The 57,671-nt window shown below is 53.0% G+C and carries 52 protein-coding genes and 7 tRNA genes (2 of these 59 running past the window's edge); 10 read left to right on the forward strand and 49 right to left on the reverse strand.

Annotation, left to right across the window (positions count from 1 at the left end):
* From mrdA to OGV94_RS16640, 4 genes are all read right to left on the reverse strand, one after another.
* Positions 1 to 871: the start of a peptidoglycan DD-transpeptidase MrdA gene (gene mrdA, locus OGV94_RS16625; protein WP_043015570.1), read on the reverse strand. The gene continues 1,031 nt to the left of window position 1, outside the view; the window shows 871 of its 1,902 coding nt (coding positions 1-871); its start codon is at positions 869 to 871; its stop codon lies beyond the left edge, outside the window.
* A 30-nt stretch (positions 872 to 901) separates the two neighbouring features.
* Entirely contained in the window at positions 902 to 1,369 is a 468-nt protein-coding gene (rlmH, locus tag OGV94_RS16630) for a 23S rRNA (pseudouridine(1915)-N(3))-methyltransferase RlmH (protein ID WP_003022725.1), read from the reverse strand.
* A 3-nt stretch (positions 1,370 to 1,372) separates the two neighbouring features.
* On the reverse strand, positions 1,373 to 1,690 hold the full coding sequence (gene rsfS, locus OGV94_RS16635; RefSeq protein WP_003022728.1) for a ribosome silencing factor: 318 nt from the start codon (positions 1,688 to 1,690) through the stop codon (positions 1,373 to 1,375).
* Positions 1,691 to 1,944: 254 nt separating this feature from the next.
* On the reverse strand, positions 1,945 to 2,556 hold the full coding sequence (locus OGV94_RS16640) for an adenosylcobalamin/alpha-ribazole phosphatase (protein ID WP_043015571.1): 612 nt from the start codon (positions 2,554 to 2,556) through the stop codon (positions 1,945 to 1,947).
* Between the two features lie 96 nt (positions 2,557 to 2,652).
* Here OGV94_RS16640 and cobD point away from each other — a divergent pair, with 96 nt between their 5' ends.
* Complete coding sequence (cobD, locus tag OGV94_RS16645; protein WP_199994170.1) at positions 2,653 to 3,747, forward strand: threonine-phosphate decarboxylase CobD; 1,095 nt, start codon at positions 2,653 to 2,655, stop codon at positions 3,745 to 3,747.
* Here the strand turns inward: cobD and nadD are convergent.
* From nadD to leuS, 4 genes are read right to left on the reverse strand one after another with little or no spacing between them, the layout of a single operon-like run.
* On the reverse strand, positions 3,722 to 4,363 hold the full coding sequence (gene nadD, locus OGV94_RS16650) for a nicotinate-nucleotide adenylyltransferase (RefSeq protein WP_087051702.1): 642 nt from the start codon (positions 4,361 to 4,363) through the stop codon (positions 3,722 to 3,724). The genes cobD and nadD overlap by 26 nt on opposite strands.
* A gap of 1 nt (position 4,364) precedes the next feature.
* Complete coding sequence (gene holA, locus OGV94_RS16655; RefSeq protein ID WP_043015573.1) at positions 4,365 to 5,396, reverse strand: DNA polymerase III subunit delta; 1,032 nt, start codon at positions 5,394 to 5,396, stop codon at positions 4,365 to 4,367.
* Positions 5,396 to 5,989, reverse strand: a complete 594-nt coding sequence (gene lptE, locus OGV94_RS16660) for an LPS assembly lipoprotein LptE (RefSeq protein WP_047412692.1) — start codon at positions 5,987 to 5,989, stop codon at positions 5,396 to 5,398. Before lptE ends, holA begins: the two co-directional genes overlap by 1 nt.
* Before the next feature lie 14 nt (positions 5,990 to 6,003).
* Positions 6,004 to 8,586, reverse strand: a complete 2,583-nt coding sequence (gene leuS / locus OGV94_RS16665; RefSeq protein WP_100194092.1) for a leucine--tRNA ligase — start codon at positions 8,584 to 8,586, stop codon at positions 6,004 to 6,006.
* Positions 8,587 to 8,821: 235 nt separating this feature from the next.
* Between leuS and OGV94_RS16670 the strand changes: the two genes are divergently transcribed.
* Positions 8,822 to 9,304 carry a zinc ribbon-containing protein gene (locus tag OGV94_RS16670; protein ID WP_006685521.1) on the forward strand — a complete coding sequence of 161 codons (483 nt, stop codon included), beginning with the start codon at positions 8,822 to 8,824 and terminating at the stop codon, positions 9,302 to 9,304.
* Positions 9,305 to 9,400: 96 nt separating this feature from the next.
* Here OGV94_RS16670 and rihA read toward each other — a convergent pair whose 3' ends face one another.
* From rihA to miaB, 10 genes are all read right to left on the reverse strand, one after another.
* Complete coding sequence (rihA, locus tag OGV94_RS16675; RefSeq protein WP_213733190.1) at positions 9,401 to 10,336, reverse strand: pyrimidine-specific ribonucleoside hydrolase RihA; 936 nt, start codon at positions 10,334 to 10,336, stop codon at positions 9,401 to 9,403.
* Positions 10,337 to 10,452: 116 nt separating this feature from the next.
* On the reverse strand, positions 10,453 to 11,178 hold the full coding sequence (gene gltL / locus OGV94_RS16680; RefSeq protein WP_043015577.1) for a glutamate/aspartate ABC transporter ATP-binding protein GltL: 726 nt from the start codon (positions 11,176 to 11,178) through the stop codon (positions 10,453 to 10,455).
* Positions 11,178 to 11,852: a glutamate/aspartate ABC transporter permease GltK gene (gltK, locus tag OGV94_RS16685; RefSeq protein ID WP_003022757.1), complete on the reverse strand. Its 675-nt coding sequence runs from the start codon at positions 11,850 to 11,852 to the stop codon at positions 11,178 to 11,180. The genes gltL and gltK overlap by 1 nt, the downstream gene beginning before the upstream one ends.
* On the reverse strand, positions 11,852 to 12,592 hold the full coding sequence (gene gltJ, locus OGV94_RS16690) for a glutamate/aspartate ABC transporter permease GltJ (RefSeq protein ID WP_003831316.1): 741 nt from the start codon (positions 12,590 to 12,592) through the stop codon (positions 11,852 to 11,854). The genes gltK and gltJ overlap by 1 nt, the downstream gene beginning before the upstream one ends.
* Before the next feature lie 162 nt (positions 12,593 to 12,754).
* A complete protein-coding gene (gene gltI, locus OGV94_RS16695; protein WP_043015578.1) occupies positions 12,755 to 13,663 on the reverse strand; it encodes a glutamate/aspartate ABC transporter substrate-binding protein GltI in 909 nt (302 codons plus the stop codon).
* A 355-nt stretch (positions 13,664 to 14,018) separates the two neighbouring features.
* Entirely contained in the window at positions 14,019 to 15,557 is a 1,539-nt protein-coding gene (gene lnt, locus OGV94_RS16700; protein ID WP_043015579.1) for an apolipoprotein N-acyltransferase, read from the reverse strand.
* Between the two features lie 24 nt (positions 15,558 to 15,581).
* Positions 15,582 to 16,460, reverse strand: a complete 879-nt coding sequence (corC, locus tag OGV94_RS16705; protein ID WP_038638785.1) for a CNNM family magnesium/cobalt transport protein CorC — start codon at positions 16,458 to 16,460, stop codon at positions 15,582 to 15,584.
* A gap of 162 nt (positions 16,461 to 16,622) precedes the next feature.
* Positions 16,623 to 17,090 carry an rRNA maturation RNase YbeY gene (ybeY, locus tag OGV94_RS16710; protein WP_003835559.1) on the reverse strand — a complete coding sequence of 156 codons (468 nt, stop codon included), beginning with the start codon at positions 17,088 to 17,090 and terminating at the stop codon, positions 16,623 to 16,625.
* Positions 17,087 to 18,133: a PhoH family protein gene (locus OGV94_RS16715; protein WP_003022776.1), complete on the reverse strand. Its 1,047-nt coding sequence runs from the start codon at positions 18,131 to 18,133 to the stop codon at positions 17,087 to 17,089. Before OGV94_RS16715 ends, ybeY begins: the two co-directional genes overlap by 4 nt.
* 206 nt (positions 18,134 to 18,339) lie before the next feature.
* Positions 18,340 to 19,770 carry a tRNA (N6-isopentenyl adenosine(37)-C2)-methylthiotransferase MiaB gene (gene miaB / locus OGV94_RS16720; RefSeq protein WP_043017864.1) on the reverse strand — a complete coding sequence of 477 codons (1,431 nt, stop codon included), beginning with the start codon at positions 19,768 to 19,770 and terminating at the stop codon, positions 18,340 to 18,342.
* A 145-nt stretch (positions 19,771 to 19,915) separates the two neighbouring features.
* Here miaB and ubiF point away from each other — a divergent pair, with 145 nt between their 5' ends.
* On the forward strand, positions 19,916 to 21,091 hold the full coding sequence (gene ubiF / locus OGV94_RS16725) for a 3-demethoxyubiquinol 3-hydroxylase (RefSeq protein WP_213733191.1): 1,176 nt from the start codon (positions 19,916 to 19,918) through the stop codon (positions 21,089 to 21,091).
* A 104-nt stretch (positions 21,092 to 21,195) separates the two neighbouring features.
* Here the strand turns inward: ubiF and OGV94_RS16730 are convergent.
* From OGV94_RS16730 to nagB, 12 genes are all read right to left on the reverse strand, one after another.
* Positions 21,196 to 21,270, reverse strand: a tRNA-Gln gene (locus tag OGV94_RS16730).
* A gap of 36 nt (positions 21,271 to 21,306) precedes the next feature.
* A tRNA-Gln gene (locus OGV94_RS16735) sits at positions 21,307 to 21,381 on the reverse strand.
* A gap of 43 nt (positions 21,382 to 21,424) precedes the next feature.
* A tRNA-Met gene (locus OGV94_RS16740) sits at positions 21,425 to 21,501 on the reverse strand.
* Positions 21,502 to 21,522: 21 nt separating this feature from the next.
* A tRNA-Gln gene (locus OGV94_RS16745) sits at positions 21,523 to 21,597 on the reverse strand.
* A gap of 37 nt (positions 21,598 to 21,634) precedes the next feature.
* Positions 21,635 to 21,709: transfer RNA gene (locus OGV94_RS16750), tRNA-Gln, on the reverse strand.
* 23 nt (positions 21,710 to 21,732) lie between these two features.
* Positions 21,733 to 21,817: transfer RNA gene (locus OGV94_RS16755), tRNA-Leu, on the reverse strand.
* 8 nt (positions 21,818 to 21,825) lie between these two features.
* Positions 21,826 to 21,902 (reverse strand) — tRNA-Met (locus OGV94_RS16760).
* A 223-nt stretch (positions 21,903 to 22,125) separates the two neighbouring features.
* Positions 22,126 to 23,790 carry an asparagine synthase B gene (gene asnB, locus OGV94_RS16765; RefSeq protein ID WP_003835552.1) on the reverse strand — a complete coding sequence of 555 codons (1,665 nt, stop codon included), beginning with the start codon at positions 23,788 to 23,790 and terminating at the stop codon, positions 22,126 to 22,128.
* 300 nt (positions 23,791 to 24,090) lie between these two features.
* Positions 24,091 to 24,843, reverse strand: a complete 753-nt coding sequence (gene nagD, locus OGV94_RS16770; RefSeq protein ID WP_005121413.1) for a ribonucleotide monophosphatase NagD — start codon at positions 24,841 to 24,843, stop codon at positions 24,091 to 24,093.
* A 167-nt stretch (positions 24,844 to 25,010) separates the two neighbouring features.
* Positions 25,011 to 26,231 (reverse strand): DNA-binding transcriptional regulator NagC, encoded by a 1,221-nt coding sequence (gene nagC, locus OGV94_RS16775; protein WP_075144993.1) that lies wholly within the window; start codon positions 26,229 to 26,231, stop codon positions 25,011 to 25,013.
* A gap of 8 nt (positions 26,232 to 26,239) precedes the next feature.
* On the reverse strand, positions 26,240 to 27,388 hold the full coding sequence (gene nagA, locus OGV94_RS16780) for an N-acetylglucosamine-6-phosphate deacetylase (RefSeq protein ID WP_043015582.1): 1,149 nt from the start codon (positions 27,386 to 27,388) through the stop codon (positions 26,240 to 26,242).
* A 60-nt stretch (positions 27,389 to 27,448) separates the two neighbouring features.
* Positions 27,449 to 28,249 (reverse strand): glucosamine-6-phosphate deaminase, encoded by an 801-nt coding sequence (gene nagB, locus OGV94_RS16785; RefSeq protein ID WP_003022803.1) that lies wholly within the window; start codon positions 28,247 to 28,249, stop codon positions 27,449 to 27,451.
* 342 nt (positions 28,250 to 28,591) lie between these two features.
* Between nagB and nagE the strand changes: the two genes are divergently transcribed.
* From nagE to OGV94_RS16805, 4 genes are all read left to right on the forward strand, one after another.
* Positions 28,592 to 30,541: a PTS N-acetyl glucosamine transporter subunit IIABC gene (nagE, locus tag OGV94_RS16790; RefSeq protein ID WP_047412672.1), complete on the forward strand. Its 1,950-nt coding sequence runs from the start codon at positions 28,592 to 28,594 to the stop codon at positions 30,539 to 30,541.
* 187 nt (positions 30,542 to 30,728) lie between these two features.
* Positions 30,729 to 32,396, forward strand: coding sequence for a glutamine--tRNA ligase (gene glnS, locus OGV94_RS16795; RefSeq protein WP_172862827.1), 1,668 nt, complete (start codon positions 30,729 to 30,731; stop codon positions 32,394 to 32,396).
* A 560-nt stretch (positions 32,397 to 32,956) separates the two neighbouring features.
* On the forward strand, positions 32,957 to 34,363 hold the full coding sequence (gene chiP / locus OGV94_RS16800) for a chitoporin ChiP (protein ID WP_047412667.1): 1,407 nt from the start codon (positions 32,957 to 32,959) through the stop codon (positions 34,361 to 34,363).
* A 49-nt stretch (positions 34,364 to 34,412) separates the two neighbouring features.
* Positions 34,413 to 34,745 (forward strand): ChiQ/YbfN family lipoprotein, encoded by a 333-nt coding sequence (locus OGV94_RS16805; protein ID WP_047412664.1) that lies wholly within the window; start codon positions 34,413 to 34,415, stop codon positions 34,743 to 34,745.
* A 51-nt stretch (positions 34,746 to 34,796) separates the two neighbouring features.
* Here OGV94_RS16805 and OGV94_RS16810 read toward each other — a convergent pair whose 3' ends face one another.
* From OGV94_RS16810 to ybfF, 9 genes are all read right to left on the reverse strand, one after another.
* A complete protein-coding gene (locus OGV94_RS16810) occupies positions 34,797 to 36,092 on the reverse strand; it encodes an MFS transporter (RefSeq protein ID WP_043015587.1) in 1,296 nt (431 codons plus the stop codon).
* Positions 36,093 to 36,145: 53 nt separating this feature from the next.
* A complete protein-coding gene (gene tcuB / locus OGV94_RS16815; protein WP_286523815.1) occupies positions 36,146 to 37,285 on the reverse strand; it encodes a tricarballylate utilization 4Fe-4S protein TcuB in 1,140 nt (379 codons plus the stop codon).
* Positions 37,272 to 38,675 (reverse strand): FAD-dependent tricarballylate dehydrogenase TcuA, encoded by a 1,404-nt coding sequence (gene tcuA, locus OGV94_RS16820; protein ID WP_075144990.1) that lies wholly within the window; start codon positions 38,673 to 38,675, stop codon positions 37,272 to 37,274. Before tcuA ends, tcuB begins: the two co-directional genes overlap by 14 nt.
* A 97-nt stretch (positions 38,676 to 38,772) precedes the next feature.
* Positions 38,773 to 39,699 (reverse strand): tricarballylate utilization LysR family transcriptional regulator TcuR, encoded by a 927-nt coding sequence (gene tcuR / locus OGV94_RS16825; protein WP_043015590.1) that lies wholly within the window; start codon positions 39,697 to 39,699, stop codon positions 38,773 to 38,775.
* A 128-nt stretch (positions 39,700 to 39,827) separates the two neighbouring features.
* The gene (gene fur, locus OGV94_RS16830) at positions 39,828 to 40,274 is read right to left on the reverse strand and encodes a ferric iron uptake transcriptional regulator (protein ID WP_003022836.1); all 447 of its coding nucleotides are present in this window, start codon (positions 40,272 to 40,274) and stop codon (positions 39,828 to 39,830) included.
* Complete coding sequence (locus OGV94_RS16835; protein ID WP_049259739.1) at positions 40,267 to 40,353, reverse strand: ryhB-regulated fur leader peptide; 87 nt, start codon at positions 40,351 to 40,353, stop codon at positions 40,267 to 40,269. Before OGV94_RS16835 ends, fur begins: the two co-directional genes overlap by 8 nt.
* 210 nt (positions 40,354 to 40,563) lie before the next feature.
* Entirely contained in the window at positions 40,564 to 41,094 is a 531-nt protein-coding gene (fldA, locus tag OGV94_RS16840) for a flavodoxin FldA (protein WP_003022839.1), read from the reverse strand.
* Positions 41,095 to 41,249: 155 nt separating this feature from the next.
* Complete coding sequence (gene ybfE / locus OGV94_RS16845; protein WP_043015591.1) at positions 41,250 to 41,537, reverse strand: LexA regulated protein; 288 nt, start codon at positions 41,535 to 41,537, stop codon at positions 41,250 to 41,252.
* 128 nt (positions 41,538 to 41,665) lie between these two features.
* Positions 41,666 to 42,439, reverse strand: a complete 774-nt coding sequence (gene ybfF / locus OGV94_RS16850; protein WP_181230635.1) for an esterase — start codon at positions 42,437 to 42,439, stop codon at positions 41,666 to 41,668.
* A gap of 193 nt (positions 42,440 to 42,632) precedes the next feature.
* Between ybfF and seqA the strand changes: the two genes are divergently transcribed.
* Positions 42,633 to 43,175 (forward strand): replication initiation negative regulator SeqA, encoded by a 543-nt coding sequence (gene seqA, locus OGV94_RS16855; RefSeq protein ID WP_016152261.1) that lies wholly within the window; start codon positions 42,633 to 42,635, stop codon positions 43,173 to 43,175.
* Positions 43,176 to 43,199: 24 nt separating this feature from the next.
* Positions 43,200 to 44,840: a phosphoglucomutase (alpha-D-glucose-1,6-bisphosphate-dependent) gene (gene pgm / locus OGV94_RS16860; RefSeq protein WP_016152262.1), complete on the forward strand. Its 1,641-nt coding sequence runs from the start codon at positions 43,200 to 43,202 to the stop codon at positions 44,838 to 44,840.
* 97 nt (positions 44,841 to 44,937) lie between these two features.
* Here the strand turns inward: pgm and potE are convergent, their stop codons facing one another.
* The 9 genes from potE to kdpF all read right to left on the reverse strand — a co-directional run bounded on the left by potE (position 44,938) and on the right by kdpF (position 56,996).
* Entirely contained in the window at positions 44,938 to 46,257 is a 1,320-nt protein-coding gene (potE, locus tag OGV94_RS16865; RefSeq protein WP_043015592.1) for a putrescine-ornithine antiporter, read from the reverse strand.
* Positions 46,254 to 48,452 (reverse strand): ornithine decarboxylase SpeF, encoded by a 2,199-nt coding sequence (gene speF, locus OGV94_RS16870; RefSeq protein ID WP_286523820.1) that lies wholly within the window; start codon positions 48,450 to 48,452, stop codon positions 46,254 to 46,256. Before speF ends, potE begins: the two co-directional genes overlap by 4 nt.
* Positions 48,453 to 48,833: 381 nt before the next feature.
* Positions 48,834 to 48,938, reverse strand: coding sequence for a leader peptide SpeFL (gene speFL / locus OGV94_RS16875; RefSeq protein ID WP_114149115.1), 105 nt, complete (start codon positions 48,936 to 48,938; stop codon positions 48,834 to 48,836).
* A gap of 276 nt (positions 48,939 to 49,214) precedes the next feature.
* Positions 49,215 to 49,892 (reverse strand): two-component system response regulator KdpE, encoded by a 678-nt coding sequence (gene kdpE, locus OGV94_RS16880; protein ID WP_043015594.1) that lies wholly within the window; start codon positions 49,890 to 49,892, stop codon positions 49,215 to 49,217.
* The gene (gene kdpD, locus OGV94_RS16885; RefSeq protein ID WP_286523822.1) at positions 49,889 to 52,573 is read right to left on the reverse strand and encodes a two-component system sensor histidine kinase KdpD; all 2,685 of its coding nucleotides are present in this window, start codon (positions 52,571 to 52,573) and stop codon (positions 49,889 to 49,891) included. The genes kdpE and kdpD overlap by 4 nt, the downstream gene beginning before the upstream one ends.
* A 10-nt stretch (positions 52,574 to 52,583) precedes the next feature.
* A complete protein-coding gene (kdpC, locus tag OGV94_RS16890) occupies positions 52,584 to 53,150 on the reverse strand; it encodes a potassium-transporting ATPase subunit KdpC (RefSeq protein ID WP_043015596.1) in 567 nt (188 codons plus the stop codon).
* Positions 53,151 to 53,158: 8 nt separating this feature from the next.
* Positions 53,159 to 55,207, reverse strand: a complete 2,049-nt coding sequence (gene kdpB, locus OGV94_RS16895) for a potassium-transporting ATPase subunit KdpB (protein WP_087053022.1) — start codon at positions 55,205 to 55,207, stop codon at positions 53,159 to 53,161.
* Positions 55,208 to 55,227: 20 nt separating this feature from the next.
* Positions 55,228 to 56,907 carry a potassium-transporting ATPase subunit KdpA gene (gene kdpA / locus OGV94_RS16900; protein ID WP_286523825.1) on the reverse strand — a complete coding sequence of 560 codons (1,680 nt, stop codon included), beginning with the start codon at positions 56,905 to 56,907 and terminating at the stop codon, positions 55,228 to 55,230.
* Complete coding sequence (gene kdpF / locus OGV94_RS16905; RefSeq protein WP_072033319.1) at positions 56,907 to 56,996, reverse strand: K(+)-transporting ATPase subunit F; 90 nt, start codon at positions 56,994 to 56,996, stop codon at positions 56,907 to 56,909. Before kdpF ends, kdpA begins: the two co-directional genes overlap by 1 nt.
* 308 nt (positions 56,997 to 57,304) lie before the next feature.
* Between kdpF and OGV94_RS16910 the strand changes: the two genes are divergently transcribed.
* Positions 57,305 to 57,511, forward strand: a complete 207-nt coding sequence (locus OGV94_RS16910; RefSeq protein ID WP_043015600.1) for a YbfA family protein — start codon at positions 57,305 to 57,307, stop codon at positions 57,509 to 57,511.
* A gap of 55 nt (positions 57,512 to 57,566) precedes the next feature.
* On the opposite strand, the gene OGV94_RS16915 is transcribed toward OGV94_RS16910, so the two are convergent.
* A protein-coding gene (locus OGV94_RS16915; RefSeq protein ID WP_047412647.1) for a LuxR C-terminal-related transcriptional regulator crosses the window boundary here: on the reverse strand, positions 57,567 to 57,671 show its 3' end. It continues 558 nt past the right edge of the window; only the last 105 of its 663 coding nucleotides appear in the window; its start codon lies off the right edge, out of view; its stop codon occupies positions 57,567 to 57,569.

The raw sequence follows: 57,671 nt of genomic DNA on the forward strand, positions 1-57,671 counted from the left end.
TCGGCATGGATACCAGCGCCAGAACGCCACCGGTACGCGGATCGGTAACCACCACGGCGGCACGACTGCCCGCCAGTAGCGTTTCAATGTACTGCTGGAGTTTCAAATCCAGAGTGAGATAGATATCGTGCCCGGCCTGCGGGGCCACTTCTTTCAGCTGGCGAATGACGCGGCCGCGGTTGTTCACTTCAACTTCTTCATAACCGGTCTGGCCGTGAAGGACGTCTTCGTAATAACGTTCAATACCCAGCTTGCCGATGTCGTGCGTCGCCGCGTAGTTAGCCAGCTTGCCGTCTTTGTCCAGGCGGTCCACGTCTTTATCGTTGATCTTCGATACGTAGCCAATCACGTGGGTTAGCGCAGAGCCGTAGGGGTAATAGCGACGTTTATAGCCTTTAACTTCGACGCCCGGAAAGCGATATTGATTAACGGCAAACCGTGCGACCTGAACTTCAGTCAGGTTGGTTTTTACCGGAATAGAGGTGAAACGGTGTGAACGGGCGCGCTCTTTTTTAAAGGCGGCAATATCATCGTCCGTCAGGTCTACGACGTTACGCAGCGCGTCGAGCGTATCCTGAATGTTGTCGACCTTTTCCGGCATCATTTCTATCTGATAAATGGTGCGGTTAAGGGCGAGCGGAATGCCGTTGCGGTCATAAATGATGCCGCGACTTGGCGCGATAGGGACCAGTTTGATACGGTTTTCGTTCGAGCGAGTCTGATAATCAGTAAAGCGAACGATTTGCAGATTATAAAGGTTGGCGATCAGCACGCCGGTGAGCAGCAAAATCCCCAAAAAAGCGACCAGCGCCCGGCGCACAAACAGCGCGGACTCAGCCGAATAGTCGCGAAAAGAATTCTGTAGTTTCATCCGCTGCTTAATCTACTCAAGAATCAATGATCACTCACGGTGATAAGGATGGTTGGTGGTAATGCTCCACGCCCTGTACAGACTCTCCGCTACCAGAACCCGAACAAGAGGGTGAGGAAGGGTTAACGCAGAGAGTGACCAGCTTTGTTCCGCTGCCGCTTTACAGGCGGGAGAGAGCCCTTCTGGCCCGCCAATCAACAGGCTGACGTCGCGGCCGTCCAGTTTCCAGCGCTCCAGTTCGGTCGCCAGCTGCGGCGTATCCCAGGGTTTCCCGGGGATATCAAGGGTGACGATGCGGTTTTTGCCGGCTGCGGCCAGCATCTGCTCACCCTCTTTGTCGAGAATGCGTTTAATGTCCGCGTTCTTGCCGCGTTTTCCTGCCGGGATTTCGATCAGCTCAAAGGGCATATCTTTCGGAAACCGACGCAGATACTCGGTAAATCCGGTTTGCACCCAGTCAGGCATTTTCGTTCCCACAGCGACAAGTTGCAGCTTCACGCATTAACTCCAGAGTTTTTCCAGTTCATACAGGCGACGACTCTCTTCCTGCATCACGTGGACAATCACATCGCCGAGGTCAACGACGATCCAGTCAGCGACATTCTCGCCTTCCACGCCGAGCGGCAGCAGGCCAGCAGTGCGGGACTCCTGAACAACGTGATCTGCGATAGACATAACGTGACGGCTGGATGTGCCGGTGCAGATAATCATGCAATCAGTGATGCTGGACTTGCCCTGAACGTCTAAGGCGATGATGTCTTGACCTTTCAGGTCATCAATTTTGTCGATTACAAAATCCTGGAGTGCTTTACCCTGCAAGTGTTCCCCCTGGGTGAAAAGAGTTAAAAACGTCTGTTAGTATACCTGAACCAGAGGCGATATCGGGACAAATGTCTCCGAAAGCGCTTGTGAAGTGCGCTATCATCCCATCCCACGCTACAGAATGCATCGCCATTTTTGTAAAACAATTTCTGCAAAGCTCTGAAGGGCGGGAAAAGTCAGGTTGCGGAGAATAACAGCCTGTCATGGGGTGTCAATGGGAGAGAGCCCCTTCGAGATAAAAAACAGCGCTTTCACTCCCCGTCGTGCCATACGGCACGGCTGTTGAGCACTTTCAGAACCGCAAAATCGTCACAAAAATCAATTGCGCTCCAGCAGCCTTGTTCGACGCGGAAATGCCACATTGCCGCTGCTGGCATGGATAGCAGACGGGCGATCAATACGCTCAGTACGCCCTGATGACTCACCACCAGCAGATTCTGGCAGGCTTTGTAATCAGCGAGTTGCGCAATGAAGCGTTCCACACGCAGGGAAAATGCCTGAAAACCTTCGCCATTTGTGGGCGTCGCATTCTGCCAGTCGTTACACCACACGGCGTAGTTTTCGGCGTCTTCGCGCTCCAGATCGCGATGATGGCGCATTTCCCAGTCACCAAAAAACATTTCATTGAGTTCAGGCATATTGCGCACCGCAACCTCGCGATCCCCTAAGACCAACTGTGTTGTATGGCGGGCGCGTTCCAGCTCGCTGCACAAAACGTTGTCGACAGGCACATTGCGTAACAGCCTACCCAGCGTTTGCGCCTGAGCGATCCCCCGTTCCGTTAGCGGTGTGGGGGCGTGGCCGCTGTATAAACCAGCGACATTGGCTTCGGTTTCTCCATGACGTACTAACCAGAGTCTCATGTCTTCCTCATCAGGCTATTCGCACAAAATATGATGTTTGCCCTGATTGCGCAGAGATTTTTCACTAAAATACCCTCTTTTACGTGGAGCGGCACGATGTCTTTATTGAAGAGCGCGCATGGTGGTAATACCCGAGAAGCCGCCGAATTGTTGGGCATCTCGCCTGAGCATTTGCTGGATTTTAGCGCGAATATTAACCCGTTGGGTATGCCGGCAAGTTTAAAACGCGGGATCATCGACAACCTGGACTGCGCGGAGCGTTACCCGGATGTCGATTACGCTAAACTGCATGCGGCGCTGGCGGAGCATCATCAGATTCCGGCCTCGTGGATCCTGGCTGGAAACGGCGAGACCGAGTCTATTTTTACCCTGGTGCATGGCCTGAAGCCACGCCACGCGATGATCGTGACGCCCGGGTTTGCGGAATATCGTCGGGCGCTGCAATGGGGAGACTGTACGATCCATGAGTTTGCGCTGCGCGAAGACGACGGCTGGCAGCTTACCGATGCGATCCTCGATGCGTTAACCTCAGAGCTGGACTGCCTGTTTCTCTGTACGCCCAACAATCCCACCGGGTTACTACCGGATAACCGCCTGCTACGTGAGATTGCCGCACGTTGTGAGCGGCTTGGGATCGCTCTGATCCTCGATGAAGCCTTTATCGATTTTATTGCCGGGGAGCCGGGGTTTATTCCGCTGCTGCGGGATAACCCACATATTTGGGTGCTGCGCTCTCTCACCAAGTTCTATGCGATACCGGGGCTGCGTCTTGGGTATCTGGTCAACAGTCACGAGCAGGCCGTTGCACAAATGCGCAGCCGACAAATGCCGTGGTCAATTAATGCGTTTGCTGCCCTGGCAGGTGAGATTATCTTACGCGATAGCGCATATCAGCAGGCAACGTGGAAGTGGCTGGAACAAGAGGGGGCGCGGTTTGATCAACAGTTGCAAGAATTGCCCGGCCTGACGACGTATCCCGGCCGGGCAAATTATCGTTTATTACGCTGCGATTGCGCGGATATTGATTTGCAACGCGCGTTGCTGGAACAACACGTCCTCATTCGCAGTTGTGCTAACTATCCGGGGCTGGATGCGCGCTATTATCGGGTAGCCGTTCGCAGCCTGGAAGAGAATAACCGCCTGTTGACGGCCTTACGCAAGGTGCTTAGCGGTACAATCCCTGCTGATTGATATAGTCAAGCACTGCGCCTGGCATCAGGTCGTCGCACGGCTCGCCTTTTTCCAGACGCTCACGGATGAGCGTGGCGGAGATGTTAAACCACGGCGTTTCGGCCAGGTAAATTTTTCCGCAAGGCAGGTTGTGCAGGTCATCTGCTGAATGGGTCAGATGATCCTCCAGCCATTGCTGGTGTTTTTCCTGCGCCATTTCGAGCGGATAGCCCGGACGTCGGCACACGATAAGATGGGTATTCCCCAGAATGGTGTGGTAGTCATGCCAAGAAGGGAAGGTAAGCAGTGAATCCTGACCAATGATAAACGCTAATGGCACGTTTGGGCCTTGCTCCTCGCGCCACTCTTTTAGCGTTTGTGCGGTGTAGGAAGCGGTATCGCGTTTCAGTTCGCGTTCATCCAGGGAAAATAGCGGCTTGTCAGCAATGGCCAGTTCAACCATACGCTTACGTTGCTCACCGGACGCTTCAGGTTGCGCACGATGCGGCGGGACGTTATTGGGCATGATGATGACCCGGGAAAGCCCAATCAGATTCGCCAGAATTTCAACCGGTTTAAGATGACCATAATGCACCGGATCAAAGGTGCCACCGAACAGAGCCTGCAATGATTTCATATCAACCATCAATAAAAACATCGGCCAGCGATTTATGACAGAGCAAAAGGGAAAGTCCCTCTAGTTCTGCCCACACTGACTGACCATAGTCTTGTTTAAGCGTAATTTCCGTACGCGTTAACAGCGTTACCGCCTGACGCAGTTGCGCGGGGTTCAGCCGGTTTAGCGCATCGCCCATCATACCCCGGCGATTCTGCCACACCCGGTGTTTATCAAACAACGAGCGCAAGGGCGTATGGGCCGACTGCCGTTTTAAGTTAACCAGCAACAACAACTCTCGCTGTATCGTACGCAACAAAATAACCGGCTCACTGCCTTCCAGGCGTAGCTGCTGCAGAATGTGCAGCGCGCGTTTGCTTTTGCCCATCAGCAGCGCGTCCACCCAGTGGAACGGAGTAAAGTGCGCGGCATCATTAACGGCTTTCTCCACGCGAGGCAGCGTTAGCTTGCCATCTGGCCAAAGCAGCGCTAGCCGTTCCAGCGCTTGCGCCAGTGCTAGCAGATTACCTTCATAGCAATAGCACAGCAGCTGATTGGCTGCGTCATCCAGTTGCAGATTGTTAAGCTTTGCTCTGGCGGCGACCCAGCGGGGGAGCTGTGCTTGCTCCGGCGTCTGGCAGCTAACCTGAACCGCGTTTTTCGCCAGTCCGGTATACCATGCGCCGTTTTCCTGCGCCCTGGTGAGTTTGTTGCCGCGAACAATCAACAGCAGATCGTCATGTAGCAAAGTGACGAGTGAAGCAAGCTGTTCGTTAATGGCGGCATTCGGGCCATTTTCTGGCAATTGCAAAAGCAGGGTTTGACGACTGGCAAACAGGCTCATCGCCTGGCAGAGTGAAAAAATCTCTCCCCAGTCGGTGCTGTTGTCCAGAGTGAAAGCATGGTGTTCTTCGAATCCTTGCGTTGCTGCAGCCTGACGGATGGCGTCCTGGCTTTCCTGCAATAAGAGAGGATCGTTACCTAAGAGTAAATACGCCGCGCGCAGCCCTTCATCGAGCTGTGCGCGGAGTTGTTCAGGGTACAACTTGAGCATCAGTTACCCAGCGTGGTGGAAACACGCGCCGGAGATGACGCAGGCGTCGCGGCTTTATTCACCGCAGGCTCAGCATCAGCATTGGATGACTGAGTATCGGCCAGATGTACGCTCGGCAGCTTACGAATCAACTGCTCAGCCGCTTTGTCATACATCTCTTTGATAATCATGTCCTGCTCGTTATCCTTCGCCAGTGCAGCCTGTGGGTTGTCAAAGAACGAGCGATAAACTTTGGCGCTGATTGGATAAATATCATGACCTGGGATCAGCACGGTTGCGCTTACGGACATCACCATCTGGTATTCAGCCGTTTGACCGTTCTGGAATACCGATGCCGTATCCTGCGAAATGCTGACCGCGCCAAGGCGTAAGGACGTCACATCTTTACGCATTGTACCGTCTTCAAGCAGCGTAACGCCGTTCAGACGTAGCTGATTACGAACCGCGCGGCTTAACGGGCCGTTCGGATCGCCAGTGTTCAGGATCATGGTTTTCATTGAGGGTGGAACCTGCGTAGTACTACGCAGATGCCAGCCGCACCCGGCGGTGACAAGCACCGCCAGAGATAACAACAATGTTGTCAGAAGTCGCACGCTTCCTCCCGCGCTTAGCCAACGACCAGATTGAGGAGTTTACCCGGTACATAAATCACTTTACGTACGGTAACGCCATCAAGATATTTTGCTACCAGATGCTCCTGGCCAGCACGCTCACGAACCTGCTCTTCAGTGGCGTTTACCGGAACGGTGATTTTTCCACGTACTTTACCGTTTACCTGGACCACAACCAGCGTTGAGTCTTCAACCATTGCCGCTTCGTCCGCCACCGGCCACGGCGCGTTGTCGATATCGCCTTCGCCTTTCAGCGCCTGCCACAGGGTGAAGCAAACGTGCGGGGTGAACGGGTTGAGCATGCGTACAACAGCCAGCAAGGCTTCCTGCATCAGGGCTCTGTCTTGTTCGTCTTCCTGCGGTGCTTTCGCCAGCTTGTTCATCAGCTCCATAATCGCCGCAATCGCGGTGTTAAAGGTCTGACGACGACCGATATCATCGGTGACTTTAGCAATAGTTTTGTGCACGTCGCGACGCAGCGCTTTTTGATCTTCGCTCAGCGCATCGGCGTTCAGGGCTGCAACATCCCCCTGAGAAGTATGTTCGTAAACCAGTTTCCAGACACGTTTCAGGAAGCGGTTTGCCCCTTCAACGCCGGATTCCTGCCATTCGAGCGTCATATCAGCCGGAGAAGCGAACATCATGAACAGACGAACGGTGTCAGCACCGTAGCGTTCAACCATAACCTGCGGGTCGATACCGTTATTTTTCGACTTGGACATTTTGCTCATGCCGGTATACACCAGCTCATGGCCTTCTGCGTCCTTCGCCTTAACGATACGACCTTTTTCGTCACGCTCAACGATGGCATCAACCGGAGAAACCCAGTTACGTTCACCGTTTGCGCCAACGTAGTAGAACGCGTCAGCCAGCACCATCCCCTGACACAGCAGCTGTTTAGCTGGTTCATCAGAGTTGACCATGCCTGCATCGCGCATCAGTTTGTGGAAGAAGCGGAAGTAGAGCAGGTGCATGATGGCGTGTTCAATACCGCCAATGTAGATATCAACTGGCAGCCAGTAGTTAGCGGCGTCGGAATCCAGCATGCCTTCCTGATACTGCGGGCAGGTGTAGCGCGCGTAGTACCAGGACGACTCCATAAAGGTATCGAAGGTATCGGTTTCACGCAGGGCAGGCATACCGTTAACGGTGGTTTTCGCCCACTCCGGATCGGCTTTGATTGGGCTGGTAATGCCGTCCATAACCACGTCTTCCGGCAGAATAACCGGCAACTGGTCTTCTGGCGTAGGCAGTACGGTACCGTCTTCCAGCGTCACCATCGGAATCGGCGCACCCCAGTAACGTTGACGGGAAACACCCCAGTCACGCAGACGGTAGTTAACTTTACGCTCACCCACGCCTTTGGCTACCAGCTTGTCAGCAATGGCGTTGAAGGCCGCTTCGAAGTCGAGGCCGTCAAACTCACCGGAGTTAAACAGCACGCCTTTTTCGGTCAGCGCCTGTTCAGACAGGTCCGGCTCTGCGCCTTCAGCGGTCAGAATTACCGGCTTGATGGTCAGGCCATATTTGGTGGCAAATTCGTAATCGCGCTGATCGTGGCCCGGAACGGCCATGACTGCGCCCGTACCGTATTCCATCAGGACGAAGTTTGCTGCCCAAACGGGGATCTCTTCGCCAGTCAGCGGGTGAACGGCTTTAAAGCCAGTATCGACGCCTTTTTTCTCCATGGTCGCCATTTCAGCTTCTGCAACCTTGGTGTTGCGGCATTCGTCAATGAAGGCGGCCAGTTCAGGATTATTTGCAGCGGCTTTCTGCGCCAGCGGATGACCTGCGGCAACGGCCAGGTAGGTCGCACCCATAAAGGTGTCCGGGCGGGTGGTGTAAACGGTCAGCGTATTGTCGTAACCATTCACATCAAAGGTGATTTCCACGCCTTCAGAACGGCCAATCCAGTTGCGCTGCATGGTCTTAACGGTGTCAGGCCAGTGATCCAGGTTATCCAGATCGCGCAGCAGTTCGTCAGCGTAGGCGGTGATTTTAATGAACCACTGTGGGATCTCTTTACGCTCAACTTTGGTATCGCAACGCCAGCAGCAGCCGTCGATAACCTGTTCGTTCGCCAGAACGGTCTGATCGTTCGGGCACCAGTTGACCGCAGAGGTTTTCTTATACACCAGGCCTTTTTTGTACAGCTCGGTGAAGAACTTCTGTTCCCAGCGGTAGTATTCCGGGGTGCAGGTCGCCAGCTCACGGCTCCAGTCATAACCGAAACCCAGCATTTTGAGCTGGTTTTTCATGTAAGCGATGTTGTCGTACGTCCACGGTGCCGGCGCGGTGTTATTTTTAACCGCAGCGCCTTCCGCAGGCAGGCCGAACGCATCCCAGCCAATTGGCTGCAGTACGTTTTTGCCCAGCATACGCTGGTAGCGGGCGATCACGTCACCGATGGTGTAGTTACGTACGTGGCCCATGTGTAGTCGACCAGAAGGATAGGGAAGCATAGACAGGCAGTAATACTTCTCTTTGCTCTCGTCTTCGGTAACTTCAAATGTGCGCTTCTCATCCCAGTGAAGCTGTACTTTGGATTCTATCTCTTCCGGGCGGTATTGCTCTTGCATGGCAGCCAGTGGTCCTGTTTTCAATACAGCTACAAACGTAGCTCTAGATGTGGTGTTTCAGATCCGCATAGCATAGCCCAAACGCCCGCGCCAAAACAGCCTTTCGCGCATTCAGCGTTGAATTCCCGCAAGGATAATTCTTGCACGAATTTACACACTCTGTGGACAGTCTTGCAAAGCGTAGCGTAAATAACGTCTATTATTATAGACAGTTAACGACCCAGGAGGCGAAGCGATGAACAAGGTTGCTCAATATTACCGTGAACTGGTGGCTTCACTGAGCGAACGTCTGCGTAATGGCGAACGCGATATCGATGCGTTGGTGGAGCAGGCGCGTCAACGAGTTATGCAGACCGGGGAGTTAACGCGAACCGAGGTGGAAGAGGTCACCCGGGCCGTCAGACGTGACCTGGAAGAGTTTGCTCTGAGCTATGAAGAAAGCCTCGATGAGGAGACAGACAGCGTCTTTATGCGGGTTATCAAAGAGAGTATCTGGCAGGAACTGGCCGATATTACCGATAAAACGCAGCTCGAATGGCGCGAAGTGTTCCAGGACCTCAGTCATCACGGGGTTTATCACAGCGGCGAGGTGGTCGGATTAGGTAATCTGGTCTGCGAGAAGTGCCACTTCCATTTGGCGGTTTACACCCCGGATGTGCTGCCATTATGTCCGAAATGCGGACACGATCAGTTCCAGCGCCGACCGTTTGAGCCGTAATCGCTTATTGCCGGATGGCGACGCAAAGCGTCTTATCCGGCCTACAAATTGCACGATTTTGTAGGCTGGCTCAGCGTTAGCGCCATCCGGCGTGTATTAGGCGTAAAACTTCAGCCGTTCTGCCAGCAAATCGACAAACCCCTGGCGATCAACATCCACCATCACGGTGGCGTTTGGCTTATTGCCGCTCAGGAAGTAGTAGTCCACCACGGTCATTCCCTGGGTATATTTACCCTGAGTCTCCACGCCAACCCAACGATCAACGGTGGTAAACAGTTCTGGTTTCAGCAGCCAGGCAATGGTGCATGGGTCATGCAGCGGTGCGCCGATGAATCCCCACTTTTCATCTTTGTGATATTCAAAGAAGAAGTCGAGTAGTTCTGCAACAATCGTCGAAATGGGATTGCCGATCGCGCGGAATCGTTCGGTATCTTCGCGATGTATTTGCGCTTTATGCGTGACGTCCAGACCAGCCATCACCACTGGAATGCCAGACTGGAATACGATTTCAGCGGCTTCAGGATCCACGAAAATATTGAACTCGGCGGCAGGGGTCCAGTTTCCGAGGCCCATTGCACCGCCCATAATCACGATACGGGTGATTTTGGCGTGCAGCTCAGGATGGCTATTCAGAAGCAATGCTACGTTAGTTTGCGGCCCGGTGGAGACAATGGTCACCGGTTCCGGGCTGTCCCGCAGGGTTTTTGCCATCAGTTCCACGGCGGTACAGTTAAGTGGCGCAAAAGCGGGTTCCGGCAGCGCGGGGCCATCCAGCCCACTCTCACCGTGGACGTTATCGGCAATAATCAGATCGCGCATCAGTGGTTTCACTGCGCCACCGGCCACTGGGATATCCGTACGGTTGAGTAACGTTAACATGCGTAATACGTTACGCAGCGTTTTGTCGGGCGTCTGGTTACCGGCAGATGAGGTTATCGCTTTCACATCCAGTTCAGGTGAGGCGAGGGCGAGAACAATTGCGATAGCGTCGTCATGACCTGGATCGCAATCAAACAGGATAGGAAGTGCCATTGTTGCTCCTTGTAAGTGGGACTTTGTGACAAGGTTAACGCTGGGCTGTACCTGTTTCGAGAAGTGAAGAGATAAATCGTGAGGTGGCGCGCACATGGAGGTGCGCGCCAGCAAGATTAATGCAGGATTTTCGCGAGGAAGTCTTTGGCGCGGTCTGATTTCGGATTGGCGAAGAACTCTTCTTTCGGCGAGTCTTCAACAATTTTCCCTTCATCCATGAAGATCACCCGGTTCGCCACTTTACGCGCAAAGCCCATTTCGTGGGTGACTACCATCATGGTCATCCCTTCATTGGCCAGTTCAACCATGACGTCCAGCACTTCGTTGATCATTTCAGGATCAAGCGCTGATGTCGGTTCGTCAAACAGCATGGCGATAGGATCCATACACAGCGCCCTGGCAATGGCGACACGCTGTTGTTGGCCCCCGGAGAGCTGAGCCGGAAACTTATCGGCGTGCGCTGACAGACCAACGCGTTCCAGTAACTTTTGCGCTTTGTCGCGGGCCGGCTTTTTATCGCGTTTAAGCACTTTTACCTGCGCCAGAGTCAGGTTCTCAATGATCGACAGGTGGGGGAACAGTTCAAAGTGCTGGAACACCATACCAACGCGGGAGCGCAGTTTAGCCAAATCGGTTTTTTTATCATTCACCACGGTGCCATCAACGGTGATAACGCCCTGTTGTACCGGCTCCAGCCCGTTCACCGTTTTGATAAGCGTTGATTTACCTGAGCCTGACGGGCCGCAGACCACCACCACTTCCCCTTTTTTCACTTCCGTGGAGCAGTCGGTCAGCACCTGAAAGTGACCATACCATTTAGAAACATTTTTCAGGGTAATCATTAAACTGTCCTTTTCTTCAAATAGCTGACCAACAACGATGCGCTCAGACTGAATACAAAATAAACGGCGCCAGCAAACAGGATCATTTCAACCTGCGTGCCGTCACGCTCGCCAATGGTGGAGGCGGTACGGAAGAAGTCTGCCAGACTTAATACATAAACCAGCGAGGTGTCCTGGAAGAGTACGATGCCCTGGGTGAGCAGCAGCGGCACCATTGCGCGGAATGCCTGCGGCAGAATGATGAGCTTCATCGACTGCCAGTGGGTCATCCCCAGCGCCAGCGCGGCGCTGGATTGCCCACGAGAAATACTCTGGATACCGGCACGGATAATCTCGGAATAGTATGCGGCTTCAAACATCGAAAACGCGACCATTGCTGAGATCAGGCGAATATCGGTTTTTGGCGACAGACCCAGTACGTTTTGCAGGAAGCCCGGCACAATCAGGTAGAACCACAGCAGCACCATTACCAGCGGAATGGAACGGAACACGTTGACGTAGCCTTTCGCAAACCAGGCAATAGGTGCGAAGCTGGACAAACGCATCACTGCAAGGATGGTTCCCCAGACAATACCAATGACCACTGCCGTAACGGTGATTTTCAGCGTGATGATCAGCCCATCCAGCAAATACGGCAGGGAAGGGACGATAGAACTCCAGTCAAATTCGTACATTATTTGCCTCCCAAATTGCCAGGCAGGCGGATTTTACGTTCAACGAGATTCATCACCAGCATGATGACGGCGTTAATCAGGACGTAGGCCAGAGTGATGGCGGTAAACGATTCCCATGCGTGGGCGGAGTAATCCAGCAGCTTACCCGCCTGCGCCGCCATATCGACCAGGCCGATAGTGGAGGCGATCGCGGAGTTCTTCACCAGGTTCATCATCTCTGAGGTCATTGGCGGAACAATCACGCGGTAAGCGTTTGGCAGCAGCACATAACGGTAGGCCTGCGGCAACGTTAGCCCCATCGCCAGCGCAGCGTTTTTCTGCCCACGAGGCAGAGACTGAATAGCGGCACGAACCTGTTCACAGACGCGCGCGGCGGTAAACAGCCCCAGACAGAGCATCGATGAGAGGAAGAACTGGATGTTGGGATCCAACTCAGCTTTGAACCACATCCCAATGTTTTCCGGCAGCAGTTCGGGAATGACCAGATACCAGGTAAAAAACTGGACGATGAGCGGAACGTTACGAAACAGCTCAACGTACAGCGTGCCGATCCCAGAAAGGAAACGATTTGGAACGGTACGTAAGATGCCGAATAAAGAGCCTATGAGGAAAGCGATAATCCAGGCGGTGATGGATAACGCGACCGTGACCTGGAAACCACTCCAGAGCCAGCCGAGATAGGTGGTGTTGCCGAACGGGGCTTGTTGTAAAAAAATACCCCAGTTCCAGTCTATAGACATAAATCTACTCCAGAAAAAAAAGGGTAGCAGCGCTACCCTCGAAGATTGTTATTCGGCGTTTTGCGGTTTTCAGGCCTGATGGGGAACGACCATCAGGCTTATAGTCTGTCCGTGCCGAGTAGCAATCGAGAGGGCAAGGTGAACTCGCCCCATTTATTTTAGTTAGTTAAGCGCTTTATCATTCGGTTCTTTGAACAGGGCTTTCATCTCGTCTGACAGTTCGAAATTCATGTTCAGGTTCTTCGGTGGAATTGGATTTTTAAACCACTTATCAAACCATTTCTCAGCATCGCCTGAGGTCTGCGCCTTGGCGATAGTGTCGTCCATCAGCTTTTTGAACTCAGGGTCATCTTTGCGCAGCATACAGCCGTAGGCTTCCTGAGACTGCGGTTTGCCGACGATCTCCCAGTTGTCTGGTTTCTTCGCCTTCGCGCGCTCGCCAGCCAGCAGGGCGTCATCCATCATAAAGGCAACGGCGCGGCCGCTTTCCAGAGTACGGAAAGAGTCACCGTGGTCTTTAGCGCTGATGATGCGCATATCCATTTTTTGTTCTTCGTTCAGCTTGTGCAGCAGCACTTCTGAGGTGGTACCCGAGGTCACGACTACGGCTTTACCTTTCAGATCGGCGAAATCTTTGACGTCGCCGCCTTTTTTCGCCAGCAGGCGGGTGCCGACAACGAAAATGGTGTCAGAGAAAGCCGCTTGTTTTTGGCGCTCGACGTTGTTGGTGGTGGAGCCACATTCAAAGTCAAAGGTGCCGTTTTGCAGCAGCGGGATACGGTTTTGTGAAGTAATCGGAATCAGTTTCACCTGCAGGTCAGGCTTATTCAGCTTTTTCTTCACGGCTTCAACGATTGCGTTGGAGTAATCCTGTGAATAACCGACCACTTTTTGCTGATTATCGTAGTAAGAGAACGGTACCGATGATTCACGGTGGCCGACCACAATCACGCCGTTTTTGGCGATCTTGTCCAGCGTGCTGCCTGCCGCTGGTGCTGCGTCTTCTGCGTGCGCCAGACCGGCGGACATTCCCATAACCAGCATGGCAGTGGCGAGCTTACGTAATTGCATATCCAACTCCTTTATCGTCTGCGCCAGTGACGCATTGATACCCATTGTGATGTTGTTATTGTTTGCTACTAAAACGTGCAGTCTTGTATGTGTTTGTTAACATTTAGTTTGGATGAATGTAAAGAATTTGCTGTGTTATTGTTTATTTTTGCGAAGTGCGCCGCACCATTTGGGGGCAAAAATATCTTGTTGCACTTTTCAGGTGCTACCGGCGCTCAACTTTGGTGCGACCAGGTTGCACATTCAGCCAAAACAGCGTTTGCCTTGTAGAACAAAGCAATAGACGTGCCAGAATGGGAAGAGTGATGTGTTTAGGGCCGGATAAATGAGACGTTATCCGGCCAGGAGAGGTGGATTACTTACGACGTTGGCGCAGGCTCATTACCACAGCACCAAAGCCAAACAGCGCGGTAAGCAGCCAGAGCGGCCAGTTACCGGTTCGGGCATAAGGGGTTAAGCCCGTCGTTGGCGTCACGCTGGTGGTCAGAACCTGGCGGGTAAACTGCGGGATCATCGCCTGAATCTCACCCTGTGGACCAATCACCGCCGTAATACCGTTATTGGTGCTACGCAGCAGGGGACGCGCCAGCTCGAGGGAACGCATCCGCGCCATCTGGAAGTGCTGCCACGGGCCAATGGATTTACCAAACCAGGCATCGTTGGAGATAGTCAGCAGGTAGTCCGTATCCGGGCGGAAGTTATCACGTACCTGTTCGCCAAGAATGATTTCGTAGCAGATGGCTGCCGTCAGCTTAAAGCCGTGCGCATGCAGTTGTGGCTGCACATAAGGGCCACGGCTGAACGAAGACATTGGCAGGTCAAAAAACGGCGCTAACGGGCGCAGGATTGATTCCAGTGGAACAAACTCGCCAAATGGTACCAAATGGTTTTTGTTATAGCGGTTGCTGGAGTCGTAGCTGTACGGACTGTCTTTACCCAACGTGATGATGGTGTTGTAGGTGTCGTAACGATTCTGCTTGTTCAGCCGCGCGTCTACAATACCGGTAATCAGCGTGCTGTTTTTCGATTTCAGCAGGTCATCCATCATGCTCAGAAAACGCTGCTGGTTAATTTCCAGGTCCGGAATAGCGGATTCTGGCCAGATGATTAGCTGTGATTTGCCCATTTCGGGCTGGGTGGCGTCGAGATAAATCTTCAGAGTGTTGAGTAACTGACCTTCATCCCATTTGAGCGACTGAGGAATGTCACCCTGCACCATCGAAACCTGAGTGGTTTTTTCCGGCTCAAGCGTGAACCACTGGATATAGCGCAGCGGAAAGGGCAGGGCGAATAGCACGACGCCGACGACCAGCGGACGCCAGTTACGCGTCACCAGCGCCAGCGCCAGCAGACCGCTAACCATCATCAGCAGGAAGTTAATCGCCTCAACACCCATTACCGGCGCCAGTCCTTTTAACGGACCGTCGATCTGGCTGTAACCAAACTGCAGCCATGGGAAGCCGGTCAGTACCCAGCCGCGCAGGAATTCAGTGATTTGCCAGACTACCGGCGCGGCAATCGCCACGCGTAGCCAGGTGGTTTTCGGCCACAGACGCGCCAAAACGCCGGCAAACAGGCCGGTGTAGAGGGAAAGGTATGCGGCAAGCAGAACCACGAGGAAGACGTTAACCGGGCCCGGCATACCGCCAAACTGCGCGATGCTGACGTAAACCCAATTGATGCCGGAGCCAAACAGCCCCAGCCCCCAAAAGTAGCCGATAGCGGCAGACTGGAGCGGGCGGCGGTTGAAGGTGAGAGCCTGCAGGCCCATCAGCGAAACGATCGCGGCTGGCCAGATGTCATACGGAGAGAAAGCCAGCGTCCCGCAGGCACCGAATAATAACGCCAGCAGCAGGCGAATGCGCTGGCGTTCAATTAATGGGGCAAATGCCATGTAGTCTTAGATCCAGTTTCGGGTTTATTCGTCCAGTTTGGGCTGGGGTGAGTCGTCCGGAATTCTGACATGAACCTGAATAATACGACGGCTGTCGGCCATTGCCACTTTGAACTGGTAACCATCAATGTCGATAGTCTCCCCGCGCGCGGGAAGATGCCCAAAGGCCTGCATGACCAGCCCGCCGATGGTGTCGACTTCTTCATCGCTGAAATGAGTACCGAAAGCTTCGTTGAAGTCTTCAATCGGCGCCAGTGCGCGAATAGTCCAGGTGTGGCGGCTGAGCTGACGGAAATCAATATCGTCTTCTTCGTCGTACTCATCTTCAATTTCACCCACGATCAGTTCAAGGATGTCCTCAATGGTCACCAGACCTGAGACACCACCGAATTCGTCGATGACGATAGCCATATGATAACGCTGGGAGCGGAACTCTTTCAGCATGCGGTCAACCCGCTTGCTTTCAGGGACGACAACCGCCTGGCGTAACACTTTCTCCATGCTGAAGGCTTCGGCATCGCTGCGCATAAACGGCAGCAGATCTTTGGCCATCAGAATCCCTTCGATGTGATCTTTGTCTTCGCTGATCACCGGGAAACGCGAGTGGGCAGACTCGATGATGACATCAAGACATTCGTCCAGGGTCTGGTTGCGTTTCAGGGTAATCATCTGAGAGCGAGGGATCATGATGTCGCGCACGCGTTGGTCCGCAATGTCCATCACCCCTTCGAGCATATCGCGCGTATCTTCATCGATAAGGTCGTTTTGCCCGGAATCACGGATCAGCTCCAACAGTTCGTCGCGGTTTTTCGGTTCACCGTGGAAAAGTTGGCTCAGTAACAGGGAGAAAAATCCCTTTTTGCTGGTTAAGGTGTCACTACTGTGTGAATTGTCGTCGCTCATGGCGTCGTATGGGTTCTCATGTTAGTTAATCCAAAGCGCGTCATGCGTGTACTCAGCTGTTGACGGCATGTTTCTTCAACGTACTTCGAGTCAGGTGGACAGTATAAGGCGCAATACCTGATGACGGCTGCGCCTTTTCAGGCCTACCAGACTTCGAAATACTTATTCTTTCTCGGCAATGTACGGATCCTCATAGCCCAGAGCAAGCATAATCTCTGTTTCTAAGGATTCCATCTCTTCCGCTTCATCGTCTTCGATATGGTCGTAGCCGAGTAAATGCAGGCTACCGTGCACCACCATGTGCGCCCAGTGGGCCTCAAGCGGTTTGCCTTGCTCCTGCGCTTCTTTCTCGACGACCTGACGGCAGATGATCAAATCGCCCAGCAAAGGCATCTCAATGCCCGGTGGTGCTTCAAATGGGAATGAGAGCACGTTGGTTGATTTATCTTTCCCGCGATAGGTCAGGTTCAGCTCGTGACTTTCCGCGTCATCGACCAGACGAATGGTCACCTCTGACTCTTCCTGAAACTGCGGGATCACCGCATCCAGCCAGCCCTGAAACTGACTTTCTGTTGGTAAACCGGATTCGTCTTCACATGCCAGCTGTAAATCGAGAATAACCTGACTCATTTTTGTTCCTGCTCCTGAGCTTCACGCTTGCGTTCTGCTGCCTGCTCGGCTTTGCGTTTCTGTTCTGCTTCTTCCCAGGCTTCATACGCCGTGACGATACGGGCAACCACCGGATGGCGAACCACGTCTTCGCTATGGAAGAAATTGAAACTAATTTCGTCGACTTCAGCCAGCACTTCAATGGCATGACGCAGACCGGATTTGGTGCTACGCGGCAGGTCAATCTGGGTGATATCGCCAGTGATGACCGCTTTGGAGTTAAAGCCGATACGGGTCAGGAACATTTTCATCTGTTCGATGGTGGTGTTCTGGCTTTCATCAAGAATGATGAACGCATCATTTAACGTACGACCGCGCATATAGGCCAGCGGCGCAACCTCAATGACGTTACGCTCAATCAGTTTTTCGACCTTCTCAAAACCGAGCATTTCGAATAGCGCGTCATACAGCGGTCGTAAATACGGATCGACTTTCTGGCTGAGATCTCCCGGCAGGAAACCGAGTTTTTCACCCGCTTCTACTGCCGGACGGGTCAGCAGAATTCGACGGATCTCCTGACGCTCAAGCGCATCGACCGCAGCGGCAACCGCGAGATACGTTTTACCCGTACCCGCAGGGCCAACGCCAAAGGTGATGTCGTGGTCGAGGATATTCGCAATGTACTGTGCCTGGTTTGGCGTACGCGGCTTGATTACCCCGCGCTTGGTTTTGATATTCACCGCTTTGCCAAATTCCGGCACGCTGTCAGCGCTTTGCTCAAGCACACGCGCTTCTTTAATTGCCAGATGAATTTGTTCAGGCTCAATGTCCTGCGTCTGACCGCGCATTGGGGCGGTATCGACATACAGGCTGCGTAAAATATCTGCCGCTGCGGTGACGCAAATTGGGCGACCGGTCAGCTTAAAGTGGTTATCACGACGGTTAATTTCGATGCCGAGACGACGTTCCAGCTGTTTGATGTTGTCATCAAAGGGGCCGCAAAGGCTCAACAGGCGGGCGTTGTCTGCGGGTTCAAGGGTGATTTCGCGAGTGTCTATGTTCAAACTGTTCCTCTTATGCATGTCTCGCCGGACGCTGAACATTTACCGGCATCTAAGGAAATTATTCACGCCATGGGGGAAAGGCGCAAGCATTGCAATAAATATGGGGATGACAGGGCTGATTACAAGGCCCGCTGGAGCAGCGAGCCTGGGAGTGTTGGCCCGATAAGCATAGCGCCATCGGGCCTTGTATACGTTTTTCAGCAGGATTAAGGCTGATAAATACCGACGCCCAGATCGTTTTCTTTGCGGGTACGCGCAATAACCGACTCAGGGGATTCTGCGATGCGCAGGCCCATTTCGTCCTCGGTGCGCACCACTTTACCGCGCAGGGAGTTAGTCCAGACATCGGTAATTTCTACATCAACAAACTTACCGACCATCTCCGGAGTGCCTTCAAAGTTCACCACACGGTTATTTTCGGTACGGCCTGACAGTTCCATGATGCTCTTACGCGATGTGCCTTCAACCAGAATGCGCTGGGTCGTGCCGACCATACGACGGCTCCAGGCCATGGCTTGCTGGTTAATGCGCTCCTGCAGAATGTACAGACGCTGTTTTTTCTCTTCTTCCGGCACGTCGTCAACCATATCGGCAGCAGGGGTGCCAGGACGCGCAGAGAAGATAAAGCTGTAGCTCATGTCAAAGTTGACGTCAGCGATAAGCTTCATGGTCTGCTCGAAATCCTGCGTGGTTTCACCCGGGAAACCAACAATGAAGTCAGAGCTAATCTGGATATCCGGACGCGCTGCGCGCAGTTTGCGGATGATCGCTTTATATTCCAACGCGGTATGGGTGCGCCCCATCAGATTCAGCACGCGATCTGAACCGCTCTGTACCGGCAGGTGCAGGAAGCTCACCAGTTCCGGCGTATCACGATAAACTTCAACGATATCATCGGTGAATTCGATCGGATGGCTGGTGGTGAAGCGGATGCGGTCAATGCCGTCGATCGCCGCGACCAGACGCAGCAGATCGGCAAACGATCCTGTCGTGCCGTCGTAGTTCTCACCACGCCAGGCGTTCACGTTTTGCCCCAGCAGGTTCACTTCACGCACGCCTTGCGCCGCAAGCTGGGCGATTTCAAACAGGATATCATCCGCCGGACGGCTGACTTCCTCACCGCGGGTGTATGGCACCACGCAGTAAGTACAATATTTATTACAACCTTCCATGATGGACACAAACGCGCTTGGGCCTTCAGCACGCGGCTCCGGCAGACGGTCGAACTTTTCGATCTCCGGGAAACTGATATCAACCACCGGGCTACGGGTGGTGCTTCCACGCACTTTGTTGATCATTTCCGGCAGACGGTGCAGGGTTTGCGGGCCAAAAATAATATCGACATAGTGGGCGCGCTGGCGAATGTGGTCGCCTTCCTGAGACGCAACACAACCACCGACACCGATGATGAGCTTGGGATTCTTCTCTTTTAACAGCTTCCAGCGACCCAACTGATGGAAGACTTTTTCCTGAGCCTTCTCACGGATAGAGCAGGTATTCAGCAGCAGCACATCCGCTTCTTCGGCCACGTCGGTCAGTTGATACCCATGAGTGGCATCCAGCAGATCGGCCATCTTCGATGAATCGTATTCGTTCATCTGACAGCCCCAGGTTTTAATATGGAGTTTTTTGGTCATCGACTTGCTCTTGCGAAATTGTGGCTGAAATGCAGGGCGCATAGTGTACTGCTTTGGCGCGGTTGTGACCAGTATGACGGATGTCAGCCTCAAGGGGTAAAAAATCCTGTAAACTTACGCAATACATGTAACAGGATAATTGACCATGACAAATCAACCAACGGAAATTGCCATTGTCGGCGGGGGGATGGTCGGCGGCGCGCTGGCGCTGGGACTGGCGCAGCATGGATTTGCGGTAACGGTCATTGAACATGCCGTTCCTGCGCCGTTTGTGGCAGACGGACAGCCTGATGTCAGAATTTCGGCCATCAGTTCCGCCTCCGTGTCGCTGCTGAAGGGGCTGGGCGTCTGGGATACGGTTCAGGGGATGCGCAGCCATCCTTATCGTCGTCTGGAAACGTGGGAATGGGAAAATGCCCATGTGATGTTTGATGCCGCCGAGCTTAAGCTACCCTTGCTGGGTTATATGGTGGAAAACACGGTTCTGCAACAGGCACTCTGGCAGGCGCTGGAAGCCCACCCTAAAGTCACGTTGCGCGTGCCTGCGTCGCTTCTCTCTTTGCATCAACATAACGATCGACATGAGTTTGAACTGGCAGGCGGTGAAAAGATCAGCGCCAGGCTGGTCATCGGTGCGGATGGCGCAAATTCTCAGGTGCGGAAAATGGCAGGGATTGGTATTCATGCCTGGCAATACGCGCAGTCCTGTATGTTGATTACCGTGCAATGCGAGAATTCACCGGGAGACAGCACCTGGCAGCAATTTACCCCAGACGGTCCGCGCGCGTTTTTACCGCTGTTCGATAACTGGGCCTCGCTGGTGTGGTATGACTCACCGGCGCGAATCCGCCAGTTGCAGGGGTTGAGCATGTCGCAACTGCAGGCGGAGATCGCCAAACATTTCCCTACACGACTCGGTAACGTTACGCCTGTGGCGGCGGGGGCATTCCCGCTTACGCGCCGTCACGCGCTGCAATATGTGCAGCCAGGCCTTGCGCTGGTAGGTGATGCCGCGCATACCATTCACCCGCTGGCGGGGCAGGGCGTTAATCTGGGGTTCCGTGATGTGGATGCGCTGATTGATGTGCTGGTGAATGCGCGCAGCTATGGCGAGTCCTGGGCTAGTCAGCCGGTGCTGAAGCGTTATCAGAACCGTCGTATGACTGACAATTTCATCATGCAAAGCGGCATGGATCTGTTTTACGCCGGATTCAGCAACAACCTGCAGCCGCTGCGTATCATGCGTAATCTCGGGTTAATGGCCGCAGAGCGCGCAGGCGTGCTGAAGCGTCAGGCGCTGAAGTATGCGTTAGGATTGTAATTCAGGCAGGCCTACAGATAACGAGTGTAGGCCTGCCTGGTGTAGCGCCATCAGGCGATACATGCAGGAAAGCAAAAAGCTCGCCGAAGCGAGCTTTTTTAATATGGCTGGGGTACGAGGATTCGAACCTCGGAATGCTGGTATCAGAAACCAGAGCCTTACCGCTTGGCGATACCCCAACGGGCGCACCCACTGAGTGGATGACTTTTTGAAATTGGCTGGGGTACGAGGATTCGAACCTCGGAATGCTGGTATCAGAAACCAGAGCCTTACCGCTTGGCGATACCCCAACAATTTTTTGGATTTACCGAACGAGTCGATACGTCCTTAATATGGTGGCTACGACGGGATTCGAACCTGTGACCCCATCATTATGAGTGATGTGCTCTAACCAGCTGAGCTACGTAGCCAAATACTAACATATTCTTCGATGGCTGGGGTACCTGGATTCGAACCAGGGAATGCCGGTATCAAAAACCGGTGCCTTACCGCTTGGCGATACCCCAATGACCGTTGCGGTGAACCGCTATATCGAAGAAAAAATGGCTGGGGTACCTGGATTCGAACCAGGGAATGCCGGTATCAAAAACCGGTGCCTTACCGCTTGGCGATACCCCATCCGTGCAACGCTTACGGGTGAATGGTGCGGGAGGCGAGACTTGAACTCGCACACCTTGCGGCGCCAGAACCTAAATCTGGTGCGTCTACCAATTTCGCCACTCCCGCAAAAAAGATGGTGGCTACGACGGGATTCGAACCTGTGACCCCATCATTATGAGTGATGTGCTCTAACCAGCTGAGCTACGTAGCCATCTTTTTTTCGCGTAACCTTATCGGCGTTGCGGGGCGCATTATGCGTATTGAGCCTTGAAGCGTCAACCCCTTTTTCATTGAAAATAGCTGGAATGTGACTGTTTGGTTAGGTTGCGAACAGCATGGCGCAATATTCGGCAATTATTAGTTATTAATTGTTTTTTTGCACAGAAAACAGACATAAAAAAAGAGCCCTGCAGGGCTCTTTTCTAAGGATTGACTTATTTGTACGCGGACTGATGCACGCCAACCGCACGACCAGATGGATCGTTCATGGTTTTAAACGCCTCATCCCATTCGATCGCTTTGGCAGAAGAACAGGCAACCGACGGCCCGCCCGGCACGCATTCCGCAGCGCTCGCAACCGGGAACAGCTCTTCGAAAATCTCACGGTACAAGTACGCTTCTTTCGACGATGGCGTGTTGTAAGGGAAGCGGAAGCTGGCGGTTTCCAGTTGTTGGTCAGAAACTTGCTCAGCAGCCACCTCTTTCAAGGTATCAATCCAGCTGTAACCGACACCATCAGAGAACTGCTCTTTCTGACGCCATGCGACGCTTGCCGGCAGGTAGGACTCAAAACATTCGCGCAGAACGTGTTTTTCCATTTTACCGTTGCCGCACATTTTATCCTGTGGGTTGATGCGCATCGCCACATCAAGGAATTTCTTATCCAGGAAAGGCACGCGAGCTTCAACCCCCCAGGCTGACATCGCTTTGTTGGCTCGGGCGCAGTCGAACATATGCAGCGCCTGCAGCTTGCGCACGGTTTCTTCGTGCAGTTCTTTTGCATCTGGCGCTTTGTGGAAATAGAGATAGCCGCCAAATACTTCGTCAGAGCCTTCACCCGACAGCACCATTTTAATGCCCATCGCTTTAATTTTACGCGACATTAAGTACATTGGCGTCGAGGCGCGAATCGTCGTGACATCGTAAGTTTCGATGTGATAAATCACGTCGCGGATAGCATCCAGGCCTTCCTGCACGGTGAAGTGGATCTCATGGTGCACGGTACCCAGATGGTTCGCTACTTCCTGTGCGGCTTTCAGATCCGGTGCGCCTTCCAGGCCGACTGCGAAGGAGTGCAACTGTGGCCACCAGGCTTCGCTACGTTCCTGATCTTCAACACGGCGCGCCGCGTATTTTTTAGTGATCGCGGAAATGACGGAGGAATCCAGACCGCCGGACAGCAGTACTCCATAAGGAACATCTGACATCAGGTGGCTTTTCACCGCATCTTCCAGCGCCTGACGCAGCTCGTTTTTATCGGTAACGTTGTCTTTTACCGCATCATATTCAAACCAGTCGCGCTGGTAGTACTGACGAATTTCGCCGTCTTTACTCCATAAATAGCTACCGGCCGGGAATTCTTTGATTGTGCGGCACACGGGAACCAGGGCTTTCATTTCAGACGCGACGTAGAAGTTACCGTGCTCGTCGTAACCCATATACAGTGGGATGATCCCGATATGATCGCGACCGATCAGATAAGCGTCTTGCTCGCTGTCATACAGGGCAAAAGCAAACATGCCTTGCAGGTCATCCAGAAACTCTGGGCCTTTTTCCTGATATAGCGCGAGGATAACTTCGCAGTCGGAACCCGTCTGGAACTGATAGCGATCGCCGTACTCAGCGCGCAGCGCCTGGTGGTTATAAATTTCGCCGTTAACCGCCAGGATATGCGTTTTCTTCACGTTGTACAGCGGCTGAGCACCGGCGTTGACGTCGACGATGGACAGACGTTCGTGTGCCAGAATGGCGTTATCACTGGCGTAAATACCCGACCAGTCCGGGCCGCGATGGCGCATCAGACGAGACAGTTCCAGGGCTTTTTTACGCAGTTCAACTGCGTCAGTTTTAATATCGAATACGCCAAAAATAGAACACATAACCTTCTCCGTTAACCTGTTGCGTGATGCTTTTTATGTTTGCTTGATAAAGAAAATGCCGCAAAGCTGGAGAGGGCGCAAGCGAATTACGGGTCAGAAAATAAAAAACGCAATGGTCATTGTGGATTGGTGAAAAAAGATTACATAATAGACGTGTTTATTAACGAATCGGTATTTTTATGGCTGTTTTATTAAATGGAAGGGTTTCCGTATGCCGGATAAGGTGTTGATACTGCCTACCGGCAATAACGCCGCAAATTTGCCGAACAAGACGAACTCATGTCTTATCCGGCCTGCGAATCAAATCACATCAATTTCAGCGACGGACGGGTAAATCCAGCTTGGTCTGAACGGCATGCTGTCAATGTCGTCGAGCGTCGAAACGCCAGACAATACCAGGATGGTTTCCAGACCGGCCTGGAAGCCCGCCAGAATGTCGGTACGCAGGTTGTCGCCAACGATAACGGTCTCTTCCGAGTGCGCCTGCATTTTATTGAGCGCCGCGCGAATAATCCACGGGCTGGGCTTGCCGACATAAAACGGCTTGCGGCCAGATATTTTTTCGATACCCGCGCACAGCGCACCGCAGGCGGGATAAAAGCCGCGACCGTGAGTATCCGGGTTTGTGGCAATGAAACGCGCGCCGTTGGCCACAAAATATGCCGCTTTATGCATCATGTCCCAGTTATAGGAACGCGTCTCGCCAACAATCACAAAATCGGGGTTCACGTCGGTAATGGTAAATCCGGCTTTATACAGTTCGTGAATTAACGCGCCTTCACCTACCACATAGGCTTTTTTCCCTTCCTGGCGGCGTAGAAAGTCAGCGGTAGCCATGGCGGAAGTATAAAAGACGCTATCAGGGACATTTACACCCGCGGTGGCGAAGCGGTTCGCCAGATCTTGCCCGGTCTGTGAAGGGTAATTGGTCAGCAGAACTAACGGCAGGCCTTTTTCCAGGATCCCAGTCAGAAATTCTGCCGCACCTGGTACGGCAACATTGTCGTGCATCAGCACGCCGTCGATATCACAAATTACATTCTTAATGGCCATGGACAATCCGACATTAAAAAAAAGAAGGCATTACTATACACAAAATACACTACATCATTCGAGTTGCATCAAGGCGGCAAGTCTGCGAACCCCTGGAGCTTACTGAAGTAAGTGACCGGGGTGAGCAGATGCAGCTAACGCAGAGGCAGCTCGAAGGATGACGTGTATTAGTTTTCCAGCAAACGTTGCAGCAGTGTACCGTTGAGCATCGCACGCTTCACCAACGCAAAGGCGCCAATGGCAGAGCGGTGATCCAGCGTGGAACGAACCACCGGTAAATTGTGGCGAAACGCTTTCAACGCCTGCGTGTTGATACAGCTTTCTATTGCAGGCAGCAGCACTTTATCAGCCTCGGTAATTTCGCCCGCAATGACGATTTTTTGTGGGTTAAACAGGTTGATAGCGATGGCGATGGTTTTACCCAGGTGGCGACCAACGTGCTCAATGACTTCTGCTGCCAGGTTATCGCCTTTATTTGCCGCCTTACAGATAGCTTTGATGCTGCAATCATCCAGCGTGAGCCGGCTTGGATAACCCTGTTTCAATAAGTTCTGCACGCGGTGTTCGATAGAGGCATTGGCGGCAATGGTTTCCAGACAGCCGAAGTTACCGCAGTGACAGCGCTCACCCAGCGGCTCTACCTGAATATGACCAATCTCACCCACGTTACCATTGCGACCGATAAAAATTCGGCCATTAGAAATAATTCCCGCCCCGGTTCCGCGGTGCACACGCACCAAAATGGAGTCTTCGCAATCCTGACTTGCCCCGAAATAGTGCTCAGCCAGCGCCAGACTGCGGATATCGTGACCGACAAAGCAGGTAACCTTGAAGCGTTTTTCGAGCGCTTCGACCAGCCCCCAGTTTTCGACCTGAATGTGCGGCATATAGCGGATGACGCCGCTTTCAGGATCAACCAGGCCAGGCAGAATGACGGAAATCGCAATCAGCTCACGGATTTTCCGCTGGCAGCTCTCAATAAACGTTGCAATGGTGTTGAGCAGGGCATGCTCCAGCGTTTCCTGGGTGCGCTCCGGGAGAGGGTAATGCTCTTCGGCGACCACTTTACTGCTCATATCATAGAGCGTGAGCGTCGTGTCGTGACGGCCCAGGCGTACGCCGATGGCGTGGAAGTTGCGGGTTTCGGTGACGATAGAGATAGCGCGGCGGCCTCCGGTGGAGGCCTGCTGATCGACTTCTTTGATCAGCCCGCGTTCGATCAACTGACGCGTAATTTTAGTTACGCTGGCGGGGGCAAGCTGGCTTTGCTCGGCAATTTGAATTCGCGAGATTGGCCCATGCTGGTCAATCAGGCGATAAACCGCCGCGCTGTTAAGCTGTTTTACGAGATCAACATTACCTATTTGAGCTTGTCCGCCTGGTGTCATTCTTTCTCTTACTCAGTAACGACCTCGTTGCCATTAACGATGGTCTTGATGATTTTAAAGTCGTGCGTGAACGCAGTCAGGTTGGCTACTTTGCCTGGCGCGATGCTGCCGAGTTGTTTGTCTACGCCAATGGCGCGAGCAGGGTAGAGCGTTGCCATGCGTAAGACTTCGTCGAGAGCGATATTCGCATGTTCGACCAGATTGCGTACGCCTTCAATCATGGTTAATGATGAACCGCTCAACGTACCGTTCTCATCAACGCACAATCCATTCCGGTAGTATATTGTTTTACCAGCGAAAATGAACTGTTCAATGTTTGCACCTGCCGGCGCGGTCGCATCGGTGACCAGGCACAGCTTGTCGCCTTTCAGGCGTTTGGCATTACGAATGTTAACGTAGTCAACGTGCAGGCCATCGGCGATGATACCGCAATAGATATCGGCTTCATCAAGAATCGCACCCGCCAGACCGGGCTCACGGCCGGTAATATACGGCATCGCGTTGAACAGATGCGTCGCAAAGGTGATGCCTGCGCGGAAGCCGATTTTTGCTTCTTTTACCGTCGCATTTGAGTGACCTGCAGAAACAACAATACCTGCATTTACCAGTTTGGTGATGACCTCGACCGGGACCATTTCTGGCGCCAGCGTCACTTTGGTGATCACATCGGCATTATCGCACAGGAAATCGACCAGCGCAGCGTCCGGCTGACGGACAAATCCCGGATTATGAGTACCTTTTTTCACCAGATTCAGCCACGGACCTTCAAGATGAAGCCCTAATGCCTGATTTGGGTGTTTCGCCAGGTATTCACGCATGACGCGAACGCCTTGTTTCATCAGGTCATCGCTGGTGGTAATAAGCGTTGGCAGGTAGCTGGTGCAGCCGGATTTTTCATTGGCTTTCTGCATGATTTCCAGCGTTTCAACGGTCACGGCTTCTGCCGTATCGTTAAACTGTACGCCGCCGCAGCCGTTTAGCTGTACATCAATAAAACCGGGGGAAACAATGGCCCCATTCAGTGAGCGCTGTTCAATTCCTGACGGTAACTCAGCCAGTGGGCAAACGCTGTCAATCAGGCCATTGGCGACAACAATCGCATGGTCATCAAGAATTTCGTGACCGGTAAAGATCCGGCCCTGGGTTAAAGCATACATTCCGACCCCCGATTTCAAAAAATGCCGCCCTGCAACTTATCGACAGGGCGGAGACATCAATTACAGACCTTTAATATTTTCCGCTTCTAACTCGTTAAAGTATTTCAGCGTTTTCACTTTCAGTTCCATGGTGGAAGGCTCATCGCACACCACAACGGCTTTAGGGTGCAGCTGCAGACAGCTGATGGTCCACATGTGGTTAACGTTGCCTTCAACGGCAGCTTGCAGCGCCTGCGCCTTCTGGTGACCCAGTACCAGGATCATCACTTCTTCGGCATCCAGCAGGGTGCCCACGCCAACGGTCAGGGCGTATTTAGGCACCTGGCTTACGTCGCCGTCAAAGAAGCGTGAGTTAGCAACACGCGTGTCGTGAGTCAGCGTTTTGATGCGAGTACGGGAAGCCAAAGAGGAGGCCGGTTCGTTGAACGCGATGTGACCATCGTTGCCTACACCGCCCATAAACAGGTGGATTTTACCGTAAGAACGGATTTTTTCTTCATACTGGCGGCATTCTGCATCAATATCGGGCGCGTTACCATTGAGGAGGTTGATGTTTTCTGCTGGAATATCAACGTGATCAAAGAAGTTGCGATGCATGAAGCTATGGTAGCTTTCCGGATGTTCTTTCGGCAGGCCAACATATTCATCCATATTGAAAGTTACAACATGTTTGAAGCTCACCTGGCCCGCTTTGTGCATTTCAACCAATGCTTTATAAGCTGTCAGCGGAGTACCGCCAGTCGGCAGGCCCAGAACGAACGGACGATCTGCCGTTGGTTTGAACGCGTTAATACGGTTAACGATATGGCGAGCAGCCCATTTGCCGACTTGTTCAGCGGTATTCAGGGGGATCAGTCTCATTCTTCACCTCAAAAGTAAATGTAAGCAGTTGGCGGATTGAGTCTCTGTGCAGTATTAAGCGTAACCTGGTTTTGCATCGGTAAGGATCAATCCGTTTCGATTTTTTGAATGATAAAATAAGTTTTCGTAGTTAGCCAGTGGAAGGGAGGCTTAATAACGATATTTGGTGACTGAAATCACAAAAAACACGCGTTTAATTTGCGATACGAATTAAATTTTCACACACTCTGAATGTAGATGAATGGTTAATATCGTTGCTCCAGAATCTTGCTGTCAGGAATGGTCGCACAATAAAAATATGGCTTCAAAGAAGCCTAATCGGGGTCTCGTAGGGGGAATAAAATGAATATTTTAGGTTTTTTCCAGCGGCTGGGTAGGGCGTTACAGCTCCCCATCGCTGTGCTGCCAGTCGCGGCACTGCTGCTGCGATTCGGCCAACCAGATTTACTTAACGTACCCTTCATCGCGCAAGCGGGTGGGGCTATCTTTGATAACCTCGCGTTAATTTTCGCTATCGGTGTGGCTTCCAGCTGGTCAAAAGACAGCGCGGGCGCGGCAGCGTTGGCGGGTGCGGTCGGTTATTTCATATTGACCAAAGCAATGGTTACCATTAACCCGGCCATCAATATGGGAGTGCTGGCGGGTATCATCACCGGTCTGGTCGGCGGTGCGGTGTATAACCGTTGGTCTGGTATCAAACTGCCTGACTTCCTGAGCTTCTTTGGCGGCAAACGCTTTGTGCCGATCGCCACTGGCTTCTTCTGTCTGGTGCTGGCCGCTATCTTCGGCTACGTGTGGCCACCGGTGCAGAACGCCATCCATGCGGGTGGTGAGTGGATCGTGGGCGCAGGCGCACTGGGTTCCGGTATCTTTGGTTTCATCAACCGTCTGTTGATCCCAACCGGTCTGCATCAGGTTCTGAATACCATCGCCTGGTTCCAGATTGGCGAATTTACTAACGCCGCTGGTACCGTATTCCACGGTGACATCAACCGCTTCTACGCGGGTGACGGCACTGCGGGTATGTTCATGTCTGGTTTCTTCCCGATCATGATGTTTGGTCTGCCGGGTGCGGCGCTGGCGATGTACTTCGCGGCTCCGAAAGCACGTCGTCCGATGGTTGGCGGTATGCTGCTGTCCGTTGCGATCACTGCATTCCTGACCGGTGTTACCGAGCCGCTGGAATTCCTGTTCATGTTCCTGGCTCCACTGCTGTACCTCCTGCACGCACTGTTAACAGGTATCAGCCTGTTCGTTGCAACACTGCTGGGTATCCACGCAGGCTTCTCCTTCTCCGCAGGTGCTATCGACTACGTGTTGATGTACAACCTGCCGGCAGCAAGCCAGAACGTCTGGATGCTGGTGGTGATGGGTCTGGTGTTCTTCGTTATCTACTTTGTGTTGTTCAGCGCGGTTATCCGTATGTTTAACCTGAAAACGCCGGGCCGCGAAGATAAAGAAGACGACATCGTTACTGAAGAAGCCAACAGCAACACTGAAGAAGGTTTGGCTCAACTGGCAACCAGCTACATTGCAGCGGTTGGCGGTACCGATAACCTGAAAGCGATTGATGCCTGTATCACTCGTCTGCGTCTGACCGTTGCCGACTCCGGTCGCGTAAACGATGCGATGTGTAAACGTTTAGGTGCTTCTGGAGTGGTTAAGCTGAACAAGCAAACTATCCAGGTCATTGTGGGTGCGAAAGCTGAATCCATCGGCGACGAAATGAAAAAAGTTGTCGCGCGGGGTCCGGTGGCGGCAGCGTCTGGCGAAACTGCGCCAGCAGCAGCGACTCCGGTTGCAAAACCGCAGGCTGTAGCAAACGCAGCAACCGTTGAAGCGCTGGTTTCTCCGATTACCGGTGACGTCGTTGCGCTGGAGCAGGTTCCTGATGAAGCCTTCGCCAGCAAAGCGGTAGGCGACGGCGTGGCGGTGAAACCAACGGATAAAATCGTGGTTGCTCCGGCTGCGGGCACCATCGTGAAAATCTTCAATACTAACCATGCGTTCTGTCTGGAAACCGTGAAAGGCGCGGAAATCGTGGTCCATATGGGTATCGATACCGTCGCGCTGGAAGGTAAAGGCTTTAAGCGTCTGGTTGAAGAAGGCGCGGAAGTGACTGCAGGCCAACCGATTCTGGAAATGGATCTGGAGTACCTGAACGCCAACGCTCGTTCCATGATTAGCCCGGTTGTGTGCAGCAACAGCGATGATTTCGGCGCTCTGGTCATTAAAGCCGAAGGTCATGTGGTTGCCGGTCAAACACCATTGTATGAGATTAAAGGTAAGTAACTGCTCCTGAGTAAAGTGAGTTAAGTGCCTTAAGCGGCGGGGGATCTTCCTCCGCCGCTTTTTTTTGCAGCAAATACCCTCATATATCCTGTTGAAACACCTTTTTTGTGCAACTAATAGTTGTCTCCTGACGTCGCTTATAAGATCATGTTCCGTTATACGTTGTTTACGCTTTGAGGAATCCACGATGAGTGAGGCTGAAGCCCGCCCGAGTAACTTTATTCGTCAGATCATCGATGAAGATCTGGCCAGTGGTAAGCACACCACTATCCATACACGTTTTCCGCCGGAGCCAAATGGCTATCTGCACATTGGCCACGCGAAATCCATTTGTCTGAACTTTGGCATTGCGCAAGATTACCAGGGCCAGTGCAACCTGCGTTTTGATGATACGAACCCGGTTAAAGAAGATATCGAGTACGTTGAGTCGATTAAAAACGACGTTGAATGGTTAGGTTTCCACTGGACTGGCGATATTCGCTACTCTTCGGATTACTTCGATCAGCTTCACGCCTATGCGGTAGAGCTTATTAATAAAGGTCTGGCGTACGTTGACGAACTGTCAGCGGACGAAATCCGCGAATACCGTGGCACGCTGACTCAGCCTGGCAAAAACAGCCCGTACCGCGATCGTAGCGTCGAAGAGAACCTGGCGCTGTTCGAAAAAATGCGTACCGGGGGTTTTGAAGAAGGTAAAGCCTGCCTGCGCGCGAAAATCGATATGGCTTCGCCGTTTATCGTAATGCGCGATCCGGTGCTGTATCGTATTAAATTCGCCGAACACCACCAGACCGGCAACAAGTGGTGCATCTACCCGATGTACGACTTTACCCACTGCATCAGCGATGCGCTGGAAGGCATTACGCATTCACTGTGTACGCTGGAGTTCCAGGATAACCGTCGTCTGTACGACTGGGTGCTGGACAACATCACTATTCCGGTTCATCCGCGCCAGTACGAATTCTCGCGCCTGAATCTGGAATACACCGTGATGTCCAAGCGCAAGCTGAATCTGCTGGTGACTGACAAGCACGTTGAAGGCTGGGACGATCCGCGTATGCCAACGATCTCTGGTCTGCGTCGTCGTGGTTACACCGCCGCCGCTATCCGTGAGTTTTGCAAACGTATTGGCGTGACCAAGCAGGACAACACCATTGAGATCGCTTCTCTGGAATCCTGTATTCGCGAAGATCTGAATGAAAACGCCCCGCGCGCGATGGCGGTTATCGATCCGGTGAAACTGGTTATCGAAAACTACCCGCAGGGCGAGAGCGAACTGGTCACCATGCCTAACCATCCGAATAAACCGGAAATGGGCAGCCGTGAAGTGCCGTTCAGCGGTGAAATTTGGATCGATCGCGCGGACTTCCGTGAAGAAGCCAACAAGCAGTACAAGCGTCTGGTGATGGGCAAAGAAGTACGTCTGCGTAACGCTTACGTGATCAAGGCCGAGCGTGTAGAGAAAGATGCGGAAGGGAATATCACCACCATTTTCTGCACTTACGATGCGGAAACTCTGAGCAAAGATCCAGCCGATGGTCGTAAAGTAAAAGGCGTTATTCATTGGGTAAGCGCGTCCCATGCGCTGCCGATTGAAATCCGTCTGTACGACCGCCTGTTTAGCGTACCAAATCCAGGTGCGGCGGAAGATTTCCTGTCCGCCATCAACCCGGAGTCGCTGGTCATTAAACACGGCTACGGCGAGCCATCACTGCAGGCCGCGGTTGCAGGCAAGGCGTTCCAGTTTGAACGTGAAGGCTACTTCTGCCTCGACAGCCGCTATGCAACGGCTGACAAGCTGGTGTTTAACCGCACCGTTGGTCTGCGTGATACGTGGGCTAAAGTGGGCGAATAAGCTGCCTCATATCCTGTCTAAACGCCGCTTCATGCGGCGTTTTTTTTCGCAAAAAAACCGTGCGCCAGACTCCGTTTGCGGAGCGAATTAATTACATGTCTGTAATAATGGATTTGCTGAATGTTTTTGCGTTTAAATAACTTACCTCAATATGAAATGGGCTGAAACCGATTTCATCTCCATGGAAAACAAGCCTTTTTTTCATTTTCTCAACGCTTTTTTATCTCCCAATGAAAATGTAACAGAAAGCAATGAAATATGTGCGGTTGCTCATACTATTACATACTCGTTACAGAAAGAGATTGATAATTCGCGTCGCGAAAAATAGTCTATTCATTGTAGTCACTGAGGTTTTCTTAGCGCTACTTTTTTAATTTTTGTTTTTTCGCTGACCGCTTTTATCGGCAGCATTTAATACCCAATGGATTTCGAGTTGCATCAAGGCGGCGACGCAGCGAATTCCCGGGAGCGTACATCAGTACGTGACTGGGATGAGCGAGGAAAGCCAACGCAGATGCGGCTTGAAAGACGAAGGGTTATACGTCAAAGAGGATTAACATATGCGTACGTTTAGTGGCAAACGTAGTACGCTGGCGCTGGCTATCGCCGGTATCACAGCAATGTCGGGTTTTGTTGTTGCTCCCCAGGTACACGCCGAAGGTTTCATTGATGATTCCACTTTAACCGGCGGCATCTATTACTGGCAGCGTGAGCGTGACCGTAAAGATGTGACAGATCATGACAAATACAAAACCAACCTTTCTCACTCCACCTGGAACGCTAACCTCGACTTCCAGTCCGGTTATGCGGCCGATATGTTTGGTATTGATATCGCAGCATTCACCGCTATTGAAATGAATGAAAGTAGCGAAAGCGGCCATCCAAACGAAATCGCATTCTCTTCAAAAAATAAAGGCTATGACGAAGATTACTCCGGCGATAAAAGCGGAATTAGTCTTTATAAAGCAGCAGCCAAATTTAAATACGGCCCAACCTGGGCGCGTGCCGGTTACATTCAACCAACCGGACAGACTCTGTTGGCTCCGCACTGGAGCTTTATGCCAGGGACCTATCAGGGTGCTGAAGCCGGCGCCAACTTCGACTATGGTGATGCGGGTGCACTGAGCTTCTCCTATATGTGGGCCAACGAATATAAAGCACCGTGGCACACCGAAGTCGATAAATTCTATCAGGCTGATAAAAAGACCAGCGTAGATTACCTGCACTCAATTGGCGCGAAATATGACTTCAAAAATAACCTGTTGCTGGAAGCGGCATTTGGTCAGTCTGAAGGCTACGTCGATCAGTACTTCGCAAAAGCCAGCTACAAATTCGATTTAGGCGGTAACCCGTTTACCACCAGCTACCAGTTCTACGGCGCGCGTGACAAAGTTGATGACCGCACCGTGAACGATATTTATGACGGTACGGCCTGGCTGCAGGCGTTGACCTTCGGCTACAAAGTGGCGGAAGTGGTTGACCTGCGTCTGGAAGGGACCTGGGTTAAAGCGGACGGGCAGCAGGGTTACTTCCTGCAACGTATGACGCCGACCTACGCCTCATCCAACGGTCGCCTTGATGTCTGGTGGGATAACCGTTCCGACTTCAACGCCAACGGCGAAAAGGCAGTCTTCTTCGGCGCAATGTATGACCTGAAGAACTGGAACCTGCCGGGCTGGGCAGTGGGCGCGTCCTACGTTTACGCATGGGATGCCAAACCTTCTACCTGGCAGCTCAACCCGGATGCGTACTACGACAAAAACCGGACTATCGAAGAGTCTTCTTACAGCCTGGATGCGGTTTATACCCTGCAGGACGGTCGTGCGAAGGGCACCATGTTTAAACTGCACTTCACCCAGTACGACAACCATTCAGATATTCCGAGCTGGGGCGGTGGTTACGGCAACATCTTCCAGGATGAGCGTGACGTGAAATTCATCGTTATTGCTCCGTTCACCATCTTCTAATGCCAACAGCGGCAGGCCTGGCGCCTGCCGCATCGTTGAGGAAAGTGCTATGAAAAAACTGATACTCATCGCCGTTATGGCATCAGGGCTGGTGGCTTGTGCACAATCCCCTGCGCCGAAAGAAGACAGCCGTCTGAAAGAAGCCTACAGCGCGTGTATTAATACCGCGCAAGGATCGCCGGAGAAAATAGAAGCCTGCCAAAGCGTGTTGAATGTGCTGAAGAAAGAAAAGCAGCACCAGCAGTTTGCCAATGAAGAAAGCGTACGCGTACTGGATTATCAGCAGTGTATCCAGGCCACGCGCACGGGTAACGATCAGTCTGTTAATGCTGATTGCAACAAAGTCTGGCAGGAAATTCGTAGCAAGAATACTGCGCAGTAAATCGAAAAATGAAAATACAACGGGCGGAGAATTTTTCCGCCCGTTTGCTTTTCAGAGCTTATGTTCCACCGGTTGATAACCCCGACTAAGCCGCACAAACAGCATTGCCGTGGCGGCGAGTCCGCAAAGTGCCGCGCACATCAGCCACCATCCCGGTGAGCTTTTATCCCCGGTGAGCTGAACCAGCGCCGTGGATATGACCGGCGTTAGGCCGCCAAAAATCGCCGTGGCAAGACTGAATGCCAGTGAAAAGCCCACCGTACGCACATAGACCGGCATCACCTCGGTGAGTGCGGCTACCATTGCCCCGTTATACATCCCAAAAAAGAACGAGAACCAAAGCAGGACCAACGTCATGCGCGTAAAATCTGGCGCGGCGGTGAGCCAGTGCATTACCGGCCAGGTGGTGATCAGTGCGAGTACGGTAATCCCCATCAACACCGGACGACGACCAATTCGGTCAGAAATTGCCCCGCCAATCGGCAGCCAGATAAAGTTAGAAATACCGACCAGCATGGTGACTACCAGGCTATCGCGCGCGCTCAGGTGGAGTACAGCCCTGCCGTAGGTCGGGGTGTAGACGGTAATGAAATAGAACGTCGTAGTGGTCATCGCCACCAGCAGCGTACCTGCAGCGATCAGACGCCAGTTTTTGATGATCGTGGTGAAAATTTCCCTGGTGTCGGGCCGATGTGTTCGTTGTAAAAATGCGTCGGTCTCCTGAAGCGAACGGCGCAGGACGAAGATCAAAGGAATAATCATACAACCAATAAAGAACGGAATGCGCCAGCCCCATTCAGAGATCTCATCGTGCCCCAGCGTGGCGTTCAGGCCGTAACCAATCAATGCAGCTACCACAATCGCGACCTGTTGGCTGGCGGACTGCCAGCTTGTGTAAAAGCCTTTATTGCCAGGCGTGGCGATTTCAGACAGATAAACCGAGACGCCGCCCAGCTCCACGCCCGCAGAGAAGCCCTGTAATAATCGACCAACTAATACCAGCACAGGAGCCAGCAGGCCAATACTTTGATAACCGGGAACCAGGGCAATCAGCAGGGTACCGCAGCCCATAATCGCCAGCGTCACCATCAGTCCCTTACGGCGACCAATTCTGTCGATGTAAGCGCCCAGCACGATTGCCCCAACCGGTCGCATTAAGAAACCCGAGCCGAATACCGCGAAGGTCAACATGAGCCCGGCAAATTCACTCTCCGCAGGAAAGAAAGTCCTGGCGATATAGGTGGCGTAAAAACCGAACAGAAAAAAGTCGAACTGTTCGAGAAAATTACCGCTGGTTACCCGCAGTATTGCGCCGAAAGTTCCGGCGCGCGATGGTTGTTGTGTCATTGGGTTTGCTCCACTGTCTTATCATAATATTTATAGAGGTAAGAGTTTGCGGGTTAGTCGCCTGTGACCCCCGCCTGTTTGCCGCGCCGTTTCTCAATCGCCCACTTGAGTAAGGCTGCGCAGCGGTAAAATCCATGGGCAAATTTTCCGTAAGGAATGGTCAGAAAAAGCGCCATGACCACACCGAGATGAATGGCCAGTAAAATAGCCATCCATGAAGTGTCTCTTCCCGCCAGCAGCGCCAGACCGGTCAGACTGGTCAGCAGCAGCAGCAAAATAAAACCGCGATCCATCGGTTTCTGCCTTGCGTCGCCATGTAGCGGTGAGCGTTTGAGATTGAGCCATAGCAAGCCAGCCGGGCCGACAACCAGGCCAATGCCACCCAACGTGCCCAGCATGACCGGAACGCTGAAGAACGGATAGGGCGCTTCTATGCCGGCAAAGTAGTGATAGCCCGTTGCGACCACGGTGGCGGCAAAGCAGAGCATAAAACCGTAGAAGGTAAAGTGATGGAAGCGGCGGCGCATCAGGGTGAAGGCATCATCCGCTTCGTTACAACCTTTGCCGTGGCCACCATCGAGATATTTCAGCGTCAGCGCATCGTGTGAGGCTTCAGCAATCTCGGCGGAACGCGGCATACCCGGAGAGATCTCGCGCCAGAAGCGGATCACGCCCGCCATCAGCAAACCGATCGCCAGAATAAAGACCGAACCAAACATCCAGGCCAGCAGGTTATGCGGGAAAATTTGATAGAAATCCCCGGCCAGCGGAGGATGGAATAGTGAACCTTTCAAACCGATGGCGAGAATTAAAAACAGGATCAGACCGAAAACCAGCGCCAGCGTCACGGTGACGCCTGCGCGACGATAAAGCGCGCCAAAGGCGGCGGGTTGCGCGTAGTGCTGATAGGTTTCGAGCCGGACTTCCGCCATCGCTTTCGGTACGTTGATGGCAAATTCATGAGGTGGGGCATACTGACACGCGTGCAGGCAAGCGCCGCAGTTATGGCACAAGTTTGCCAGATAATTGATATCCGCTTTACCGAATTCCAGGCGCTGCGTCATGGCCGGGAACACGGCGCAAAATCCTTCACAATAGCGACAGGCATTGCAGACCTGCATCACGCGTTCAACTTCCGCTTCCGGTTCAGTGATAATTTGCGCTTCGATAATCAGTTTCTCAAGCTGCCTCATGACGAGTCTCCTTACGTGCGGCCAGCGCGGCTTCTTTTCCGGCAATACGGCCAAAGGTTGTGCCGATTGACATGCCCACACCTGCGGTGTAACCCTTGCCCAGCACGTTGCCTGCCATCATCTCTCCGGCGACGAACAGGTTACGGCTTGGCTGCCCGGCAAAGTGAACGGCAGCGCGCTCGTTCACTTTTAACCCGAGATAGGTGAAGGTGATCCCTGGTCGCAGGGCATAGCCGTAGTATGGCGGCTGGTCCAGCGGTCGTGCCCAGTGCGTTTTCGCGGGTAGCAAATCTTTGGTGGCGCAGTTATCCAGAACGGTATGGTCGAACTGGCCGGGCTGGCAGGCGTTGTTGTACTCCGTCACGGTGTGGGTAAAGCGTTCACCATTCAGCCCCAACTGATGAGCCAGTTCTGCCAGCGTATTGGCCTGTGCGCCAGGAAAGACCGGAGGCATGAAGTGGCCGATGGCTTTACTGTCGATGATGGAGTAACCAATCTGCCCTGGCTGTTGAGCGACCAGACGTCCCCAGATGGCGTAGCGTTTCGGCCAGAAATCTTCGCCTTCATCATAAAAACGCTCAGCGTCACGGTTGACGACTATGCCGAGCGAAACACAGTCCACGCGAGTACAAATCCCGCCGTCATATAATGGTGCTCTGGCGTCAATGGCTACGCAGTGTGACTGGGAGGGTTCGCCGATAATGTCGGCTCCGGCATCCATCATAAATTTGAGCAGTACGCCCTGGTTAAAGCGCGTACCGCGAATCAGGAAATTATCCGCAGGCCACTCGCCGCGCTCGTTCTCTCCCCACGCTTCTCGCAGCCATTCGCGGTTAGACTCAAACCCGCCCGCGGCAAGCACGCAGGATTTCGCTGTGATACGCTCGTTGCCTGACAGCGCCGCCACGAACTCGCCGTTGTGCAGTTCAAGCGCCTGCACCGGTGTGTTATAGCGGATTTGTACGCCCAGCTTTTCTGCGCTGCGATAATAGGCATTCACGAGAGCTTTACCGCCCCCCATAAAAAAAGCGTTGGTTCGCGCCACGTGTAAAGCGCCAGAGAGTGGAGGCTGAAAATTGACGCCGTGCTGGCGCATCCAGTCGCGGCAATGTGATGAGGTACGGATCACCAGACGCGCCAGGGCTTCGTTGGTATTTCCTTCTGTTACGCGCTGCAGGTCTTGCCAGAACTCCTCTTCCGGATAGCTTTCTACCAGCACATCCTGCGGCGCATCATGCATACAGCGCAGATTACGCGTGTGTTGGGAATTTCCCCCACGCCATTCCCGGGGAGCCGCTTCGAGTAGTAAAACGGAAGCGCCTTGCTCCCGGGCGGTAAGGGCAGCGCATAAGGCAGCATTGCCACCGCCAATCACCAGAACATCAACCATCGTATACTCCATTACCATTTAACTAATTGTTAAATTTGTAATTGAAATGTATACGTGCGGCTTGTGCGGGCGCTATGACGTAGCGCTAAAGAGGGCTTTAGTTATTGTAAAGGATGGCACCTGGCCAGCTTCCTGCTTCTACCAGTTGATGCATCACTTTCGTCAGTACCACGCGGGCAGCGAGGCCCGCCGGGGTGAGCTCATCGTCAGAGAGGCTCACCAGAAAGTTGGGGCGGCTAAGTATCGGATTATGGACGCCGATCACTCTTAGCGTCTCTTTATCGAGATGGGAAATCGCCGCTCCGGGTTGAAGAGTGGCGCCAATGCCACTGCGCACGGCGCGCATCAGCAGCGCCAGACCATCAATTTCTGTAGCGATCTCAATGTTCAGCGCGTGTTCCTGACTAATTGCCTCCAGCCTGCCGCGCAGACCGTGGCCTGGGCTTGGCATTATCAATGGAATACTCGCCAGTTGGGCAGGCGCAATATTGTCATCGGCAATATCAGCCAGTAGGGCATGGGTCCCAATCAAAAACAGCCGTTCTTCGAGAATCGGTCTGGCACTCCAGCGCAGGATCTTTTCTTTTTGAAACACCACAGCCAGATCAATCTGGCGGGTATTAATCATCCGTTCCAGATTACCAGAGAGACTTTCCACCACGTGCAGGCGAACATCGCTATAGCTTTCCCGCATGGCGTGAATAAAAGGCATACCGAGAACGGAAGCGGTACTGGGAGCCATACCGACGCTGACGTGCCCGGAAAGTCGGGACTCTCGTGCGGCGAGGATCGCATCGTCTGCGTGACGGAGCGCCAGCTGCGCCTGGGAATAAAAAGCCAGTCCGGCGCTGGTGGGCGTCACGCCTCGCGAGGTGCGCTGCAGCAGGCGAATAGCGAGTTCGTTTTCCAGACGCGACATTTGCTGGCTGAGTGCCGAAACTCCGATATTGAGATCGAGCGCCGCGCTACCCATGCTGCCGGTTTCTACAATGCGCACAAAATAGCGTAGCTGGCGAAGTTCCATTTCGACTCTCCGGAAGGGGCAATTGATTTTTACATTAAAGCAACACAGGAGCGGAGGGAAGGGGAAAAGGGTAGGTAACGCCCATAAAAAAAGCCAACCGGAGGGTTGGCTTTTCAGAAAGCATTACATTATTTGCCGTCGTGGGCGTGCTCATCTTCGCGGCAATCGCCTTCGGCGCAGTGACCGTAAAGATAGAGGCTATGGTTAGTTAAGCGAATGCCATGTTTAGCCGCAATCTCACGCTGGCGGGCTTCGATGGAATCATCGCTGAACTCGACCACTTTGCCGCAGTCAAGGCAGATGAGGTGATCGTGATGATGCTGTTGAGTCAGTTCGAAGACGGATTTACCACCTTCAAAATTATGGCGGGTCACGATACCGGCATCATCAAACTGGTTCAGCACGCGATACACGGTCGCCAGACCAATTTCTTCACCCATATCGATCAGGCGTTTGTATAAGTCTTCCGCACTGACGTGATGGTTATCCGGTTCCTGAAGAACTTCCAGAATTTTTAAACGAGGAAGCGTTACTTTCAGGCCAGCCTTCTTTAATGCGGTATTGTTGTCAGTCATGCGGAATCTGTCCTGTAGCTAAACGATTCACTTCATTAACAGAAGTGACAGAAATTGCACTTGAGATAATGCGATTCATTATAGAACTGCCATGGCTAAATGAAAACTGCAAGTCTCTGGCATATATTGTTAATCAAAACGTGGTATCGCCGACAAACACACTGTGCAACACCCGATTGGCATCCAGCCATTGTACAGGGTCAGACGAAAAAGTTACAAATTTGTAGCAATTATTTTGATTGGTTTTATCTATTGATGCGGCGCAGATGGAAATCTGCGCCGCACGAAATCAGGCATTGATGATTTCGTCGAGGTGCAGCTCTTCAGAGATCTGCTTAACCCATTTTTCTACGCGCTCAGCGGTCAGTTCAGGCTGGCGATCTTCATCGATAGCCAGACCGACAAAGTGGTCGTCGTCAGCCAGACCTTTGGACGCTTCAAAGTGATAACCCGCTGTCGGCCAGTGACCAACGATGGTTGCGCCGCGCGGTTCGATGATGTCGCGAATTGTGCCTAACGCATCGCAGAAATATTCTGCGTAATCTTCCTGGTCGCCGCAGCCGAACAATGCAACCAGTTTGCCGTTAAAATCAATGTCTTCGAGGGTAGGGAAGAAATCGTCCCAGTCACACTGCGCTTCACCGTAGTACCAGGTTGGGATGCCGAGCAGCAGAATGTCATACCCTTCGAGGTCTTCTTTGCTGCTTTTTGCAATGTCATGAACATCGGCAACGTCTTTACCAAGCTGTTTTTGAATCATTTTTGCGATGTTTTCGGTGTTACCGGTGTCGCTGCCGAAAAAGATGCCAGTGATTGCCATGAGTAAAATAACCTCTTGAAACTTATTGAAATGGTGGTGGCGCATTGCCCACGGATAAGGGCAATCATAGCAGAACAGTCAGGCATGCGGAAACAGCAAACACGCAGGACTGCACTCTGTGCTACACGATTTATGATTTAGAGCAGAAATTCAGACTAAGCCTGACCGCGCAATGCGCTGAGTTGGGCCATCAGCATCTCTTCGATGAGTTCACTGCGACTCATATTGCGCGCCTCGGCCAGCTCGTTCAGAGCGTCAACGGCATCAGCGTTCAGTTTCAGTTCGACACGCTTAAGCCCGCGAACTTTATCGCGTTTAAGCTGATTACGTTTGTTAATACGTAACTGTTCATCACGCGAGAGCGGATTAGTTTTGGGTCGTCCCGGGCGACGCTCCTGCGCGAACAGATCTAATGTCGTACGGTCCGTTTGTTCTTTGGCCATGATCTTGGTGACTTCGGGGAAACAATCAGCCAGGCGTCTGCCCGGATGGATAGCGCGCCATAATACATCAGCAGGGGGGACACGCCAACGCCCACGCGCGTAATCGCGCGCAGACGCTGAGTTTTTAATCAGTTAGCCTGCTCGTCCAGATAACGACGGATGGCGCGCAGCACCGCCTCCGGTTTTTCTGCATGCACCCAATGACCCGCGCCAGCAATAACGTGCGCCCGAGCCTGCGGGAATTGCGCCAGCAGCTGTTCGCGATACGCTTCGGTAACATACGGTGAGTTGCCGCCAGGGATAAACAGCGCCGGGTGCTCCCACGGCGGAATGGTCTCCCAACCGACGATATGGGGATATTGATCCCACAGCACGGGAACGTTAAAACGCCACGCGCCGTCGACAAATGATTTCAGCAGAAATTGGATAACGCCTTCTTCTTGCAGATGTTGACGCATGACGCTCGCCGCCTGCTGACGCGAAGTGGCCTGCGCATCGGTTACAGCATTGATTGCCGCAAAAATCTCATCGTGACGGCGCACATGATAGTCAACGGGGGCGATGTCGATGGCCACCAGCCGTTCGACACGCTCCGGGGCCAGCGCGGTCAACGCCATGACGGCTTTACCCCCCATCGAGTGACCAATAAAGATCGCTTTATCTATCTGCCGATCGTCCAGCGTATCCAGCAGATCTTGCGCCATGGCCGGATAATTCATCTCAGGCGAGCGAGGGGAGAGGCCATGATTTCGCATATCAACCTGGATGATATCGTGATCGGCTACCAGGGAGCGCGCCAGGATCCCCAGGTTATCCAGACTGCCAAACAGGCCGTGAACCAGGACGATGGGAGAATTATTGTGCAGGTTTTGCGCAGATTGCGCTCGGATATTCAATTTCATGGCAAAGTTCTTTTTTTCACACTCACGGGTTAGGGTATCATGTTGACCATTCTGCCACATGGCTGCAACAACTACGGTTACTCCGAGTTTTGCCCGCCACCAGGCTTGACGCTATCCGCTGTTGGGATTTGTCTTTACACTACGCGTGTTGACCCAACAACTTGTATTCAGCTAAACACTGCACTGGATTAAGATGAAAACGATTGAAGTTGATGATGAACTCTATAGCTATATTGCCAGCCACACCAAGCATATCGGCGAGAGCGCATCCGACATTTTACGGCGTATGTTGAAATTTTCCGCCGCATCACAGCCTGTCACTCCGGTAGTTAAAGAAGTCCGCGCTGTGCAAGCCGTCGTGGAAGCGAAGCCGGTTAACCCCGTAAAAGATAAAGTGCGCGCCATGCGTGAACTGCTGCTGTCCGACGAATACGCGGAGCAGAAGAAAGCAGTAAATCGCTTTATGCTGGTGCTGTCTACACTCTATTCACTGGATCAAAACGCGTTCGCCGAAGCAACAGAATCGTTGCATGGTCGTACGCGCGTTTATTTTGCAGCGGATGAACAGACGCTGCTGAAAAATGGTAATCAAACCAAACCAAAACACGTGCCAGGCACGCCGTACTGGGTGATCACCAATACCAATACCGGCCGTAAATGCAGCATGGTTGAGCACATCATGCAGTCAATGCAATTCCCTGCGGAATTGATTGAAAAGGTTTGCGGAACAATTTAATCCTTGCATTAGAAGGACCAGGCAATGGCAATCCACAACCGTGCAGGTCAACCTGCGCAACAGAGTGATTTGATTAACGTCGCCCAACTGACGGCACAGTACTATGTACTGAAACCAACGGCAGGGAACGCTGAGCACGCCGTCAAGTTCGGTACGTCCGGACATCGCGGTAGTGCAGGTCGTCATAGTTTTAACGAGCCGCATATTCTGGCTATCGCTCAGGCGATTGCTGAAGAACGTGCGAAGAACGGGATTACTGGCCCGTGCTATGTGGGCAAGGATACCCACGCGCTGTCTGAACCGGCTTTTATCTCTGTACTGGAAGTGCTGGCGGCGAACGGCGTTGACGTCATCGTGCAGGAAAATAACGGCTTTACGCCAACCCCCGCCGTGTCGAACGCTATCCTGGTCCACAACAAAAAAGGCGGCCCTTTGGCGGATGGCATTGTGATTACGCCGTCCCACAACCCACCGGAAGATGGCGGCATTAAATACAACCCGCCAAACGGTGGTCCGGCAGATACCAACGTCACCAAAGTGGTGGAAGACAGGGCTAACGCCCTGTTGGCTGACGGTCTGCAAGGCGTGAAGCGTATGTCGCTGGACGCTGCGCTGGCATCGGGTCATGTCAAAGAGCAGGACCTGGTTCAGCCGTTTGTTGAAGGACTGGCTGACATCGTCGACATGGCGGCAATCCAGAAAGCTGGCCTGACCTTGGGTGTCGATCCGCTGGGCGGTTCCGGTATCGAATACTGGAAACGTATTGCGAAGCACTACAACCTGAACCTGACTATCGTTAACGATCACGTTGATCAAACTTTCCGTTTCATGCATCTCGACAAAGATGGCGCAATCCGTATGGACTGCTCCTCCGAGTGCGCGATGGCGGGCCTGTTGGCGCTGCGCGACAAGTTCGATTTGGCTTTTGCTAACGATCCGGACTACGACCGTCACGGTATCGTCACCCCGGCAGGGCTGATGAACCCGAACCACTACCTGGCGGTGGCGATCAACTACCTGTTCCAGCACCGTCCGCAATGGGGCAAAGACGTTGCCGTCGGTAAGACGCTGGTGTCATCGGCGATGATTGACCGCGTGGTGAATGATTTAGGGCGTAAACTGGTCGAAGTTCCGGTTGGCTTTAAATGGTTCGTTGATGGTCTGTTTGACGGCAGCTTTGGCTTTGGTGGTGAAGAGAGCGCGGGGGCTTCTTTCCTGCGCTTCGACGGTACACCGTGGTCGACCGACAAAGACGGTATCATCATGTGCCTGCTGGCGGCAGAAATTACCGCTGTGACCGGTAAGAACCCGCAGGAGCACTACAATGAGCTGGCTGCTCGCTTTGGCGCGCCAAGCTACAACCGCCTGCAGGCGAGCGCGACCTCCGCGCAGAAAGCGGCGCTGTCTAAGCTGTCTCCGGAAATGGTGAGCGCCAGCACGCTGGCGGGCGACCCGATCACTGCGCGTCTGACGGCGGCACCGGGCAACGGTGCTTCTATCGGTGGTCTGAAAGTGATGACTGACAACGGCTGGTTTGCCGCGCGTCCGTCAGGTACGGAAGACGCTTATAAAATCTACTGCGAGAGCTTCCTGGGTGAAGAACACCGCAAGCAGATCGAAAAAGAAGCCGTTGAGATCGTCAGTGAAGTGTTGAAGAACGCATAAGTACAATTTGTGTGCCGGGCGGTGCTACGTTTGCCCGGCCTACAAAAGCGATCGTAGGCCCGGTAAGCGCTAGCGCTACCGGGCTTTTTATCGGGCTTTAACTGTGGTTATTTTTTAGTTCAAAGCGCGGTGATACCAGGCCATACAGCGTCCAGCCGAGGAAGGTCACGATAGAACCATAAAGCATTGCTTCTTCGCCGGAGGAGTAGAGCGCATAGAAGCTGTACAATGCGCCAATAAACGCCACAAAGTTTGCCGGTTTCGCTTTCGATGACGGAACATTCGCCATCTTCTGAATAATAACCAGTGCGGCCATCGACAGAATATACGGAATGATGTTCGTCACGACCGCCAGATTGACCAGCACGTTGAACTGACTGTTCAGCGACGGGCTGATAGTCATCAGCGATAAACCACTCTGGATTATTACGATTGCCAGCATCCCCTGAACCGGCGCGTCTACTTTGGTCACGCGGGAGAAGATTTTAGGGAAGTAACCACCATCAGCCGACGATTTGAATACCTGGGCGATAGTGAACTGCCAACCCAGCAGTGAACCGCAGCAGGACATCACCATCAGCGCCATGATCACTTTACCGACTTCCGGGGTGAACATTTGTGCAAAGGCTAAACCGAACGGCGCAGTAGAGTTAGCCAGAGCCATATTCGGCACAATCCCCGCTATCACGTTGGTTGAGACGATATAAATCACAGCAGCTCCTAGCGTACCGCCCAGTACTGCGATAGGCACGTTGCGTTCCGGGTTTTCGACCACTTCGGCGTTGGCGCAGGCTGATTCCAGACCCAGGAAAGCCCACAACGTCATCGCAATGGAAGAACCTACCGCCGTGAAGAATGGTACGTGATGCGGATTCCAGGAGTTAGCATACAGTGTCGGACTGAACCAGAACCAGCCGATGATACACAGACCGACAACCGGAATAATTACGCCCCAGACGGTGATGCTGCTGATTTGTCCGGTAATACGCGCACCGCCAAAGTTGGCGACGGTGCAGATCCACAGCACGCCGATGGTTGCCAGGCCAATCTGCACAGGTGTCAGTGTGGCGCCAAACAGTTCGGTACCGTAACCCACGGCAGAGATTGCGATGGCTACGTTGGCAATTAATAGTGAAACGCCATAGGTGTAGTTCGCCATAAAGTTACCGGATTTGCCAAAGGCGTATTCCGCGTAACCGCCCATACCGCCGGATTTGCGACTGAACATACCGCATTTTGCGAAGGCCCAGGCCAGCGCCATTGAACCGACAGCAGTAACCAGCCACGATATGATCGAGATGGTGCCGACTTCCGCAAGTTTGGTGGGCAGCATGATTATTCCCGATCCCATCATATTAACCATGGTCAGGATGGTGAGCTGGACGACGCCCATTTTATTGGATTTGGCTTTGCTCATAACATTTCCCCTTTCAACAGAGCGTGTTGCGCGCTTTGTTGCTTAATTACGTAGCACCACACCTGTTTACGACCATCGTGCTCTTCGATGTAGACCCCCTGGAGTTCAGGCGCAAAACCCGGTAGCAAATTGATCCCTTCTTCCAGCGCACTGAAGTAACGTAATACTGAACCTCCCCAGATTTCACCCGGAACTACACACAGCACACCCGGGGGATAAGGAAGCGCGCCTTCCGCCGCGATGCGACCTTCAGCGTCAGGTAGACGCACCAGTTCAACTTCACCACGCAGATATGCATAGTTGGCATCCTGGGGATTCATGCTGACGTGCGGGAAATGTGCCTTACGGAACATCTCTTTCTGTAACTGCTTCACGTTGTGGCGGGCGTACAAATCGTGCATTTCCTGACACAGTTGGCGCAGGCTGTAACCGGCGTAGCGGGCTTCGTGCTGTTTGTAGATAGAAGGCAGAACGTCGGCCAACGGAGCATCGGCTTCCAGCAGTTTTTCAAAACGCACCAACAGAGCGACAAGCTGCTGTAGCTTCGCCATATCTTCTGCTGGGGTCAGCAGGAACAGGATGGAGTTGAGGTCACATTTTTCGGGCACTACACCATTTTCTCGCAAGAAGTTAGCCAGAATAGTGGCCGGAACGCCGAAGGTGTCATACTCGCCATCACGTGAATTGATCCCTGGTGTGGTAAGCAGCAATTTGCATGGATCCACAAAATACTGGTGTTCGGCATAACCTTCAAAGGCATGCCAGTGTTCTCCAGGGACAAAGTGGAAGAAACGGAGGTCGCTGGCGATTTCAGTCGTGGGATAAGCTTGCCACGGTTTGCCCGAGACCATTTCAGGTACAAATGGGCGGATATGGTGGCAGTTTTCCAGGATCAGTTTACGAGTATCAATCCCGTTGACGACGCAATCCATCCACATGTTGCGTCCGCTGACGCCTTCATGCATTTTGGCGTTAATGTCCAGCGCGGCAAACAGCGGATAAAACGGGCTGGTGGAGGCGTGCATCATGAACGCATTATTCATTCGTTTATGGGGCACATAGCGAGACTGGCCTTTGATGTGGCTGTCTTTTTTGTGGATTTGCGAAGTCTGAGAGAAACCCGCCTGTTGTTTGTGCACCGACTGGGTGACCAGAATGCCGGGGTCGTTTTCGTTGAGATCCAGCAACAGCGGAGAGCAATCGGCCATCATTGGGATAAACTGCTCGTAGCCAACCCACGCGGAGTCGAACAGGATGTAGTCGCACAGATGACCTATCTTATCGACCACCTGACGGGCGTTATAGATCGTGCCATCGTAGGTACCTAACTGAATCACGGCCAGACGGAATGGACGCACATCTTTCGAACGTTGAGGCGCAACTTCGCTCACCAGTTCACGTAGATAGCTTTCTTCAAAGCAGTGTGCGTCAATCCCACCGATAAACCCGTACGGGTTGCGTGCAGTTTCCAGATATATCGGCGTAGCCCCAGCCTGTAACAACGCGCCGTGGTGGTTTGACTTGTGGTTGTTGCGATCGAATAACACCAAATCGCCAGGGGTGAGCAGCGCGTTAAGTACGACTTTATTTGATGAGGAAGTCCCGTTTAGTACGAAGTAGGTCTTATCTGCGTTGAAGACTTTGGCAGCATGCTGTTGTGCAATGCAGGGGGCACCTTCATGGATCAGTAGGTCACCCATTGCGACATCGGCGTTACACAAATCGGAGCGGAAAAGCGCTTCGCCGAAATATTCGACAAACTGATTACCCGCGGGATGGCGACGGAAAAACTCGCCACCCTGATGACCAGGGCAATCAAAGGCGCTGTTACCTTGATTTACGTAGTCGACAAGCGCACGAAAGAATGGTGGACGTAACTGCGTTTCATAATGGCTGGCGGCGGTTTCTAACTGCCGACCATAAAAGGCGGTACGGGTTTCATTACATTCGAATACACCGGAGATGCGCGGCAGATGTTCAGGTGGAACACGTTCTTCATTTTCGGTGGCGATAAAAACAGGAATGCCGTAGCCGGTGGCGTCAATTTCATCGAGTTTTCCACGTTCAATATCATTGATGGATAACACGATAGCAGCAACATCAATAAAATTACTTTCATCGATATTTACGCAGGAACGTTGCGTGTAAAAACAATCAGGACAGGAACGGCTTACGGCAATTTTTAATTCTGACATTTTCATCTCTTTATTTTTAGGTAATAGCAGGTCCTCAATTTCTCAAATGAGAAATTGATAACTCCGGAAAAAAAAGCAAAGTCATACCGCTGATAAATAAATCAGTGAATTGCTTTTTTGAAGATGCAATAAACCCTAACCGGTCCGGTCACAGGTAATACAGGGTTATGCAGGGAGAGCACTGTCGATACAGGCGTTATACCCGTCGTCTTTCAAGCTGCATCTGTGTTGGCTTCACTCGCTTATCCCAGTCACGTACTGATGTACGCTCACGGGCTTCGCTGCGTCGCCGCCTTGATGCAACTCGAAATCCATTGGGTATATATCTGCGATACAGAGAGTCAGGATGACCTGTATACTGGAGTGCCCTTAGTCGAGTGACTAACGGGCATTAAAGAAGTGAAAGTCAAAGCTATTACGGTGGGCAAACATCATAATATGCGTTGTTCGCCTTATGTGGGGCATTGTTCGACTATTATTTTCCATTTTAGTTACCTTTACTGGATTAGTGGAAGGTGCGGGTATTTTATCCAGGAAATGGCTGTAAACCGTGAAGATGATCAATAAAAAATGATCATTTCCAAAATATTTAGTCGTCAATTATGCATATCATGAGATAAGGTGCTTTTTTGTTTATTAAATGTTACATGTTTGTGTTTTGTTATTTTTGGCAATATTTGATTGGCTGCATAATAAGTATTATGCAGCAGAAGAGTAATGAAAATTATAATTGTTAGTTAATCAAAAAAAATGAATAATCATTCACGGCATAAACCGATAACCGATCCCGGTTTCGGTCAGAAAATGACGCGGGCGGGCCGGATCCAGTTCCAGCTTCTGGCGCAAGTGTCCCATGTAAATTCGCAGATAATGACTGTGTTCGACGGCGTTTGGCCCCCAAACCTGATTTAACAACTGGCGTTGCGTCAGTACCTTCCCGGCATTATTCAGCAGTACCGCTAACAGACGAAACTCAATCGGCGTCAAATGAATTTCCTCGTCATCTCGGTGTACGAGGCGGGCGGCGAGATCCACTTTTACATTGGCAAAATGCACCACCGGTTCGGGAGATGCGCCGCTGGCGTGACGACGCAATGCTACGCGTAATCGTGCCTGTAGCTCGCCAATACCAAAGGGTTTACTGAGATAGTCATCGGCACCGGCATCCAGGGCGGCGATTTTATCGCTCTCTTCGCTGCGGGCAGAGAGCACAATTACCGGGATTGCGCTCCATTGTCGCAGGTCGCGAATAAAATCAATACCGTCGCCGTCCGGCAGGCCGAGATCGAGAATGATGAGATCGGGTTTTCGCGTGGCAGCTTCCAGCAGACCACGTTGTAGCGTTTCCGCTTCATATACACGCAGGCCATCAGCTTCCAGCGCGGTGCGCAGAAAACGGCGGATGGCCTGTTCATCTTCAACAATCAGTACGTTCGTCACATATCCTCATGAAAATCTTCAAGTTCAGGGGGAATTTCCTGGGGCAGTGTAACACGAAAACTCGCTCCTCCCTGGGCACGATTATGGGCGGAAATCGTACCGCCGTGCACGTCCACAATCGCCTGGCAAATTGCCAGTCCCAGTCCAACGCCCGGTACCGATGACTCTTTGTTTCCCCGGGAAAACTTGTCAAAAACTTGTTGTTCCATACCCGACGGAATACCCGGCCCATTATCCCAGACGTCCAGCTGCAGGTGTTCACCATCGACGCTGGCATCAATACCGATTTGCGCCTGTGGACCCGCATATTTGACGGCGTTTTCCAACAGGTTAATCAGCACCCGTTCAAAGAGCGGGCCATCGACGTGGATAAGCGTCAGCGGTTCAGGTAACGACAGATTAATCGGGGCAGAAAGTCCAGGCTCCAGCATCTGCAGGGCGCTGCCGACCACTTCTTCCAGCGTTAACCACTCTTTCTTAAGATTAAAGCCGCCAGACTGAATTCGCGCCATATCGAGCAGGTTATTAACCAGTCGGGTTGTATTCAGGACGTGCTGGCGAATCTCACTGGCCTGGCGCGCGTGCGGCGATCCTTCGCTGGCCAGATCCAGCGTTAAGATCTCTGCCTGACCGAACAGCACCGTCAGCGGCGTGCGTAAATCGTGGGAGAGGGCAGCGAGCAAGGCATTGCGAATACTTTCGCGCTCGCTGGCAAACCGGGCCTGCTCTTCGCTGGCGGTTAGCGTCAGGCGCTCCAGCGCGCTGGCAACAAGCAAGGTGAAGGTTTCCAGCAGGCGTTGCTGTTCGGGGATCATTAGCTGGCGTAAATTTCCCGGTTCCACCACCAGCAGCCCATGCGTTTTATCAGCACTTTTTAGCGGTAAAATTTGATAGGGCACGCCCGGTAAGGTGTCAGTACCTGCGCCAGCCGGTTGCCCTTTATCAAAGCTCCATTGGGCAATGGCATCATCCCACGGCGTCATGCCCTGTTGGTGGGTGAGAGGGGCCAGCTTTCCATTCTCGCCGGGCAGTAAAACCTGGCTGCGGGCCTGAAACGTTGACGCAATAAACTGTTCGCTGGTGGCGGCGATATCTGTTTGACTCCGCCCGACAGCCAGCGCTTTCGACATCTCATATAAATGACGCGTACGCTGTTCACGATAACGCGCCACCCGTGCCTGATAACGCACTCCGGCGGTGAGATTACCGATAACCAGCCCTACCGTGAGCATCACGGCAAAAGTGAGCAGGTACTGAACGTCGGAAACGGCCAGCGTTCCGCGTGGCGCTATAAAGAAGAGATCGAAGCTGGCGACATTAATAAAGGTTGCCAGCACTGACGGCCAGCGTCCGTAAAAGAGGGCGATAACCACCACGCCCAATAAGTAGAGCATCACCAGGTTGGCGGCGTCAAAGGCCATCAGCCATTGCATGGCAATCACTGTAATAATGGCGCACAGCGCGACGGCAACCACGCAACCCTGAATTTGTACCCGCCATTTATCCTTAAATGTACGGCTATCTGCAGTTTGCGGCACAGAGCGCGAAGGTGGCTCATCGAGCGCAACAATCATCAGGTCGAGATCCGGTGCGCGATGGGCCAGTTTGTCGGCAAAAGAGTCGCTGCGCCACCAGCGACGCGTAGTTGGACGTCCGAGGACAATTTTTCCCAGATTATGCTCACGGGCGTAGCGGATCACCGCTTTGTCTTCGGCGGGGTCGGAAAGGGTGGCGGTTTCTGCGCCTAACTCCTGAGCCAGCCGCAGGGCGCTTAAAATTGCGCGGCGCTGTTTTTCCGGCAACCGGTGCAGCGCGGGCGTTTCGACATACACCGCATGCCATACGCTGCCAAGACGCGCCGCCAGACGTGCGGCGGCACGTACCAGTTTTTCGCTGCCGGTATTGTGTCCTATGCACAGTAAAATGGCGTCGCGGGTATGCCAGACTTTCTCCTCTCCCGGACGTCCACGCCAGGCGCGCATCTGATCGTCTACCCGATCGGCCGTGCGGCGCAAGGCCAGTTCACGGAGCGCGATCAGATTACCTTTGCGAAAGAAATGCTCGATGGCTCTTTCTGCCTGACCGGCGATATAGACCTTGCCTTCATTCAAGCGCTGGCGCAAATCATCGGGGGGAAGATCGACCAGCACGACATCGTCGGCGGCATCGAAAAAAGGATCGGGGACGGTTTCGCGCACCTGAATACCGGTAACGCCGCTGACCACATCATTGAGACTTTCCAGATGCTGGACGTTGACGGTAGTAAAAACGTCAATACCGGCTTCCAGCAGCTCTTCAATGTCCTGCCAGCGTTTTGGATGACGCGAGCCTGGCGCATTACTGTGCGCCAGTTCATCCATTAAAATGAGCGCCGGACGGCGGGCCAGCGCCGCGTCGAGATCGAACTCGCTGATATGACGACCATGGCGCGCCTGTCGCTTTAGCGGCAGGATGCTGAGACCGTCCAGTAGCGCGGCGGTCTCTTTACGTCCGTGGGTTTCCACCACGCCAATCAGCACATCTAACCCCTGCGCCCGCAGCCGCTGGGCCTCTGCCAGCATGGCCCAGGTTTTGCCGACGCCCGCGCAGGCGCCGAAGAAAATTTTCAGTTTTCCGCGGTGCGGGGCGGTAGTCTGCTCCAGCAGGCGATCGGGATCGGGGCGTAAGGGTTCGCTATGCATGTCCTTTTTCTCAGTGCTTATCCAGCGCTAAATTAAGTTCCACCAGGTTCACCACCGGCTGGCCGATAAAACTGACCAACGGCTTTTGCGTATATTGTGCAACCAGGCGCGTGACCTCTTCAACGCTGAGGTTGCGAGCCTGCGCCACGCGGGGGATTTGCCAGGCTACCGCGGCTGGCGTCAGGTTGTTGTCCAGCCCGCTGGAAGATGCCGTTACCAGCTCTACCGGAACGGCAGGATTTGCCTGCGGGTTGGCGGCACGCAGCGCGGCTATCCGGCTTTGCAGCTGTTTATCCAGTTCCGGGTTGCTGGCTGCCAGGTTACTGCCGCCTGAAGCCATTGGATTATAGGGCATTTCTGCCGTGGCAGACGGGCGTCCCTGAAAATAACCGGCCGCGGTAAAATGTTGCCCAATGAGCGCAGAGCCGCGGACTGTCTGACCTTCACGCAGAAGCGAACCGTTAGCCTGGTGGGGAAACCACCATTGCCCCAGCGCGGTGGTCAACAGCGGGTATGCCCCGCCGGTGATAAGCATCAGGAAAATCAAAGTTGATAATGCAGGACGTAATCCACTCATCAGAAACCTCACACCAGACCCAGCAGGGTCAGCAGTAAATCAATTGCTTTGATACCGATAAACGGCACAACCAGACCACCCAGACCATAGATCCACAAATTGCGGCGCAGCATCGCCGAGGCGGATAATGGTTTGTAGCTCACGCCCTTAAGCGCCAGTGGGATCAGAAAGACGATAACCAGTGCGTTAAAGATAACCGCGCTGAGGATCGCCGAGTCCGGCGAATGCAGACTCATCACGTTAAGCGCATTGAGCTGCGGGTAGGTGGCGGCGAACGCGGCCGGGATAATGGCGAAATACTTCGCCACGTCGTTAGCGATACTGAAGGTGGTCAGCGAACCGCGCGTCATCAGCATCTGTTTACCAATGTGCACCACTTCAATCAGTTTGGTGGGGTTGGAATCGAGATCCACCATGTTGCCTGCTTCTTTCGCCGCCTGGGTTCCTGAGTTCATGGCGACTGCCACGTCGGCTTGCGCCAGTGCCGGGGCGTCGTTGGTTCCATCGCCGGTCATCGCCACCAGACGACCTTCCGATTGATACTGACGAATCAGCGCCAGCTTGGCTTCCGGCGTGGCTTCAGCTAAGAAGTCATCCACCCCGGCTTCTGCGGCAATTGCCGCGGCGGTCAGGCGGTTGTCGCCGGTGATCATCACCGTTTTAATCCCCATTTTGCGCAGTTGGGCAAAACGTTCTTTAATGCCGCCTTTAACGATATCTTTCAGGGCAATCACGCCCAGTACACGGGAGCCTTCGGCCACCACCAGCGGCGTAGCGCCAAGGCGGGCAACGTTCTCGACCTTCTGCTCCACGTCGGCGGGGAAATGGCCGCCGTTGGCTTCAACGTGACGACGGATGGCATCAACCGACCCTTTGCGGATCATTCGGTTGTCGATGTTGATCCCGCTCATACGACTTTGCGCGGTAAATGGAACAAAGGTAGCGTGCAGCGATTGCACGTCGCGGATACGCAGATTGAAGCGCTGTTTAGCCAGGATAACGATGCTGCGGCCTTCCGGCGTTTCATCGGCCAGCGATGAAAGCTGAGCGGCGTCGGCCAGCGTTTTTTCATCCACGCCGTGGGCAGGCAGAAAATCCGAAGCCTGGCGATTACCCAGCGTAATGGTGCCGGTTTTATCCAGCAGCAGTACGTCCACATCACCCGCGGCCTCTACTGCGCGTCCGCTGGTGGCGATAACGTTCGCACCCAGCATGCGGCTCATCCCGGCGACACCAATCGCAGAGAGCAGCCCGCCTATCGTGGTGGGAATCAAACACACTAACAGGGCAACCAGAACCGTGACGCTGACCGCGCTCCCGCCCCAGGCGGAGAACGGCCACAGGGTGGCGGTCGCCAGTAAAAAGATAATGGTCAGGGCAATCAGCAGGATCGTCAGGGCGATCTCATTGGGCGTTTTACGCCGCTGCGCGCCTTCAACCATGGCGATCATCCGGTCGAGGAACGTTTCGCCGGGGTTTACGCTGCATTCGATAACCAGCCAGTCGGAGAGGATGCGGGTCCCGCCGGTGACGGAGGCGAAATCGCCACCGGATTCACGAATCACCGGCGCGGACTCACCGGTAATGGCGCTTTCATCTACCGACGCGCCACCTTCGATCACCTCGCCGTCACACGGGATAATATCGCCCGCTTCCACCAGCACGATATCGCCTTTACGTAAATCATCGGCAGGAACGTGATCCATGGCCGAGCCGTATTTAGGTTCGCGAAGTTTGCGGGCAAAGGCGGTTTTTTTAACACCTTTCAGACTGTTAGCCTGCGCCTTACTGCGTCCTTCCGCCAGCGCCTCAGCAAAGTTGGCGAACAAAACGGTAATCCACAGCCACAGACTTATCGCCCCGGTAAACCACGGATTGCCCTGCATATGGCTCGTTGCCATCGCCACTGTTAACAAGGTCGTTAACAGACTGCCCAGCCAGACGATAAACATCACCGGATTACGCCATTGGGTATGGGGGCTTAATTTTTTTACGGCGTCCATCAGCGCCTGTGCGACCAGAGAGGGTTCGAACAGCGCCAGTTGCTTGCGACTCATAGTAATGTGCTCCGCATCACTCAGTGTAATGACAGGTATTCTGCGACCGGGCCAAGCGCCAGGGCAGGAACAAAGGTGAGAGCGCCAACCAGTAACACCGTACCGATTAACAACCCGACAAACAGTGCGCCGTGGGTAGGTAGCGTGCCCGGGCTTGCTGGCTGGATCTTTTTACTGACCAGCGACCCGGCGATAGCCATCACGGGAACGATCACGCCAAAGCGACCGAAGAACATGCACAGAGCCAGCAGGCAGTTCCAGAACGGGCTATTGGCGCTTAATCCGGCAAAGGCGCTACCGTTGTTGTTGGAAGCAGACGACACGGCATACAACACTTCACTAAAGCCGTGTGGACCTGGGTTAAGCATGGCGCTGCGCCCGGCATCGCTCATCATGGCGATCGCCGTACCGAGCAGTACCAGCGCAGGGGTGACCAGAATCGCCAGCGCGGTCATTTTCATTTCGCGCACGTCGATTTTCTTACCCAGATACTCCGGCGTACGACCAATCATCAGCCCGGCGATAAATACCGCCAGTAGCACAAACAGCAGGATGCCGTACAGACCTGAGCCGACTCCGCCGAAGACGACTTCGCCAATCTGCATTAGCCACATCGGCACCATCCCGCCCAGTGCGGTAAAGGAGTCATGCATAGCATCGACAGCGCCGCAGGAGGCGGCTGTCGTGACGACGGCAAACAGACTCGTGGCCAGCACGCCAAAGCGGCTCTCTTTGCCTTCCATGTTGATATTGCTGTCTGCACCGAATGCCATCAGGTGCGGATTGCCCTGAACTTCAGCCCACATTACCACGGCCACACAGATCACAAAAATCAGCGACATAGCCCACAGCAGGGTCCGGCCCTGGCGACGATCGCCCACCACATTACCAAAGGCAAAACACAGCGCGGTGGGAATTAAGAAAATAGCCAGCATCTGCACCAGGTTGGTCAATGCGGTTGGGTTTTCAAACGGATGCGATGAGTTGGCATTAAAGAAACCGCCCCCGTTAGTGCCAAGCATCTTAATAGCTTCCTGGGAAGCGACAGGCCCCATCGGCAGCAGTTGTTTTACCCCTTCGAGAGTGGTGATGGGCTGATAGGGCAATACGTTTTGCAACGTGCCTTGCTGAATGAAGAACAGCGCAATGAGTAACGCAACAGGGACCAGGATCCACAGCGTAATGCGAACCAGATCGACCCAGGCGTTGCCCAGCGTGTTGATACTCTGACGCGAAAAGGCGCGGGTCAGGGCAAAAATCACCGCTATCCCGGTCGCCGCTGACAGGAAGTTCTGCACGGTCAACCCGGCCATCTGGCTGAAATAGCTTAAGGTGGTTTCGCCAGCGTAGGATTGCCAGTTGGTATTAGTGACAAAACTCACCGCCGTGTTGAGCGCCAGATCCCATGAAAGTCCCGGTAGCTGCTGAGGGTTGAGCGGCAGCAGATTTTGCGCCATCAGCATCGAAAACAGGACCAGCAGACCCAGCACATTGAGCGCGAGGATTGCCAGCAGATACTGCCGCCAGTTCATCTCCTGCTGCGAGATGCCCAGACCACGCCAGAGCCAACTCTCCACGCCAGCGAGGCCCGGCAGGGACGTATTATTGATGAATCGAGCAAGCCCAAACCCCAGCGGTCTGGCAATGACAAACAGCACCAGCAAGAAACTGGCAATGAGTAAAAATCCTTGTGCCGCCATCAGAACGCCTCCGCATTAATCAGGGCATACACCAGGTAACCTAATAAGAAAATGACCAGCACAATGCCGGTTATCACGCCTGCACTCACAGTGCACCTCCAGTGGCATAAATGTGATAACCAGAGCGTAGATTTTTGCTTGCAAAGATTTCGCAAAAATCAGCGGGCGGGGTGTAAAAAAAGTATAAAAATGGTAAAGACCATTATTTAACTAATGGTTAGTATTAATTTAACTTTTATGTAACTTAATTACGATTTTAAGCTAAACGGAGCATCAATAGACAAAAATAAGTGGTCGGATGAGTAGCAAAATTACACACAAGGCGGTATTATTTTCATCAGTTAACCAAGTTTATTTTTCCGGTGCCATTCACCGAACAGATATATGGGAGAGGATTATGGACCTTTATAAAGAGTATCCAGCACACATTGTTTTCTTACGCCGTACCTTTGCCGTTGTGGCGGGCGTGCTGGCGCTACCGGTCATGCTGTTCTGGAAAGACCGCGCCCGTTTTTACAGCTATCTGCATCGCGTCTGGTCCAAAACCAGTGATAAACCGGTGTGGATGGAACAGGCTGAAAAAGTTAGCTGCGATTTCTACTGACAGTTTGCGAAGCCCAAAAAGCCGCTGATATCAGCGGCTTTTTTGTGCACTGAAACTAGAGATAGCTGCTGCGGCGTTCTCTGAGCGAGAGGGGAGAAGCCGTTGGTTGTCTGCTGTCCGGCATGCGGATGGACTTCAGATACAGTGAAAGTACCGAGAC

Source organism: Citrobacter sp. Ce006 (assembly GCF_030336535.1).
Taxonomy (GTDB): Bacteria; Pseudomonadota; Gammaproteobacteria; order Enterobacterales; family Enterobacteriaceae; genus Citrobacter; species Citrobacter europaeus.

Bases quoted from the DNA above. Each gene is read 5' to 3' on its own strand.
- OGV94_RS16640 (WP_043015571.1), bottom strand. From the start codon at position 2,556: ATGAGACTCTGGTTAGTACGTCATGGAGAAACCGAAGCCAATGTCGCT.
- cobD (WP_199994170.1), top strand. From the start codon at position 2,653: ATGTCTTTATTGAAGAGCGCGCATGGTGGTAATACCCGAGAAGCCGCC.
- nadD (WP_087051702.1), bottom strand. From the start codon at position 4,363: ATGAAATCATTGCAGGCTCTGTTCGGTGGCACCTTTGATCCGGTGCAT.
- holA (WP_043015573.1), bottom strand. From the start codon at position 5,396: ATGCTCAAGTTGTACCCTGAACAACTCCGCGCACAGCTCGATGAAGGG.
- leuS (WP_100194092.1), bottom strand. From the start codon at position 8,586: ATGCAAGAGCAATACCGCCCGGAAGAGATAGAATCCAAAGTACAGCTT.
- OGV94_RS16670 (WP_006685521.1), top strand. From the start codon at position 8,822: ATGAACAAGGTTGCTCAATATTACCGTGAACTGGTGGCTTCACTGAGC.
- rihA (WP_213733190.1), bottom strand. From the start codon at position 10,336: ATGGCACTTCCTATCCTGTTTGATTGCGATCCAGGTCATGACGACGCT.
- gltL (WP_043015577.1), bottom strand. From the start codon at position 11,178: ATGATTACCCTGAAAAATGTTTCTAAATGGTATGGTCACTTTCAGGTG.
- gltK (WP_003022757.1), bottom strand. From the start codon at position 11,852: ATGTACGAATTTGACTGGAGTTCTATCGTCCCTTCCCTGCCGTATTTG.
- gltJ (WP_003831316.1), bottom strand. From the start codon at position 12,592: ATGTCTATAGACTGGAACTGGGGTATTTTTTTACAACAAGCCCCGTTC.
- gltI (WP_043015578.1), bottom strand. From the start codon at position 13,663: ATGCAATTACGTAAGCTCGCCACTGCCATGCTGGTTATGGGAATGTCC.
- lnt (WP_043015579.1), bottom strand. From the start codon at position 15,557: ATGGCATTTGCCCCATTAATTGAACGCCAGCGCATTCGCCTGCTGCTG.
- corC (WP_038638785.1), bottom strand. From the start codon at position 16,460: ATGAGCGACGACAATTCACACAGTAGTGACACCTTAACCAGCAAAAAG.
- ybeY (WP_003835559.1), bottom strand. From the start codon at position 17,090: ATGAGTCAGGTTATTCTCGATTTACAGCTGGCATGTGAAGACGAATCC.
- miaB (WP_043017864.1), bottom strand. From the start codon at position 19,770: ATGACCAAAAAACTCCATATTAAAACCTGGGGCTGTCAGATGAACGAA.
- ubiF (WP_213733191.1), top strand. From the start codon at position 19,916: ATGACAAATCAACCAACGGAAATTGCCATTGTCGGCGGGGGGATGGTC.
- asnB (WP_003835552.1), bottom strand. From the start codon at position 23,790: ATGTGTTCTATTTTTGGCGTATTCGATATTAAAACTGACGCAGTTGAA.
- nagD (WP_005121413.1), bottom strand. From the start codon at position 24,843: ATGGCCATTAAGAATGTAATTTGTGATATCGACGGCGTGCTGATGCAC.
- nagC (WP_075144993.1), bottom strand. From the start codon at position 26,231: ATGACACCAGGCGGACAAGCTCAAATAGGTAATGTTGATCTCGTAAAA.
- nagA (WP_043015582.1), bottom strand. From the start codon at position 27,388: ATGTATGCTTTAACCCAGGGCCGGATCTTTACCGGTCACGAAATTCTT.
- nagB (WP_003022803.1), bottom strand. From the start codon at position 28,249: ATGAGACTGATCCCCCTGAATACCGCTGAACAAGTCGGCAAATGGGCT.
- nagE (WP_047412672.1), top strand. From the start codon at position 28,592: ATGAATATTTTAGGTTTTTTCCAGCGGCTGGGTAGGGCGTTACAGCTC.
- glnS (WP_172862827.1), top strand. From the start codon at position 30,729: ATGAGTGAGGCTGAAGCCCGCCCGAGTAACTTTATTCGTCAGATCATC.
- chiP (WP_047412667.1), top strand. From the start codon at position 32,957: ATGCGTACGTTTAGTGGCAAACGTAGTACGCTGGCGCTGGCTATCGCC.
- OGV94_RS16805 (WP_047412664.1), top strand. From the start codon at position 34,413: ATGAAAAAACTGATACTCATCGCCGTTATGGCATCAGGGCTGGTGGCT.
- OGV94_RS16810 (WP_043015587.1), bottom strand. From the start codon at position 36,092: ATGACACAACAACCATCGCGCGCCGGAACTTTCGGCGCAATACTGCGG.
- tcuB (WP_286523815.1), bottom strand. From the start codon at position 37,285: ATGAGGCAGCTTGAGAAACTGATTATCGAAGCGCAAATTATCACTGAA.
- tcuA (WP_075144990.1), bottom strand. From the start codon at position 38,675: ATGGTTGATGTTCTGGTGATTGGCGGTGGCAATGCTGCCTTATGCGCT.
- tcuR (WP_043015590.1), bottom strand. From the start codon at position 39,699: ATGGAACTTCGCCAGCTACGCTATTTTGTGCGCATTGTAGAAACCGGC.
- fur (WP_003022836.1), bottom strand. From the start codon at position 40,274: ATGACTGACAACAATACCGCATTAAAGAAGGCTGGCCTGAAAGTAACG.
- OGV94_RS16835 (WP_049259739.1), bottom strand. From the start codon at position 40,353: ATGAATCGCATTATCTCAAGTGCAATTTCTGTCACTTCTGTTAATGAA.
- fldA (WP_003022839.1), bottom strand. From the start codon at position 41,094: ATGGCAATCACTGGCATCTTTTTCGGCAGCGACACCGGTAACACCGAA.
- ybfE (WP_043015591.1), bottom strand. From the start codon at position 41,537: ATGGCCAAAGAACAAACGGACCGTACGACATTAGATCTGTTCGCGCAG.
- ybfF (WP_181230635.1), bottom strand. From the start codon at position 42,439: ATGAAATTGAATATCCGAGCGCAATCTGCGCAAAACCTGCACAATAAT.
- seqA (WP_016152261.1), top strand. From the start codon at position 42,633: ATGAAAACGATTGAAGTTGATGATGAACTCTATAGCTATATTGCCAGC.
- pgm (WP_016152262.1), top strand. From the start codon at position 43,200: ATGGCAATCCACAACCGTGCAGGTCAACCTGCGCAACAGAGTGATTTG.
- potE (WP_043015592.1), bottom strand. From the start codon at position 46,257: ATGAGCAAAGCCAAATCCAATAAAATGGGCGTCGTCCAGCTCACCATC.
- speF (WP_286523820.1), bottom strand. From the start codon at position 48,452: ATGTCAGAATTAAAAATTGCCGTAAGCCGTTCCTGTCCTGATTGTTTT.
- speFL (WP_114149115.1), bottom strand. From the start codon at position 48,938: ATGGAAAATAATAGTCGAACAATGCCCCACATAAGGCGAACAACGCAT.
- kdpD (WP_286523822.1), bottom strand. From the start codon at position 52,573: ATGCATAGCGAACCCTTACGCCCCGATCCCGATCGCCTGCTGGAGCAG.
- kdpC (WP_043015596.1), bottom strand. From the start codon at position 53,150: ATGAGTGGATTACGTCCTGCATTATCAACTTTGATTTTCCTGATGCTT.
- kdpB (WP_087053022.1), bottom strand. From the start codon at position 55,207: ATGAGTCGCAAGCAACTGGCGCTGTTCGAACCCTCTCTGGTCGCACAG.
- kdpA (WP_286523825.1), bottom strand. From the start codon at position 56,907: ATGGCGGCACAAGGATTTTTACTCATTGCCAGTTTCTTGCTGGTGCTG.
- OGV94_RS16910 (WP_043015600.1), top strand. From the start codon at position 57,305: ATGGACCTTTATAAAGAGTATCCAGCACACATTGTTTTCTTACGCCGT.